This is a genomic window from Acidobacteriota bacterium (genome assembly GCA_040754075.1).
Lineage (GTDB): Bacteria > Acidobacteriota > Blastocatellia > UBA7656 > UBA7656 > JBFMDH01.
The window spans coordinates 115,343-173,013 of record JBFMDH010000012.1 but is presented as its reverse complement, the minus strand read 5'-3'; the positions used below and the strand labels follow the sequence as shown (position 1 = coordinate 173,013).

The following is a 57,671-nucleotide window of genomic DNA, read 5'->3' as shown; positions in this document are numbered from 1 at the left end:
ATTTCCTTAACCCTGGTTTCACAAACCGAGTGCCGTGTTGATTCTTCCGGATATTAATCATCTGGGGCACTGCGCATGGTGCTAAGGTTATTGAGACCGGGCAAGAACGGAGTGAAGAACCATGAATCATCAGGTGATTGCCTACTTTTCGATGGAGATTGGTATCAACGCGGAAATTCCGACCTATAGCGGTGGGCTGGGGGTGCTCGCGGGCGATACGATCCGCGCAGCCGCTGATTTGAAAGTCCCGCTCGTTGCGGTTACCCTTCTTCACCGCAAGGGCTATTTTCATCAGCGTATTACCCCGGATGGCTGGCAGACGGAAGAACCTGCGCACTGGGCTGTAGATGATTTTCTAGAGAAGTTGCCCGTAGAGGTTTGCGTCTCTATCGAATCCCGAACTGTACGACTCGGTTGTTGGCGCTATGAGGTAACAGGAATCAGCGGTTTCAAAATCCCTGTCTATTTTCTCGACACGGATTTGCCGCAAAATTCCGACTGGGACAGAGAATTGACGCATTATCTCTACGGTGGCGACCGCCGTTATCGCCTCTGTCAGGAAGTCATTTTAGGCATCGGTGGCATACGCCTGCTGCGCGCCCTTGGGCACCAAAATATCGAACGCTTTCACCTCAACGAAGGGCATTCCAGTTTACTTACTCTTGAACTGCTCGACGAACAGCGACAGCAAGCCCAGCATGAGACTTTCCTTTCGCAAGACATCGAAGCTGTCAGAGATAAATGTATTTTCACCACCCACACGCCGGTGCCTGCCGGGCACGATCAATTTCCCTTAGAACTTGCAGAGCAGGTCTTAGGACGCCGTGATATTTTTGCAATGAAAGAGGTGTTTTGTTGCGAAGGGCGATTGAATCTGACTTATCTCGCGCTCAATCTCAGCCGTCACATCAATGGCGTCGCGAAAAAACATATGGAGGTCTCACGGTCATTGTTTGCCCACTACGAAATTGACGCGATTACTAATGGTGTACACGCGGCGACCTGGACTGCCCAACCCTTTCAAACGCTTTTCGACCGTTACATTCCAGGCTGGCGACAAGATAATTTCAGTTTGCGCTCCGCCTTGCGTATCGCCAAAGAGGAAATCTGGGCGGCTCACCAGGAAGCCAAAAAGGCGTTGTTTCATTATGCCAATCATCTGACCAATGCGGGATTGGATATGGATGTGTTCACCCTCGGTTTTGCCAGACGCGCCACCGAATATAAACGATGGGAGTTGCTCTTTGCCGATGTCGAGCAGTTGAAGGCAATCGCAACCCAATTTGGCGGACTACAAATTATCTTTTCCGGCAAAGCTCACCCTCAAGACCAGGCTGGCAAACGGGCTATCAAACGAATTCTCGAATTGAAAGAAACTCTCAGAAAAGAGATGACCATTGTCTTTCTTGAAAATTATGATATGGAAGTCGCTAAGTTTCTGGTGGCAGGGGCGGATGTCTGGTTGAATACCCCGCTGCCGCCTTTTGAAGCATCCGGCACCAGCGGCATGAAGGCTGCCCTCAATGGCGTTCCCAGTCTGAGCGTTCTGGATGGTTGGTGGCTTGAAGGGCATATAGAAGGCGTAACCGGGTGGGCAATCGGGGAAAAAATTTTGAGCGGCAAAACCGCGCAAGACTCTTCAAACGATGCGCGTTCGTTATATGACAAGCTTGCAGGCGTAGTCTTGCCGCTTTTTTATCAAGACCGTCGGCGCTTCCTTGATATAATGGCGCACGCCATTGCTCTCAATGGTTCGTTCTTTAACGCCCATCGCATGATTGAACAATATGTCTTAAACGCCTATTTCCGTTGAATCATCTGTTGCTCAAATTTGCGGGGAGAGAAATTAACCGGAAGGCAGCAACATCCAGGGTTATCAGGCAAAGCTCAATCACCTGGGTTCACAGCAAAAAAGCCAACCGCGCATTCGCTGGTCGGGGATTTTCAAGCAGTTTTGCCGAAAACTTTTATCTGACCTCTAGAGTATGTTTGAAACCGAACCAATCAGGTTTTTGCAAAACCACGCTTCAGACTGGTTCACGTGGTTCATGCTCATCGTCACATCTGGTGGTTCTGCGTTTGTCCGTGACTTGTTCATCAGTGTCACCCTGTTCGGCATTAATTTTCGCAAGGGTATCGTGCTGGCAAACCTGTGCTGGTTAGCAGCCCTCTTTACTGACTTCTTCAAAAATTTATTTGCCATGCCGCGCCCTTATGAAGTAGATGCAACGGTTGTTAATCTGCAAGAGGATTGGTTGTTTAAACGTTTGTCGCGCGACGGCGCAGCAACCAGGCTTTGGCAATTTATCCAAAACCTTTCTCAATCTTCTGAACTCGCCATGCGGAGTTTTCCTTCAGGTCATGCGAGTACCGCAACCGCGTTGTGGGGCGGACTATATTCACTGTTTGGAAAACCCACCACGCGCTGGTTGGCAATTATCCTGATTCCGCTAATCGCGTTCTCAAGAGTTTATCTGGGAAAACATTTTATCGGTGACGTGATTGGCGGGGTTATGATTAGCGTTATTCTAATCTATGGCGCTCGCCTGGTTCTCAGGCGCGACACAATCTTTCGCTTATCTTTGAGTAAGCCGGATTCAATCAAACCCATCGGTCGGCAAACCTTTTTCCTGTTGATATACATTCTGGGTTTGCCTGTTGCCCTGTTTTTCTTGATTCCTGCTGTAAAAGCAGAAGCCATCGGTTCCCTGTTCGGTTTGAATGTCGCGTTCTTTATCGTATGGGTAAAAGGCTTGCCTGACGATAGCGCCTGCCTGTCGAAACGCCTGGCGCGAATCGCTTTGGGGTTACTCACCGGTTTTGGCGCGCATATCATCATCGGTTATCTTGGGAAAGCGTTTGATATGTCCTTTGAGTCTGCTTTCAAATTTGTGCAGGCGTCAGTATCAAGCGGTTTTTCAATTCTTGTGACCATAACCCTCAGTAAACGGTTGCGACTGTATGAACCCAAGAACCCTGGCGATCAGTTGAACCCGGCTTTGTAAGCCAACGATTGCCCAAGTATCGAAAGACCAGGCTTCCATCAAAGCCGATAATTTTATCCGAGGCAGTAGGAGCATCCGGGTTGCCGCAAACTCAGTTCCCTATCATCGACGCCATTCATATTCAACTTGTAATGATTATCTCCTTCATAAAGCCAGGGAATATTATTGGTCGATTTTCACTCCCTCTTCTTGGGTAATAAGAGCCAGAAAATTGTGAATTTCCACAAAAGCTTGAGGAAATTTGCATGAAATTTCTGTTAACCATCTCGCAACTGTTGTAAGAATTACTTTCCTTGCTCGGCACGCTTTTTGCTTCCCCGTACCAAAGACGCGAACAGCGAAGAGTTGATTTGAGGTTGGCAATTGCGAATTCCTCGCTGCAACCCGAACCCAGGCTAAACGCAGCAATCGACTAATTCCGGGAGGCAGTTATGAATTTATTATCTCTGCTGACGAACCACATACATTATTGGGGGGTTCCACACGAACGCTCAGTGGACAAACGATTGATCCAAACTTGCTACGACTGTGGCGCGGAGCGCGAGCTTAAAGTTGAACTCCGCCCTCCGCCTACCGCTGTAAATCCGCCGATAGTCGTACTCAGGATGGAGACACTCAAACACGCATAAGCAGATGAAGGAGGGAAACCATGAAGAACCATTTCAGAGCTGTGATTTTGAGCCTCGCGCTTGTGGGATTAACCATGCCTATGGTCAATGGAGCAGCACAGCGAGTGCCCGTGCCTAAGGGGACACGCTTCGTCGTCCGCCTGAATGAAACAATCAGCAGTAAACATAGCAGGGTTGGCGACCAGTTCACTGCAACGGTGGTATCCCCGCGAGTTTACCAAGGCGCGACCGTTTTCGGTCACCTTTCACACCTTGAAAAATCCGGACGGCTGAAAGGCAAGACGGAAATAGGATTAAGCTTTGATCGCATTCAACTGCGCGACGGGCGCAACGCCCGATTGAGAGCTGAACTACTTGAAGTCCGTCAGAGTGAATCCGTGAAAGTAATAGATGAAGAGGGCTATATACATTCGGGCAGTCGCGGCAAGCAAGCCATCAAGCGAACCAGCATTTGGGCTGCCATCAGTGGCGTAGTTGGCGGACTGATCGGTGGACGCAAAGGAGTTGTCGTCGGACTGATTATCGGTGCAGGTGCCAGCGCCGGTTCATTGATTATCGACGGCAGCAAAGAATTAAAACTGGAGCGCGGAACCGAGATGCTCATCCGCACCGTTAGAGGCGACACGACACGCGACGTGTTGCAACCGTAAAGAGGTATGCCATGCAGGAAAGAGTCATCAGTACGCAAGATGCTGAACAGATTATTCGCAACTGGCAGGAGGAACAGCCTGCCGTTGAAGTGCTGATTCGTTTCAGCCAGGGATTGACGCAAACCCATGCCGGTCAGGTCAGACTCGAACCGGAAGGGCAAGTGGTTATCGCACATATCCTGGACAAAAATCACTACCTGACGACGACGCTGGACATTTTCGGCTTCGAGAGAATCCGGTTGTCCGAAATGAGCAACGCCATCACTTTCGAGGAGCCATTTGCTTCGTCGGGAACTTTTCGCTCGGTCACCATTGCGCGGCGGCGTCTATAAAGCAGTTCGCTTTGGTTCTTTTGAATCAAGGCAAAAAAGTGCGGTAAACGGGCTTTTATTGGTGTGATGTATTTTTTTCAAAACTCAATAATTCGGCGATTTACGTGCCGAAACCTGCTCTTAATTTTCGTTGCGTCTCCATAGACCGGGGCGTGTTGGATAATAACCCAAAAACCGAAAGAAAGGATTAGTGCATATGTCAACTCAACTTGCACCCGAAGTACAGACGAGTGCTGTACCCGTAAAAATAAATACTGTAGGAATTGAAACCCTGTTTAACCGGGCAAAAGAAATTTATGAATCAATCGCCCGACGCGCCTACGAGTTGTTTAACATCCGTGGTCGTCAGGATGGCTTTGACTTGGAAGACTGGCTAAACGCCGAGCGCGAATTGTTGCGCCCCGTTTCTCTCGATCTTACAGAGAGTGATAACCGCTTGACCGTGCGCGCCGAGGTTCCCGGTTTTAGCGAGAAAGAGCTTAAAGTGAATCTGGAGCCGCGTCGTCTGGTCATCACCGGAAAAATTGAGGAATCTTCCGAAGAAAAGACCGGAGAAACCTTCACCACCTCGCGCCGTTCTAACGAAATTTTTCACACGCTCGATCTGCCCGTCCAGGTAGACCCAACAAAAGCGAGCGCAATACTCAAGAACGGCACCCTCGAACTGCGGATGCCAAAATCTGCTAAACCTGAAACGGCGCGCGTTGATGTGAAAGTGGGATAATCGGACTACTGCTGTCTGTGGGCAGCAATCAACCGTGGAGGAAGGGCGGATGCCAGCGACGGCTTTCACTTATTTGGAGGAGTAAGTGCGAGTAGCCAGGCTATCCCGCTCTCCCATTCCTCCCGGTTCAACAATTTTAAGGAGAAAATATTATGTTAGTCGAACTTAGTGTTTTTCCGCTTGGGCGAGACACTCACCTTAGCGGTGAACTCGGCAAAATCCTGAAGATTGTGGATGAGAGTGGGCTTCCCTATCTGCTCACCCCTTCGGGCACCTGTATCGAAGGAAACTGGGATGATGTCATGATGCTTATCAAACGCTGCCATGAAGAGGCACGCTCTTACTCCAGCCATGTGATGACATCCATTCGTGTTGAAGATGAAGAAGGTGCGTCAAACAAGCTTACGGAAAACATTACGTCAGTAGAGCGGGTGGCAGGTCGCCGGCTCAAACACAATTAAGCCACTAACAAGCTGACGATTCACTGAAGAATTTCGGTTTTAGTCAATATCTTCTATGAGCGTTGTCGCGCTCAAGGTTATGGTGTCGGTAAGGCATATGAAGGCGACATCACGCCGGAGGGTGAAGGGAATGACGAGCAACCACAGATTATCTGTTTTGTCTTTGGTACTGGTGATTTTCCTGTGCGCCATGCCCCTCAAAGGGCAGAAGAATACCCGTCAAACTCTTCCTTTCCTGCCCAAATATTTCGGATTCTCCGCAACCAATATCAAAGCTTTAGAGCAGGGCAAAATCGTCACCAAACTTCCGAATACCAGCGACAAAAGAGAGGTTGCGGCATTGGGTGCTATGCGCCTGAATGTAACCAAGGAATACTTTCTGGAAAGATTTATAGACATCGAGTCCTTTAAGAAAAACGCGATGCTGTTACAACTTCACAGGTTCAGCGACCCGCCGCGTTTGGAAGATATGCGTGAGCTTACCCTTGAAGCCGAGCATTTGGCTGCTCTACGGAAATGTATCGTTGGCGACTGCGGCGTGAAAATCCCGGCGCCTCTGATTGAGCGTTTCCGCAAAGAGATGAACTGGTCAGCGGCGAATTCCAAACAACAAGCGACAACCCTGATGAAGCAATTTCTACTTGATTATGTCCGCGCCTATTTGAGCGCGGGAAACAAAGCCCTCGTTGAATACAGTGATCAGCAATATCCGCAGCGACTAAACGATGAGGTTCGCTCACTGCTCGAGCAGTCGCCTTATCTGCTGGAGACCGCACCCGCATTCCATAAATACCTTGATGAATTCCCTCTCGGCAAACCACCTGTTGTGGAAAATATCCTCTATTGGTCTAAGGAGAAAATCAAAGGATACAAGGTCGTTTTGAGTATTACCCATGTGACGATCTATAAACCAACGGACGCATCACAAATCCTCATTGCTTCAAAGCAGATATACGCCAACCATTACTTTGAAGCATCGCTGGCGTTGACCTGGGTCGTCGATGCAGAAATTGAAGCGGGGAAAAAAGGCTCCTACTTAATCTATTTCAATCGTTCCAGAATGGATGCCTTGCGTGGCGGCTGGAACTGGCTCAAACGTTATATCGCCAATCGCAAAATACGCTATGAACTGGTAAAGAACCTGCAACTGGCAAAAGAAAAACTTGAAGGCGCATCCGTCAACGCTACCCCTTAGGCAAGGCAATTTCATCAGGGTGATTTAGTGTTGCGGCGAGTTTGCAGCCAGCGACGCAAGCGGCTCAATTCCCAGGTATTGACAACCGTTTTCGCCTCAACCCAGCCGCGCCGCGCTTGAAATACGCCTAAGCATATCTGTTCAAGTTGAGCGGCACTGTGAGCGTCAGAGTTAATCGCCAGCAGCACGCCCGCTTCCTGTGTCGCCCTTGCCATGATATCGGTCAGGTCGAGACGGAAGGGAGAAGCATTCACCTCCAGAGCTGTGCCAGTTTCGACTGCGGCTTGCAGAATGCGCTTGAAATCAAACTCCACAGGCTCGCGGCTGCCGAGTAGTCGTGTTGTGGGATGACCGATAATGTGAACATAGGGATTGGCAATTGCATCCAGCAATCGTCCGGTCAGGCGCTCCCGGCTCTGTCGAAAGGCGCTGTGTATGGATGCCGTGACCACATCAAAGCGAGAAAGAATTTCGTCACTGTAATCAAGTTTGCCATCGGCGAGAATATCCACTTCAGCGCCAAGCAGAATGTGTGGCTTGCGCCGCCCTCTCTTCTTGCGCACCGTTTCAACCTCTTGAATCTTTTTTTCCAGGCGCTTCAAATCAAGCCCGTGGGCAATGCGCGCCGAAGGTGAATGGTCTGTCAGTGCCAGGTATTCAAACCCCAGTTCTGATGCGCGGTCAACCATTTCTTCAATCGTTGAGCGACCATCGGAATAATTGGTATGCGCATGCAGGTCGCCGCGTAAATCACTCAACTCAATCAGTGTTGGAAGTCGCTTGACCAGCGCCGCTTCAATCTCGCCTCTATCTTCGCGCAACTCCGGCGGCATCATCCCCAGGTCGAGTATGCGATAAACATCTGCCTCATCTTTTCCTCCGAGTTTTTGCTTTTGGCGGTAGATGCCGTACTCGTTAATTTTCAACCCTCGTTCTTGAGCGATCAGACGCAGGTGAATGTTGTGCGCTTTCGAGCCGGTGAAATATTGCAGCGCCGCACCATAAGACGCTTTTGCCACCGCGCGAATATCAACTTGAATGCCGCCTTCAATGATCACTGTCGCTTTGGTGGGACCAAGCGCAATCACCTGTTTGATGACAGGCAGTTGGGTAAACGCAAGGAGCGCTTTCGAGCTATCGCCGGAGAGAACCAGCAAATCTATATCACCAATGGTTTCGCAACGACGGCGCAGCGAACCGGCTAAGTCAGCCCGCTCAACCAGCTTGATTTTGCGCACCTCGGCTAGCAGTTCTTCGGCGAGAGGAAGCGCGATGCCAAGGGGCATTCGCGCTTTGGCAGCGAGCCACAGCCGGATACCACGCTTAAGATTTTCAACTTTCTTTTCACCAAAGCCCGTGAGTTGCAGCAACGCCTGGGTATCAAGAACGCGCTTCAAATCTTCCAAATTGTTGATGCGAAATTTTTGATGAAGCAGCGCCAGAGTTTTTGGTCCAAGCCCCGGAATGTCCATCAACTCAAGCAACTCATCGGGCACATTGCGGCGCTCTTTTTCATAGCGGCGGATGTGGCGTGTGGAGATATATTCCTCAATCATTGCCGCGAGGTCTTCCCCGATGCCCGGAATGTCATCCAACTTCCCTTCCCGCGCAATCGAAGTAATGTCTTCTTTCAAATCGCGCAACGAGCGCGCGGCACGCTCGTAAGCAATTATGCGGAAGCGATCCGCGCCTTTAAGGGCAAGCACTCGCGCCATCCTGGCGAATAAATCGGCTATCTCTTCATTCATCATGACCGCTACGGTTTCCTTTGAAAACCGATTGAAGATTTTTTCATCGGCAGTGGATTAAAGCTTCGCCAAACGCTGCTGCAAATCTTCAGTGATTTCGTCGGGAGACTTCCCTGCTTCGTAGCGAACCGGCTCTCCTATAGTCAGAGTAATCTCACCGGGCAAGGCGAAATAGCGGTTGCGCTTTTTCAATTCAAAGAGACCACTAATCTTTATGGGAATAATTTGAGCATTCAGTTTTGAAGCTAATAATCCAATGCCCTTCATAAAGGGATTCAAGCGACCATCCTGAGTGCGCTGGCCTTCGGGAAATACCAGCAGGTTGTAGCCCGCATCCATCAGGCGACCGGCAACCGTAAAACTTCTGCGAAAGCCGCTTTCCTGGGGGAGCGAAAAAGCATTGAAAAAACAGAGCACCAGAGCATAGGGCAGGCGCAAGAATAGGCGTTTGAGCCAGTGGGTTCCTTCGGGAGGATAACGCCAATTGCGCAGCATCTCGCCAATCATGGCAATTGCCAGGTGTCTTTTAAAACGTCCCGGCAAGGCGGAAATGACCAGCACGGGATCAATCATAGTGATGTGATTGGCAATAAAGAGCACGGGCACTTGTTCTTCACGCACCTGCGCCTTGCCGCGTACACGCAGCCAGGCAAACAACCGCGTCAGCGGCAAGATTACCGCATAAAGAAAGCCTATCCGCAGCCAGCGGATGATAAGATAGCGCGGCCACTCCGGGTAAGGATACGGGCGCGAGGATTCGGCGGTGCGTTCACTGACCAGTTTCTCGACATCCCCCAATGTGGTGGCTGCGGTAAAGGATGCTTCGTCGAGTTCCACTTGATAACGATCTTCAAGCGCGCTCAACAACTCCACCCGACCGAGTGAATCAAGTTTCAAGTCTGTCGTGAGGTTTGCCGATGCGTCCAATCGAGCAGGAACCTCGCCGCTCACGCGGGCGACGGTTTCAACAAGCGGCGTCAGTTGAACCGTAGGCAGCGCAGGTGCCAGCGCTTGCAAATTTTCGAGAACCTCCCGCTTGCGCACCTTGTGGAGCGCGGTTCGCGGAAAATCCATCCCTTGCCAAACCTGCCAGCGACGAATTTGTTGATAGTCGCTCAATTGTTCATTGGCACGTTTGATCACCGCCTCCGGCTCGCTTCCAGAGTCGCGCATCAGCAGTACGGCAAGCGGTTCGGGACCCAGCGGTCCTTCAATACCAATGACCACGCTGTCGCGCACTCCCGGTTGCGTATTGAGGGCGGCTTCGAGGTCTTCGGGATAAATTTTCAATCCGGCAGCCGTGGCAATAACATCTTTCTTGCGTCCTTTGAAATAGAGGTTCCCCGATGCGTCTACCTCGCCAAGATCGCCCGTGCGAAACCACCCTTCATTATCAGTCAACGAACTTACCCCTTGACGCCAATAGCCGGGGGAGATGTTGTTGCCGCGCACAAGAATTTCGCCGCTGTCATCGAGTTTGATTTCTACGCCCGGCAGTTTCGTGCCGATTGATCCGAGAGTGGTTTGAAAGGGGTCGTTATAGCTGATGAGCGATGCGGTCTCGGTCATTCCATAACCTTGAACCAACAGATAACCCAGCCCGCGCCAGAAACGCTCGGTCTGTTTGTCTAACGTCGCGCCGCCGGAAACGATTGCCCAGAACCGCCAGCCGAAAAGCGCGCGTACTTTGCGAAACGCCCACCATCGTCTGAGAAAGTGTCGGGTTTCGGCTGTTGATAAAAGTTTTCTGTATTTGTCAGTTTTACCCTGCGTTTCCCACTCGCGCTCAATTTTACCGCGCAGGGTTTCCAGCAGGCGCGGAATCGTGATGAGGGCGGATATTTTTTCGTGCTTGATGGTCTCGATAATTTCTGAAGGGTTCAATGACTCCAGAAAGTGGACTTCTGCCTGAAGAATCTGTGGCACAAATAGTCCCATCAATTGACCGAAAATATGGCTGAGGGGAAGCAGATTCAGAAAACGTAAAGGTTGAACCCACCGCACCCACCGCCGATGCTCGTCAGCCCATTGCTCCAAAGGCATCAGGCTGGCAAGCAGGTTGCGGTGCGTGAGACACACCCCTTTCGGTTCACCTGTGGTGCCCGATGTGTATATGATTTCGACGATCTCATCGGCATTAACAACCCTTGTGGGATAGGGCGAGGGGTGATGCAGTGCAACCATTGCCGCTAGTGCGTTCACTTTTATGGCGGGAATATTCACATCAAAAATATTTCCCCGATTGCCGCTGTAAAGCATCAACTTAGGCTGAGTCTGCTGGGCTACGCGGGCGACAAAATCCGGGGCGCTCAATTTATCAAGCGGCACAACGACAACCCCGCGCAGCAGACAACCGAAAAAGGCAGCCACCAGTTCGGGACGATTCTCCGCCCAGAAAAGCACATGGTCTCCTTTACCAATGCTTCGCGCTTCCAATTCTCTGGCAAATTGATAAGCGGTTGTCGCGATGCGCTGCCCTGACCATCGCACCATCCGTAAATCCGGGCGATACGCGAAGGCGGTTTTCTCTCCCATCGCCTCGTAACCACTAAGGAAAGTTAAAAGATTTTCACGCATGATGAATCACCGCCTAATTTTCAATTCACGTCGCTGGCGAGTGAGCAACGGTCTTTTCGGTGTGCCTGTCTACCGCAACACGTGGCGCTTGTCCGGTTTCAATAAAGGACTTCATGCGCCTGAGAGATTCATTCATCTCCGCCTTCAAAACGATCCCGAATAACCTTGCCCCCAAATGACCGATTGCCCGTGTTTCAGGTTGAAGTTGCCTTTTGCGCAATTGCCTTATCAAGCAGAAGACGGACTTCTTCATCGGTTGTCTGCGCGAAGTTTTCATACCACAGACTAATGGCATAAAAGATTTCAGGCGTCAGCAGGCAAATAACTTCATCCGCTCCTGCCTGTAAAGCTTCGTAAGCAGATCGCGGAGCAACGGCAGCGGCGACGACAATCCGAGCGGGTTGCAATTTTTTGAGCGCCGCCAGGGCTGCCAAAATCGTGGTGCCGGTGGCAATTCCATTATCCACTAAAATCACTGTGCGCCCGCTAACATCCGGCGCAGGACGACCGCTTCGATAGAGTTGTTCTCTACGCGCCAATTCCTTTTGCTCTTCAGCCTCGACCGCCGCAATCTCCTGGTTAGAAACGCCGCTAGCTTTGACCACTTCTTCGTTAAGTACACGAACGCCGCCGCTGGCGATGGCTCCCATTGCCAACTCTTCCTGACCGGGCAATCCGAGCTTACGCACGACAAAAACATCCAATGGGGCATTCAGTTTCCTGGCGATTTCATAAGCCACCGGCACACCGCCACGCGGAAGCGCAAGCACGACCACATCCTGGCGATTGGCATAAGCCATTAATTTTTCAGCAAGCAGACGACCGGCTTCCGTGCGATCTTTTAATTTTTTGTTCATCAGTCCTCCTTGCCACTCAAAGGTTATCCTTGCAGGATTGGCTCACTGAGATAGCTTCCCGCCTAGTGCAAATCATAGATTAAGGCGTCGGTGGTAAACCGCCGTATTGCTGATGCCAGCACGGGCGCAACAGATACGACTTTCAGTTGTTGCCACCTGGGTTGGGTGACCTGAATGGTGTCGGTCACCAGCACTTCACGCACTGCTTCAGGGCTGAGTTTCTCGCGGCAACCTTCAACGAAAACGCCATGCGTGGCGGCTATGGTTATATCCGGGCGCGCACCGGCTTCAAGCAATGCCTCGATGCTTTCAGCAATCGTGCCGCCGGTAGAAATCATGTCATCAATAATCACACAAGGGCGATCACGCACATCACCCACAAGGTGTGTCACTTTAGTTTCGCTGCCGCTTTCGCGCTGCTTGTGCAAAACGGCGACCGGCAAATCCAGTTCCCGGGCGTAGGCAGTCGCCATCTTGACGCGACCGGCATCGGGCGAGACGATGACCGCTACCTTCTGCAACCGACTACCAAGCGCGCCTGCCAGTATTGGCACTGCGGTCAGGCGATCAACCGGGATGCGAAAGAATCCTTCGACCTGCGGCGTGTGCAGGTCGAAGGTAATGACCTGATTGATGCCGACTGCCTGTAACAAATCGGCTACCATGCTCGCCGTAATCGGTTCACGACGACCACTGCGCTTGTCCTGACGCGCATAACCGAAATATGGGATGACGGCTATAATCCTTGCTGCCGCGGCGCGGCGACAGGCATCAGCAAAAGCGAGCAGTTCCATCAAACGCTCATTCACCGGTGGCGAGGTTGATTGAATGATAAAGACATCACAGCCGCGTACCGGTTCATTAAGCCTGACCCAGGTTTCACCATCGGGAAACTTCTCAATGGTGCAAGAGCTAAGATGTACGCCTAATGTGCGCGCGACTGAAGAACCTAAGCCGGGAACGGAAGTCCCGGAAAAAATTTTGAAGGAATACATAGACGCCTCCCTTGTTTTCCAACTCATCATCACCGGCAATCGTCACCGACCATAAAGTAGTTGGTACACTCAAACGGCATAGAGGTTCGGCGAAAAAGGTTCGCAGGATTGATTCAAGCAATGCTTACGCGCCGTTCAATAGTTGTTTTGTCAGCGTCGAGCCGACCTCTACAAACCAGCATAATCGGGATTAATCTCGATTTGCGAAAACCGCAAAGATTTTGGCGGCACCCCAGGCAATGAGCACAATGGGTAAAAACCACTTGATGTCCGAAGGAAACCATCCCACTCTTTCTGCCAGCAAGGCAGTCCCGGTCAACAGCAGAAATATGCCCCAGCCAAAACCTTCACTCTTGCCAGCCAGAGATTGCCTGCCGTCTTGTTGATGCTCACGATTCTCTATGTTTTGCATAAGTCCCCCTTTGTAATTGGTCTTTCAGGTTAAACTGCCATCTGTGGTGCTGCTCTACTTGGATTGGGGCTTTCCCCTGCTGTTTACTTTTCAAACAACTCCATTGAAGCGAATGCAGCACACTTGGCTACAAGCGTTTGCAGGTATAGAAAATAATTAGCAAGGTCTGTGCCGGGCTTTTTCGCAGGCGGGTTGATGATATATCTCAGGCTGTCAGTACATAACTTCAAACCAGCAATTTACGTTGGGCACTTTCACCCAAATAGTTGTGTGAGATTACACATCATCACAGGTTGCAAAGTAAGTCAGATAAAAAACTGTAGGGTTACAATTGATATGCCTTTTGCACTTTGAAAGTGGATTGTAAAAGTCTATAAATTTGCGCCTTACATCAGGCGCGCAAACGAGGCAAAAATGGCAATGAATCCGGCGATTCAACTCAACAACGCTGATGCCGTCGCTATACGGTAATTCAGCGTTTGTCGCGCCCGCGCAACTCGCGCGAAAAGTTGAGCAAGGGTTTCAATCATCTCGTCTTCAGCACGGCGTCTCGGATAACCACTTTCAAAAAACTCTTCGGGCATTATCGGTCAACGCCGCCCTGGCTACCCCTCCCCACCACATATTCAATGGCTATTATTCAAGCACTGCCAGAATCACGAAAACCAAAAAAACAAGCGCATATCGATGCCAATGATAAATGACGACTTCGCTAATTCCAGCTCGGTGAAGGTCTCCAATTTTGTTTACGAAATTCCCCATAGCTGTGAGAAATAACGCCAGGTACGCAAAAACGCTTTGCGCCTCTTTGGCTGACCCGTTACTTTGAAAGCAGGGATTAAATAATCAGTTTTTGCATTGAGTAATGAGACAATTTCAATTACTCTTTCGGTGTAGTTTCCCTTCTTACTTCCTTTAATAAACCGATTTTTAAAGTATTTGTGGATAGATGTTCGTCTTGATGACGACGGTATTTAAATATTTTCTTAAATTTAAAGGGGAGGGGGTTCACCATGCGCTGCCTGCCACCCATCGCTTATATTTTGCAGTTGAAGATTGAAGGGATTTTGCAGGAATCAAGCAGGCTTTAATTTTCGGTGCATTGCGAGTGCTTCTCAGTGGTTTGCAGGGCGAGTGCAATGAGAGGATTTGAAAATTTGTTTTAGAAAAAATGATCACCATAGTTTTTAGCCAAAAACGCAACGACCACTCAATAACTTTGGTCAATGATATTTTTTGAAAATTTAGATTGAATAAGTGGGAAATATAATGTCGACTCGAACAAGCATCATTCTAAATTTGATATTACTGGGAAGTTTAGCAGTATTGATGGTCGTCTTCATGCGCTCTTTTCTTCGCCGCCATCATAAAAATCATCCTCAAATATGGTCGAAGCGTTGCAAAGCGATGGGGCGTAGGCAAATTGACGCGCCTGAATTGGCAACCGGTCGGATAACCGCTAACAAGTTCTTCTGGTGGGGGAACCTGATTACCGTTCCTATCATATTGGCATTCACCCTAAGTGATGCCTATGCTGCCAATTCTTCTCCTCGACCTGATTTCTTGCGAATCGATTTAACTTCTCTTTTCATTTGCGCAGCCTGCTTAGCCTGTGTGACCGGCATTGTACGAACAATCAAAAAGCAGTCAGAACGCAAGGTGAAGGGGACATCATTAATTTTATTTGCGCGCGCTCAACCTGTTTTAGGAGGTTACATCCTATTCATCCTCTTTACACAGTTAGTCGAAAACACTGATTTGATTTATGGCGGAATTATTGGGCTGCTATTTCCCGCAGGGGTGGCGCTGGGTATGGGAATATGGTTGCAGGATGAAGAACAGGAGAAAGCGATAGCGGTTGCGGATGAGGGTCAAGAAGAGAGTTTGCTTCGACCAGATGCGGTTCAATCTTCATTCGGCATTTTTCAAACCGATGCCCAGGGGAATTATCTCGGCGTTAATGCGAAATGGTGTCAAATAACCGGGATGTCCATGCGCCGGGCGTTAGGAATGGGATGGGCAGACGGCATTCACCCTGAAGATCAACCCCGAGTGCTTAAAGCCTGGCAACAGGCGATTGAAAAAGCCGAAGACTATGTTGACGAATACCGCTTTATAACATCGCCAGGGCAGGCGATGCGTCTTACGGTCATGGCGCGCGCGGTCAGCGATGAAGGTGGCGAAATAATTTCTTATATCGGCACGGTGATGGATTCACCCAAGTCGAAAAAAACCAAACAACCCTTGAAAGAATTAAAGAAATCCTTTTCAAAAGTTATCAATGTCCTTACTCAACCTATCAGCATCGGAGTTGATGGCAGGTTCCTGGTGGTCAATGACTCGCTAGCTGAATTAACGGGGTTTTCCAGAGAAGAGTTGATCGGGCATACGGCGGTAGAACTCGGCATGGTTACAAACCTCGATGAATTATCCAAGCTCTACGAAATCCTTAAAGAGCATAAAACAGTAAAAAACTTCGAGATGCAGGTAAGGAGAAAAGACGGAAATATACGAACCTATCTGGTTTCGGGAGAAATTTTAGAATTCGAGGGGGAACGATTCAATCTCTTCATTGGCAATGATATTACGGATCGTATAAAAGTGGAGGATGAATTAAAGCAATCGCAGATGGCTGTTAAATCCTTGATCAATGATATTGACGGAATCATTTGGGAAGCAAAATTAACCTCCCTGCCGACCTGCCCTGACCCGGCAGGAAAAATTCATTCGCCGAACCTTTCGATTACTTTTGTCAGCAAACAAGCCGAGCGGTTGTTGGGTTACCCGATTGAACAATGGCTCTCGGAAGCGGATTTCTGGTTCAATCATATCCACCCGGCTGATCAGGCTTGGATGGTAAACTATTACACGCTTTCCATCGACGAATTTAAGAAACTGCCAAATTTGAATCTTGAATATCGCATGGTTGCTGCCGACGGGCATATCGTATGGTTCAGGGATAAGCTCAATCTTTTTGTTGCCGATGATCAATCCATCCTGCTGCGCGGAATGATGATTGATATTAGCCAACAAAAAGCGATGGAAAGGAATTTACGCGCTTCGCAAAAGCGTTTTGCCAAGGCTTTTTATTCCAGCCCCTATTGGCACAGCATCATCAGCCTCAAAGATTATCAATATCTCGACATTAATAACAAAGCGCTGCAATCGACCGGGTATACGCGAGAAGAACTTATCGGCAAAAACCCCGATCAATTGAATCTCTGGGTGTACGAAGACGTATGCAATGAACTTGCACAACTGGTCGAAGAGCGAAAGCCAATCAACAACATTGAAATCGGTTTTCGGAGAAAAACCGGTGAAATTCGCGAAGGATTACTATCAGCCGAATACCTGGAATTAGATGGTGAAGATTGTCTGCTGACGACGATTCTGGATGTCACTGAACGCAACCTTAATGAAAGTCTGTTGGAAGCAATTAATGATATTCAATCGCAATTTATCGACAAGGATGAACCCAATAAGGTGTTTGGAAGAATCCTCGAATATTTCTTATCGCTGACCAAAAGCGAATATGGCTTCATTGGCGAAATCCTTCACACCCACGAAGGAACTCCCTATCTCAGAACCCATGCCATCACCAATATTGCCTGGAATGAAGAAACCCGCTCGCTTTATGAAAGTAACGCGCCTAATCTGGAGTTTTATAATCTCCAAACCATTTTGGGTGAAACCATTACTACCGATAAGCCGGTGATTGCCAATGATCCGCGAACCGGCAGATTGCCGGCGGGTCACCCGCCCATCAATAAATATCTCGGACTGCCAATTCATTTCAACAAAGAGTTGGTCGGAATGGTCGGGCTTGCCAATCGCCCTGCCGGATACCATCAGGAAATCATCAGATTTCTGCAACCGCTCATAGCGGTTTGCGGCAGTCTCATCGTTTCCTATAAAACTGAGAAAGAACGCGAGCACATGGAGCTAGACCTGCGCGCCTCTGAAGAGCGATTTTCAAAGGCATTCAATGAAAATCTGACGGCAATGAGTATCCATGATGCCAAAAACGGACAGTTCATTGACGTCAACGAAGCCGCCCTGCTCTTGCTGGGGTACGCACGTGAAGAGATGCTTAATCGTGACCCCTGGGAACTAAAAATTTGGGCGAACTCTGAAGAAGCTGAATGTGTGAAAGAAATTATCCGGTCGACCGGCAGCATCAAAGGGATGGAAATCGATGTAAAATCAAAATCAGGAAAACAGAAAACCCTCCTGGTTTCACTGCAAACCATTCTGATCAATGACCGAAAATGTTTGCTCACCACCAGCAGGGATATTACCGACCGTAATGAGCGGGAGAAAATTCAGAACCAGATGAAGGATGCCCTCAGAAAATCCGCCTGGGAGTGGACAACAACCTTTGATGCTATCGAATTCCCCATCGTCCTCACCGATAGATTTGGTCGAATCAAGAGGGCAAACCAGGCGACTCTCGAAGCCTCTAAAATAACCGAATTTAAAAACCTGGTTGGCGCGACAATCAATGACCTCGCAACCTTTGAACCCTGGAAAACTGCCAGTAAGTTATTAAAAGTTGCTATCGAATCCGGCGAGGCGATCTCCTGGCAGGCTATCGAAAAATCGCAAGGGCAGGTTTGGGATTTAACTGCCAACCCGCTATTGGGTCATCGACCGGAAGAAAACCTGATCATTATTACCATCCGCGAAATTACTCCCATCATTCAATTGCAGGAATCGTTACGGCGCAATGAGAGAATGGCGGCGATGGGGCAACTGATTGCCGGAGTGGCACACGAAGTTCGTAACCCCCTCTTTGGTATCGCCGCAGCCGTTGAAACTTTCGAGCAAGTCTTAAATGCGAAGACTGAATATCAGATCTACTTCGATATCATTTCAAGAAACGTAAAGCGGTTGAGTTCCCTGATGGAAGAACTGATTGATTATGGTCAGCCGAATAAATCTCCGCAAGCTTACGGAAAAATCGAAGAGGTCATCGCCCAGGCAATCAACTGGTGTCGACAACTGCAAAACGAACGTGATGTTTTGATTGAATATGATTTTAAAATCGAGTCGCCACCGATATTGATGGATCAAAATAGACTGACGCAGGTATTTCAAAATGTCCTGCAAAATGCCCTTCAACATTCTCCCGCGAAAAGTTTAATAAACATAGAAGTGAACCGCATCGATTTAGAGGGACAATCCTGGATAGAGTGCAACATCATCGATCAGGGTTGTGGATTTAATCCCAATGATCTGCCCAGAGTGTTTGAACCTTTCTTTACACGTCGTAAAGGAGGAATTGGACTTGGGCTTTCCCTGGTGCAAAAAATCATCGAAGATTACGGTGGAAAAATACAGGTCAGGAACCGTTTGGATGGACAGCCGGGGGCTGAGGTCTCCATCAGCTTACCCTGCTTGAAGCGATAAGCGGAAGTATTCGATATGATAAAAGGAACGATACTGGTCGTAGATGATGAATCTTACCTGCGACAAATAATTTGTGAGTATTTAAAAGAAGCAGGATATAAAACTGCTGAGGCTGGCAACTGCCAGGATGCGATTAATATGTATCAGGTGATTCAACCTGATGTTGTAGTTTGTGATTATTCTTTGCCGGATGGTACGGCGTTAACGTTACTGCCGCAATTGCGAGCCATTGATAAAAATATTTCGATGATCGTATTAACCGGTCACGGCTCAATTAATCTTGCGGTACAGGCGATCAAAGAAGGCGCCGAGCACTTTCTCACCAAGCCTATCGAATTGGCAACCCTTTGTATTGTGATTGAGCGGATTTTGGAGAACCTGCGAAACCGCCGAAAACAAATTATCAGTGAAGTTCAAAAAGATCGCCTGGATAAAAATCCATTTCTTGGGGTTAGCCCCGCCATGCAACTGCTGGCAGAACAGGTCAGGATGATTATCAATGTCGATACTCCGATTCTCATTGAAGGAGAGACCGGCACGGGAAAGACGAGATTAGCCCGCTGGATTCATGACCATGGGCACCGAGCCAAAGAGCCGTTTGTTGATTTAAATTGTGCCGGGTTATCCCCGGATTTGCTGGAGTCTGAGTTGTTCGGTCATGAAAAAGGAGCCTTTACGGGAGCCATCACCGGGAAGCCCGGTCTGTTTGAAACCGCCAATCACGGAACGGTTTTTCTGGATGAAATTGGCGATATCGATTTAAGAGTTCAACCAAAATTGCTCAAAGCAATCGAGGAACAACGGTTTCGTCGCCTTGGCGGGGTGCGCGATCTTCAAGTCAATATTCGCCTGATTGCCGCCACCCATGAAAACCTCTATCAACTGGTGGAAAGTGGGAAATTTCGGAGCGACCTGTATTTTCGGATTAATACGCTGACCTTGCGAATCCCGCCGCTTCGCAAAAGACCAGATGACATTCCGATTATTGCCCGACACCTGCTTAGGGATCGTTCAACCATGTTGGGACGCGGTGAGATGAGTTTGTCTAGAGATGCGATTGAGTCCATTAAGACTTATCCGTGGCCCGGCAATATTCGGGAGATGCGCAACATTCTCGAACGCGCCGTCTTGCTCAGTACCGGCAAGATGCTAACCAAAGCCGACCTGCGACTCGACACAACCGCTTTGCCCGCTGGCGCACCTGTCTTTCAAGGAAGAACCATTGAGGATGTTGAACGCTCTCATATTGAGGAAACCCTCAAACTCGAAGGCGGCAACGTGGATCGCGCGGCGGTGGTTTTGGGATTATCGAGAAGCGGCTTATATAAGAAGATAAAAAAGCACGGCATTATCATGTCTCGAAATGTAGACATCCGTCTCCAATCAACCTGATTGCTCTACATCCCGTTTATCTGCCTTGAAGTTAAATCAAACCCTCAGAGACTTTAGCCATTCGCCTCGGCAGCTATTTAATGGCACCGCTTTTGCTATTTATTTTCACAGGGGAAATTCAGGGGTTTTCCGCTTAGAGCTTGGCACATAATAAAACATCAGTGGATTCTAGCTATGATTTTGGTTATGGGTGCTTCTTTCAAGGTTTACAAGGAATTAGTCTAAACAGCTTGTGTCTTCAAAATATTCAAGAAATTTCAGCCGGACAAAAGACTGAATAACTAGCGGTTCCGCACAAATCAACTTTTTTCAATTTAAACTAAAGGTGACCTATGGGTTCAAAAAAGGTTTTACTCGTCGATGATGAAGAAGACATTCTATTTTTCCTTCGCGTTTATCTTGAAACCAGAGGATTCGATGTGAATTTTGCAAGTGAACTCGAAGAAGCCGAATCCCTCCTCGCCAATGAATGTTACTCGGTCGTGGTCCTCGATTTACGCCTGACCCGCCTAGACATTTCCAGCGGACTGACGTTAATCAAATTCATTCGCAAGCAATGTCTGGATATCGGCATCATCGTTTTGACGGCATATGGCAGTGAAGAAGTAGAAAAAGAAGCCCGTAGTTTGGGTGCCGATATGTTCCTTCATAAACCGCAACCGCTTTCAGAGATCGACCGACGAATCTCTTCGTTGATGAATGTGGTTTTATGAACGCGAACGGCACCCCCTCAAAACTTGATGCCATCCTCCAGCCCGGCGGAATATCCGTGGTTTTCCAACCGATTTTCCGCTTCACGCCAGTCGGAGGATGCGTTCAGGGACTGGAATGCCTGAGCCGAGGACCGAAAGGCAGCAGTTTTGAAAGGGCGGATATTCTCTTTGATTATGTGCGCAGAAAAAAAGAAGAGCCGCTTGTGGATCGCGCCTGTATAACGGAAGCATTAAACGCGGCTGCCGGATTGGTTACGTGGCAACACCTGTTTCTAAATTTGCACGCGGTCACGCTTGAGCGCCACAGCGACTTTGCTTATTTTCTGGTGGAGCTATCGAGAAAATTCAACATCTCGCTTTCGCGTGTGACATTGGAAATTACCGAACAAGGAACCATCAGGGATTATTCCAAGTTTTTACAAACCTTAAACGCGCTCAGAGAAAGCGGCGTAAGCCTCGCCCTGGATGATGTGGGTAGTGGCTATTCTAATTTCAAAATGATACTTGATTGCAGACCGGATTATATCAAAGCCGATAAACACCTGATCAAGAATTGCTCAACGGATAGACATCGCCGCGTTATCCTTGAATCGCTCGCCTACATTGCACGAGAGTTTCATTCGGAAGTAATCGCTGAGGGAATCGAAAATCTTGCAGATATGGAAAGGGTTCTTGGACTGGGAATCAATATGCTTCAAGGATTCCTGCTCTCCCCACCGATGCGGGGCGCGGAACTGATTGCAAGCGACTTGCTTCATCAGGAATTTATATCTGATTTTAATCATCCTTTTCCCAAACTCGGTTCATATTTAAAAAAGCTGCACACCTATCTGAGAATCAGGAAAGCAGAGAACGGAAAAAGTTATCGATGGATCAGTACATTATTAAAGTAAGCTCGGTGCCCCAATTCCTTGAGGCATCTCCGCAATCTAGACCATAAGACTATTGACCAATTTAATAGATGAATAATCTCTCAGTTAAAGATAAAACAACGGGTAATAAGCTGCTCACGACGATGCGGAAAAAAACTGAGAAAAGAATAGCCAACACCGGCAAGACAGTTGTCTTGCTGGCGATAACCGATGCCTCAATTCGCGAATTGGTACGGCACATTTTTAGTGGAAACACTTTTCATCTGTTTGAGGCTGCCGATGGCAATGACGTCGAATTACTTTTTCGTAGACTTGAACCTGATCTGGTTATCGTCGATTCGCTTATCAAGCCCGCTGATGCCTTATCCATTTGTCAAAGGATTCGATTATTGTCTTCTGGTGAGAAGGCTGCCATTGTGGTTATCGGCACTGAAACGCAAATCGCTCCCAATGATTTTTTGAAGGCAGGCGCGGATGATTTTCTAACCTACCCTTTATTTCCCGCTCTATTACAAAATCGCGCCGACACCATTTTACGAAGCAAGCAATCCGCTTTACGGTTGTCGATAATGGAAACCTTATTCACTCACGCGGGCGAAGCAATGCTTATCGTTGACCGCAGCTTTCGCAACCTGCCAATTATAGAAGTAAATCAGGCATTTGAAACCTTGACCGGATATTCGTCTGCGGATGTGGTTGGACGCAATGAATGGTTCTTCAGCGCCTTTGCAGATGAATCCGTTTTTAAAGGATTAACCGAAAACCATAAACAGATGGTGGCAAAAGTTTATCGAAAAGATGGTTCATCCTTTTGGGGAGATATAAAAATCACCCCGGTCTTGAATTCAAAAAAACCCGTCACCCATCAAGCTGTATTAATATCCGATGTGACGCCACAGGTAGAAGCGGCTGAAATAAAAAACGAGCGTCAACATATTGCCAATCTTACAAAGGAAATGGAGTTGGCATTTAATACGATGAAAGAGCGCCGACGCTTCACCGAAACCATCCTTGATGAGATTACCGCAGGCATCATCACCACCAATCCGCAAGGCTTAATTTCATTCGTCAACCGCATGGCGCTAAGCACCATCGAAGGGACTTCTGCCCAGTCACTCGGAAAGGATGTGCTCGAAGTTTTTGGCAAAAATAAAAAGCTTCAGGAAGCGTTGCTTGCAGCCGAAAAAAGCGGCGAGCAACGCATTGATTTTGAACTGACGACTTCGAGCAGGCGAAAACTCGATATCGGTATGACGATCATTGCGCCCAAAGATGCCCGTCTGCCGGAATTCGGCTACGTGCTTTTATTCAGAGACCTGAGCAGTCGCCACCAGATTGAAATGGAATTGCGCAGAGTTGAGCGGCTAACCGCTCTAGGGCACATGGCATCGGGGTTTGCCCATGAAGTTCGCAATCCGCTTGCCGCGCTGCGGTCGCTTTCGGAAATCCTGATGGCTGAAACCGAACCGACCGATCCCAGGCAGGAATATATTCGCCGGTCGCTTTCTTTACTTCAACGAATCGAACATCTGGTCACCACCTCTCTGCATTTCGGCAAGCCTAAGCTTCCGCGATTACAAATTTGCAATCCGGCTTCGCTAATCGAAAACACCCTCGATATTCTCGCCCCACGATTTAAAGATTATTCAACTACTCCGGTTGTCGAGATGAATGACGATCTGCCATCGGCTTATGTCGATGAAGGACAGATTGTCGAGGTGCTGCTGACGCTCATTGAAAACGCCCTGGATTCAGTCGGCGAGCCGTCACGTATTCGCATCGCGGGTTCCAGCGAACCCGTCGCTTTCAACCTGAAGAAACACGGAGCCAAAATGATTCGCATTGACATCCAGGATGACGGCACGGGGATTGCCGAAGACCTCATCCCCTACGTTTTCGACCCGTTTTTTACAACCAAACCCAAGGGGACAGGTCTTGGGCTTTCAATCGCCCAACGTCTGGTTGAGAGCAATCACGGGCATTTGCTGCTCTCATCTACTCCAGGGGTTGAAACCATTTTTAGTTTATTTTTGCCGGTCTGGGAAAAGGAAGATGAAATCTGTTTTATTGATTGAGGACGACGAAGACCTCGCCTTTGCCTTTAACGCGATTCTATCGCGCTATCATTATGAGGTTCGCGTAGTCGCTGATGCCACATCTGCTCTTGAAGCGGTTTCTCAATCCACTTTCGATTTAGTGCTTCTGGATTTGGGATTGCCCGATGCTGACGGCATGGAAGTGCTCGCCACTTTGAAGGAAGAGGACGCGGTTTGTCCGGTCGTCGTATTGACCGGTCGTGACAATGCCACCAGCGCAGTTAAAGCTTTGCGATTAGGGGCAACCGATTATCTTACCAAGCCGATTACTTCCGAAGTCCTGATTAACGTGGTATCGCGGGCGATTGAGAATTCATCATTGCGGCGATTGCTTGAAGCTATGCAGCGCATGGAGACTGAACGGGCAGCAACGATTGGCGAATCACCCATATGGCGACAGGCAGTGAATGAGATTGAAGCGGCGGCAACTGCGCCACGCACACCGGTGTTACTTACAGGCGAAACCGGAACCGGCAAAGAGGTTTGTTCGCGTTTGCTTCACGGTTTAAGCAAACGCGCTTCAGGATCATTTGTCACCGTCAATGCCGCCTGCTTTCCGCCGACACTTCTTGAGTCAGAGTTATTCGGACACGAAGCCGGGGCTTTTACGGATGCCCGGAACAGCCGTCGAGGATTATTTGAACTCGCTTCCGGCGGAATATTATTTCTTGATGAAGTAGCCGAACTGCCGCGTGAAATCCAAGCCAAACTGTTAAGAGTGCTCGAAGGTCATCCGTTCCGTAGAGTGGGGGGTGAAAGAGAAATTCATTCCGATGTGCGCATCATCTCAGCCACCAACCGCGATTTATCCGAAGAGGTCAAACTGGGGCGGTTCAGAGAAGACCTCTACCATCGCCTTAAAGTCATCGAAATCCATCTCCCTGCTTTGAGAAAGCGGACGGGTGACATCTCGCGTCTGGCGCTGCATTTCGTCGCTAAACTTCGCGGCGAGGTCGGCAAGCCGCATCTGTCAATTTCCCGAGATGCGCTTGAGAAACTGGAACAGTATGCGTGGCCCGGTAATGTTCGTGAGTTAAGAAACGTCATCGAACGCGCGCTGGTGCTGGCTCGCGGTGCGGAAATAAAGGTGTGCGACCTGCCGATAGAAATATCCGGGGCGGTGAAATTTAAACCGAACTTCCCATCCCCTTGCGCAACCCCTTCTCCACTTGAAGCGGTCATCAAGCAGCATATCCTGGCAACTTATAAAAGCACCGGTGAAAATCTCACGCGCGCCGCTTCAATCCTGGCAATGTCGAGAGTCGCTTTGCGGCGACACCTGAGAGAGTATGGAATTAAACCGGTCACATCCTGACCAGTGGTTAGAAACGAACCACCTTTAAAATTTCAATCGCCTTCCTTGCAACAACCTCAAACCACTAAAAAGTAACACCTTAGAATAAGCCGATGGGTTTTGTCTGAGAGAAATGGTTCGGCATATCGAATGCATTCAAGGCAAACCTATGAAAGGTCGAGTGGTCATGGTAGATGATGAGGAACACTTGGTTTGGACAATATCCAGGCAATTCGTCCGTGAAAGTCCGGATATCGAATTCGAGGGGTTCGTTGACCCGGTTGAGGCGCTCGCTCGAATCCGACAGTCGCCACCCAATCTCTTGGTCACAGACGTTCGGATGCCACGGATGAACGGCTTGGAACTCGCTTTAAAAGCGCGTGAAGTGGTTGCCAATCTGCCGATCATCATCATCACCGCTTACAACACCCCGGAAGTGCGACAAGAGGTGATGCGGCGCGGCGCCATAGAGTATTTGGAAAAACCATTTGACTTTGAAGTGTTTCTCGCGGCGATTAATCGGGCGCTGGCAAAACATCAAGGATTTTCAGGCTCAATTTCGTTGCCAATGCTTCCCGACCTGGTACAAATCTACGCGCTGGCAAATGCCACCGGGGCGCTTGAGATCACCAGAGGTTCTGAATCCGGCATGATTTGGTTTGAGCGTGGCAACGTTGTCCATGCTGAGTGTCAAAACCGATGCGGCGAAGAAGCCTTTTACAATCTGCTCACCTGGGAAGGCGGTCAATTCAAAATGAATGCTGGCGAGGTATCGACGGAACGAAGCATTACCCTGGGTTGGCAGGAACTCCTCATGGAAGGGTGTCGGTTACTGGATGAAAAACTTGAAGAGGATTGGGAATCCGAAAATGAAGATGAACCGGCGGCAAATCATCCGAATAGCGGGGTCAATCAAGAAACGGTAAGCACAGCCTGTAAAGAGATTCTCACTCGCGTTGATGGGTCGGTGATCTGTGGGATTGTCAATCTCGAAACCGGTCAGTTGATGGGAATTCATAACACCCTGCCGTTCACCGAAAACCTCAATCAACTCTTTGCTGTAGCCGCTGTTGATTTATTCAGAGGCACACGGATCAGCCAAATTGAACAGATGACCCGTGCGCATCGAGGCGTGAAAGAAGATGGAAAACATTATTTTGAGGAGATTCATATCATCTCCAAACATCATTTCCACTTCGCCAAAACCATCTGCAACGGGCGTGCAGTCATTATTCTGGTGACCAAAAAAACCACCTATATCGGCAGAGGTTGGGCGCAATTGAAATCGGTGTTGCCGCTTCTTGAGCCGCTAATCATTTAATTCATTGGCGCATTTATTTTGGTTTTTAGTCTGCCCCTCAGATAAGCAATCGCTTTTCAAAACAAAGTAAAAAAAGGAAGGAAACTCAATATGGGTAAGATTGATGACGCATGTAAAAGTGTCGTAGATAAAGTTGACGGCGCGGTGGCTTGTGGAGTGGTTGACCTCGATACCGGGATGTTGCTCGGAATCCATAATTCTTCGCAATACACTCAAACGCTAAATGAAGTTGTGGCAGCCGCAACGATGGATATGTTTCGCGGTTCCAATATCGGGCGCATTGAACAAATGGTGCGGGCGCATCGTGGGATTTCGGAAAACGGCCAGCATTATTTTGAAGAAGTCCATATCACCTCCATCCATAATTATCATTTTGCCAAGACGCTAAAAGGTGGCAAAGCGGTAATCATGCTGGTGACCAAAAAGACCACCAATATCGGGATGGGTTGGGCACAACTGAAATCAGTTATGCCGGATATTGAACCGCTGGTTCCTTAATTGATAAGGGGAATATCTTGCCCCACAGCCATTTGTTCAATCTGATAAAGGAGACAACATGAGTTTAGATGCTGAACTTGCAAATTTGCAGAAAAACGTTCCGGAGTGTGTTGCCGCCGGTTTTGTTGATATGAAAACCGGGATGCTGCTGGGAATCAAAACCGTAGATAGTCATCCGCAGGAAGTCCTTGATCTGGTTGCCGCAGCAACCGGCGATCTCTTTCAGGGCAACAACGTCACCACCGTTGAACGGTTGTTTAAACAACAGCGCGGAATTCGCGATGATGGGCACCATTATTTTCAGGAAATCATTGTCCTATCTGACAACCTGATTCATGTCTTTCAACGAGCCAAACGCAATGAGGATATGGTTTTGGTGACGGTCTGCCGCGCGAGCGCCAATCTCGGGATGGTGATAACCAAAGCTCGCGGCAGCATGGCAGCAGTTGAAGCTGCAGCCTGAACCTCGACAGCCTCACCCTTCACGAGGGGCACTGCAAAATTCCTGCTCGTTCAAGTGTCCTTCGTGGAGTGAGTCACTACCGACCGCTAATGTTTATCAGCCCCTTTACTTTTGTCTCAATGATTTCAAATAAGCGGGAGCACTTTGCATGGCAATTTTTGATCGCGACCAACAGAAGGTTATTGTCAGAGTGGTTTATGATGGCCCGGGAAAAGCTGGGAAAACCACGAACCTTCAGCAACTCTGCAAATTTTTTACCAAGATGCGTCGCAGTGAATTGTACGTCCCGGAAGAGATGGGCGGAAGAACGCTTTTCTTTGATTGGCTTCAGGTGGAAGGCGGGGTTGTTGGCGGATACGGGTTGCGTTGTCAACTGTTGACGGTTCCCGGTCAGCAAATCTTCAACGAACGACGCAAATATCTTTTGCAGACTGCCGATGTCGTGGTCTTCGTCTGCGATTCAACTCCGAGCGAACTTGAAAACAATCAACAAGCGATTCACAACCTGCTCACCATTATCGGCAGCGATATACCACTGGTTGTCCAGGCTAATAAACAGGATTTAGTCGATTCACTTCCAGCCAATGAATTGCTAAACCAATTGGGGCTTGAAGAAACCACATCAATCGTGTCAGCTTGCGCCCAAGAAGGCATCGGGGTGCGTGAGACCGTGGTGCTTGCCATCAGAGCGGCAGCTACCCTGACGCAGCAAACCATCCTTGAACACGGATTGGAAAGCATTGTGGGGATTTCCGAAACCAAAGATCAACTTTATAGCCAGATGGTCGAATGCGATGTTTTATACAATGGGTTTAAGCAACCGGTGATAGAAGAACAAACGCCCGCTCAACCAATTTCGCTAAACGATGAACACGAGATTGAATCAAGCGTAACACTCGCAACGGAGTGCGAAACGCCTGACCAATTGAACCATGAGCAAGAAAGCGCCGAGGGTTGCGAGAATACTGCGCAAGAAAGCGACGAAGGTTGCGAGAATACTGCGCAAGAAAGCGAGCCGGTAGAAATAATCGACTCTCAATCTGTTTTGCCGGTAGTCGAAACCAGCAGTTTTGTTCAAGCCAGCGAATGGTCTGCAACACTTTTAGACCCGACTATCATCAGGGAAAATCTGGAAAACCTGACGCCCGAATTTCATCCGCAATTCACATCTTATCCCACCGTTCACTGGCCCCCGTTGCCAACCGGTGAAGTGCCGAGCGGGTTCATCTGGCCCGCATCCGGTCGGGAAATTTTGCGAGAGTTGGCGACGGAAATACCGTCATTGAGGGACGACCTTATCTCTCAACGCGGGCATCTTGATGGCAGCGGCAAATCGGATGTTTTTATTTTTCAAGCCGGTCAATGGTGTTTGAAGACCTCATCAAGAAGAGGTTTCAAATCGAGCGATGCAGCTCGCAGCGCTTTACTGCATCTCGCCAGAGCGAAACTCTCTCTCCATCACTTTGCGCTTGGCGATACTGTGGTCTCCATTCAACCGGATAATAACCAAACCTATTGGCTGTGGACGGTGGCTCCCTGGGTGGTCACTCTGAGAGCCGAGATGAACGAAGCCTGCGAAGAAAACGATGAAGACGCGCTGGCTGCGGCGCTGGTTAAATATGCCGATGCGATTGTCGATTCGCTGCTTCTGGCTGCACGCAGAAATATCGCCCTTGATGTTCATCCTAGTAACTTCGCCATCATTGATGGACAAGTTGTTTATCTCGACGATGACATCGTTGAAGGAAATTATCTTCCTTCGATTGGTTACGCCATGCTGCATCGCGTTGAGGAATACGCCCAATACGATAGAGCCATTTATGCCTATGTCGAAGCCCTCGGCGGGCTGCTCCAATCTCGTATATCAGGGCAGGACGTTGAAGCCCTTGATTTGGAGCGCGCCATTGAACAGGTACTGGTGCGAACCGACACGGCAAAACTTGCCCGCCGTCGGCTGGCAAAAACGATTTCACACGGTCAGTACCAAGGGAATTCGTGAGATGAGAATCGCCATCTTAGCTGACGTTCACGCAAACCTAAGCGCGCTTGAAACGGTGTTTGACGCCATCAGTCATTTGGGCATCGACCGAATGGTCTGTCTTGGTGATTTGGTTGGTTATAATGCGGAACCTGCGCAATGCATTCACCTGATTCGGACTCGATGTCAGATCGTCGTCGCCGGAAATCATGACCATGACGTTGCGGGGATTTCCCAAGCCCCTGGCACTCATTCCACAGCCCACTTAATCCAAGCCTGGACACGCAGCCAACTCTCATCCGATGACCGTGCTTATTTGGCGAATCTGCCCAACCGCATCATTGACCCTGAAGGGTTCGTTGCTGTGCATGGATGTTATCTCAATGACACGCATATAACCGGTTATGTAACCGGAACCATGTTGGAAGCTAATCTCAACGCCATTCTTGCAAGAGAAGGCTGGCCGCATATCGGGTTATGCGGTCACACTCATACGCCGATGGTCGGGTGGTTGGATCAGGGAAAAATTGTCGAATGCAAACCTGACAAAACGCTGAATTGGCCTGCATCGGCACGGGCTGTGCTCATCAATCCCGGTTCGGTTGGACAACCGCGCGACGGCGACTCGCGCGCGGCATTTGCAATTATTGATATTGCCGCCCGCCAGGTGGAAATTCATCGAGTCGCCTATGACATCGAAGCTACCGCAAAATCTATCGCAAATGCCTGTTTGCCCGGTACGCTGGCTGAGCGATTGAGAGAGGGACGATAATGTTTCAGCACACAAAATTGTATGAGATTTGTAATGGTGAAATTGAAGGACCGGAGGGCTTGATCTGTGGTGCGATAAATTGGCAGGTGCAAAACCGGGCTACGACAGTCATTCTCGGTCCGGGAGGAACTGGCAAAAGCTCTTTGTTGAAAGCCTTGAGCGGCGAAACCGTCAAGCTGAGGTGGAAGCTTTGGGGAGATTGGTATTATAAATCAATCGATTTTCAGCAAATGCCACTTAATCATCTCCTAACCTGTGACATCTTCCGGCTCCGCCAATTAAAGTCAGCCAATTTCGTTGCCACTCCCTCACTTACCGGGCAATTCCAAAGAAATTGGGACAGCGTATTTCAATCCGGGGCGAAAACTCTACTGTTGGATGAACCGACGGTTGGAGAGACGGCGGAAAGCATTGCAGAATTGGTTAATCGCATAAACCATCATAAAACCCAGGGCGCTGCTGTTGTGGTCACGCATCATCTCGATTTCGCCCGCTCAATAGCCGATGATGTAGCATTTCTATATGGTAAACATTTGCTCATTAGTGCTGATGCTGACACCTTTTTCAATCATCCACCTAATGAGCTAATCGCGCGATTTCTCGAACAGGGCAACTGTTCATATCCCCCACCAAATCCGCCATTGCCGTCGCATTTCAATTGGCTCATTCGTCACCAGCTTGCCGGGATGGGTCGCCCCGGATTGCTTGGTGATGCGGATGAAGACCTGACAGCGATTGCACAGTCCGGCATCAAACTCGTGGTATCGCTTACCGAAGAGCCATTTCCACTTCCCCAGCTCAAATCATTTGGGATGAGGGGAAGACATTTCCCCATCAAAGACATGGGAATTCCAGCCATCAGTCCGGCGGCTAGGCTTTGCCGGGATATTGAAAAGGTCATCGCTAATGGAGAAGGCGTCGCGTTGCATTGCCAAGCCGGCATGGGGCGCACCGGGACGATGCTAGCCGCCTATCTGGTATGGATTGGCTATGCACCTGAAAAGGCTATTGAGCAGGTTCGCTCAGTGGCTCGTGGATATATACAGAATCGCTCCCAGGAAGCATTCATTAGACGTTTTGCTGAACAAACCTCAACCCAGGGAAGGAAGCAATTGTGAAAGCGCATTTTGAAAATCTCTCAGACCCCAAACCCTCATCTGCGCAAAACCTGATGCCACTGGCAATCACGATTTTCTTCCAGATGCTTCCGGCTACGCTGGTGGCTCCGGCTATTCGCCCATTATTTGCTCAGTATCATGCAAGCAACGAAGGCGCAATGCATGCATTTATGGGAATCAATATGCTCGGCGCTGCCATCGCTGCTCCATTGATGAGTATGTGGTTTATCAAAGGGGGTAGCCCTCGTAAAATCCTGGCGGTTCTTACATTGAGCGATGCCCTTTTATTACTGGCTGTGGCTTGTCCGATTTCGACAACTGTAGTTCTATTCCTGAGATTTCTTGAAGGTGCAACGCACGTTGGTGCAGCAACCATACTACTGGCACAAGCATCGACGGTCAGCCACCGGCACAGTGGTGGACGCATCATGGGAATTGCCGGTGCCGCAATTATCTCAGCCGTTGCTTTGGGCAACGCTATCGGCGGACTCACAACAACCATCGACCCGCGAGTTCCCTTCTGGCTCGGCAGCGTCATCCTTGCTTCGATTGGCGTCGCTTCGATGATGTCGAACAAGCGATTCGGTGCATCACAGCACTCGTTCAAAACTTCGCCATTCTCGGTATTAAAAAAACGCCGGGCGCTTATCGTGCCGATTTGTGCAGCGTTTATCGAACGATTTACCGTGGGTTGTATCATCGTCACCTTCTCGCTGTTTGCCCATCGCGCTTACGAAATGAGTGACCGCAATATTGGTTTATTATTTGCGCTTCTCACCTTCACGTTCGCTTTATCGATGTATCCCATCGGACATTGGTCTGATCGCCTCGCCCGTTCGCTCATCCTGGTGACCGGTGGAGCAATTTACGCTGTGGCGCTCGCTTTACTCGGTCATGTATCGCCCGCACTGCTACCCATAGTTATGATTGCCGCCGGTGCAGCCTCTTCGATGATTTATGCGCCGACACTGGCGTATGCTTCAGAACTGGCAGTGCCGGAAGAGCGCACTCAGGTGATGGCGCTGGTGAATTCCGCAGGATGTTTGGGGATGTTGTTGGGTCCGATGATGGCTGGCATTCTCTCTGTGGTTTTGCGAACCGCCGAAGACCCATTGCGAGGCTATCGCGGAGTCTTTCTCTTTGCTGCGCTTTCAGTCATTGTCTGGTTAATTGCCAGCGCCAGATGGTTGGTCGAGAGGTTAAGGCAGGAGCAACCCCAACTGGAATGCCCTTGGAAAAAAATAACCGCTCAAACAAAACCTTTGGCAGAGAAAACCAGCATAAACTGAGCGCCTTATGCCGAAACCGCTGTCGCCTTGGGAGTGACGGCAAAACGGTCAACCCCAATCGAGAAAACAGCCTTTGACCGTGATGATTTATGAATCCCATCGGCTGCACATACCAGGCATTTCTTTATCCCTCTGAAATTGGCAACTGCGATTCGCGCGATCAGACTTTTCTTTATATACTTTTGGAACTTTTTGTTGATTCAGGCGTGCCCTAAGTTGAAATAAACCTGAAACCCAATCTCTTATCGGAGGATGAAAATGGAAAAAAGGCATTACCTTATTTTCTCAGTTCTCGTATTGCTTTTTGCCAACAGTGCATTCGCTCAGGATGCTTCGGGTAATAAAGAAAATTCTCAAAATAAAGACAAAAAATCGGAATGGGTTGCGCCGATTGATTCCGTCCCCTTTACCTTGAATCTGGGTAACGATGCCTATTTGGGGGTTTATCTGGAAGAGGTGACTGCCGAAAAGATGAAAGAGTTGAATCTTAAAGAGGAACGTGGGGCGGTTATTTCAAAGGTTATCGAAGGCAGTCCTGCTGAAAAAGCCGGACTCAAAGCCAAAGACGTAATCATTTCTTTCAACTCTCGTCGCGTCGACTCGGTTCGGGAATTGCAACGATTGCTGGGCGACATACCCGCCGGGCGCACTGTCACCTTTGAAATTATTCGCGATGGCTCGACCGAAAATATCGCAGCGACTCTCGGAAAACGCTCGGCAAATTTTGGTTTATTTGAAGGCAAACTCGACAATCTTAAAGGTCTGGAAAGCAATCGTCAGTTAACTCAGGAACTCACGGAAAAATTCAAACAGCAGAGTGAGGAAATGGCGAAACGTTCCAAAGAATTTCAAGGGCGACCATTTGTTGCCCCGCGTGAGTTCGGCAAATTAAATTTCGATTTTAACGGTCGCGCCTTTTTCGGCGGTTCCCGTTTAGGAATTGCCGTTGAAACCATGACCGACCAATTGGCTGAATATTTCGGCGTAAAAGGTGGCAAAGGGATTTTAGTAACCGAAGTCACGGAAAACAGCCCGGCGGCAAAAGCCGGATTAAAAGCCGGGGATGTAATCATTGAAATTGATAACAAAAAGGTAGACGGGTTGGACGACCTCTTCGGTTCCCTTTCGCAAAAAAGCGAAGGGCAGATTGAAATGAAAGTGATTCGCAAAGGCGAAGAAAAGAAAGTTTCCGTAACCCTGGAAAAACGCGAATTTCGTCCGATACAGAAACGCCGGGCTGCCGTCTTTTCACAAATAACCGACATCATTTAATCAGTTCTCTTCACAACCGCTCTTCAAAAGCCTCTCACTTTAACGTTCGGTGAGAGGCTTTCTTTTTTTCACCGCAACCGATTTGCTGACGAGTAAATGAAGAATTTTGCTTTTTAACCTTTTTCTTTTAACATAAAGCTTCATCAATTTTTCATTTATGTTATCAAGGCAAAGGTTACTCATTGCACTGGGCGCAGTCATCGTTTTACTCGCAACCGGAACGATTGGCTACAAAATCATTCTTGGCATTTCCTGGTTTCAATGTTTCTATTTCACCCTGATTACCTTAACCAGCATCGGATACAGTGAACCGGTTGAGATGACCCAATCCGCCCGTTACTTCAACTCCGGTTTAATCATTTTGGGAGTCAGCACAATCGGTTATGCGCTGACCATGGTTGCCCAATACGTTGTTCAATTCGAATTAATCTCGACCTTTGGAAAAAGAAAAATGTATAAAGACATCAACAGTCTGAAAGACCACTTTATCGTGTGTGGCGCGGGGCGCATCGGCTCAGGCATTATTCGTGAAATTGCCCGACGGGGCGAAGATTTTGTCGTTATCGAACAAAATGAAATTCTAGCTGATAGATTACTGGCGCAAGGTTATCTAGTGTTGATGGGCGACTCGACTACGGAAGAGGTTTTACGCGCTGCCGGCATCGACCGCGCACGCGGGTTGGTGTGTGCGGTTTCATCTGACCCCGACAACCTCTACATTACCTTGACCGCCCGTGACATCAATAAAGATGTCTATATCGTGGCTCGCGCCAATGCCGAAGATGCCATCAATCGCTTAATCAAGGCTGGAGCCAACAAAGTGGTTTCACCTTCGATAACCGGCGCGCATCAAATGTCCCAAATGTTATTGCGTCCGGCAGTTGCCGATTTCATTGAACTGGCAACCATGACCGAACAACTGGATTTGGAAATTGAACAAATCGAGATACGGGTTGGCTCGCCGTTCATCAATTGTCTTTTAAAAGATACAGGCATTCGCGCAGATGCTAACGTTATCGTCATTGCCATCAAACGCCAAAATGGACAGATGCTTTTTAATCCTTCGGCAGATACCTTGATTAAAGAAGGTGACGCGCTAATCGCAATGGGCGGACACAAAAATCTGGAAACGCTTGAGAAAATGGCGAATCCCAAACATAAACATATAACCCGTCACCGCCATTAAAGCGAATCCTTATGAACACCGCCGTCAGTTTCGTTATTCCAACCTGGAATGGACTCTCTCTTCTGCAAACTTTCCTGCCTTCGGTTATTGAAGCCGCGCGTTTTTATATCGCAGAAACAAAGTCGAATGTTGAAATTCTGGTTGTCGATGATGGCGGTCAGGATGCAACGATTGACTGGTTAAGCGAACAGAAAAAAAATACTCATGATGTTGAAATCAATTTTGTGCGCAATGAGACGAATCTGGGGTTCAGTTTGACTTGCAACAAAGGCGTAGCCCAAGCCAGACACCGATTAATCTTTTTACTGAATAATGATGTCAAAGTTGACCTTGATGCCATTGCACCGTTGGTTGAACACTTTACCGATGATTCAGTTTTTGCCGTTCATTGCCGAACCTACGAACTTGAAAGCGGCAGGGAATGTGGGGTTGGAAAAATCGGCGACTTCAAACGTGGCTTCATCAGGGTTCATCAAAGCTACAGCGTTGTTAATCCTCAGAATGAAAATTCGGTCGTTGAATTGAAAGGTGAAATCCACGCGGCGGCTCCATCAAAATTCAACTATTCAATGTTTGCCGGTGGCGGGGCGGCGATGTTTGATCGCCATAAATTTTTATCACTGGGCGGATTTGAACATCTGCTATCGCCGTTTTATTGGGAGGATGTCGAATTAAGCTATCGCGCCTGGAAACGTGGATTCATTATCTTATACGAACCCGACTCAAAGGTTTATCATCGGATTTCTTCAACCATCAGCAAACTCAATCGCCGAAAGGTTCGGCTTATCGAACAAAGAAATCGCCTCATTTATCATTGGATTCATTTGCATGACCCTAAAATGTTGCTTTCCCACATCGCCTGGGTTTGGTTATTAGCGGTAACTGCGCCAATAAGATTTAAACCTGGTTTTCTCTTTGCAACCGTTGAAGCGTTAAAAAAATTGCCGGAGATAAACGAGCGTCGAAGGGTGGAAAAACAACAGGCGCAAAGAAGCGACCGGAAGCTATATGCCTTGTTCAGAGATTTGCAGCGGCGAAATGATATTGCGGTTTTTTGATGACCCCGCAAAATTGCAAACCGATTAACGGTTTACCGGTAAACTATTCCAATGAAGGGAGAATGATTTCAAAGGTCGTGCCTTTTCCGACTTCACTGTCGAAACTGATGGTGCCGTTGTGCAACTGAATTGCCCGGAAAGCCTGTGCCAAGCCGATGCCGGTTCCGCCCTGTTTGGTGGTGTAGTAGAGATTAAAGATGCGTTCACGCGCTTCAACCGGTATGCCAATCCCACGGTCTTTTACCAGAATGCAGACCTTCTCTTCATCATAGGGCAGGGTTTTAATTTCCAGCAGCCCGCCCTTGGGCATCGCCTGACAGCCATTCAAAATTACATTGAGCATCGCTTGTTTCAGTAAATCCGAATCGCCTTTGATCATTAATTTTCCCGGTGAAAGTTGTTTATTGATGGTGACGCCTCTTTCGGCGGCTTCCATTGAAGCAAGCGCCACCACCTGATTAATGATGAGATTAATATCGAGCGGTTCGAGGCGGATTTCAACCGGGCGGGTGAAATTCAAAAAGGTTTGCACGACCCTATCCAGCCGCTTGATTTCCGAATCGAGAATTTCCAACTGCGGTTTGGTATCGTGAGTTCCGGTTTCAATTTTGGAGCGCAGAATTTCTAAATGAATGACCATCGCATTGAGCGGGTTCTTCACTTCGTGGGCAATGCCCGAAGTGATGCGCCCCAAATCGGCTAACTTTTTCGATAAATCCCATTGCGATTCAAATTTCTGATAAGACTCATAATCACGAAGCCCCACGAGCACGCCAACCGGACTTCCCGCATCTTCGATATATTGCACGGAAGCCAGAACCTGTCGCTGTGCCGGATCGTCCGGGGCTTTAATGGTAGTTCGGGCAATCGAACGCCGTTCATTCAGAGAGCGTTCAACTAAACCGACCAACGGGTGACGCGCGCCTAATGATTCATCAATCGGCAATCCCGTGAGTTCGACATCTTTTACGCCCAATAAACGCTCGGCATCAGGGCTTGCCAAAATCACCCGACCTTCACGATTAATCAAAATCAAGCGGTCTTCCAGGTGATTGACCACCTGGCGCAATCGCCCGCGCATGATTTCCAATTCTTCGCGTTCTCCGGCAAGCCTTGCGCCCAATTGTTTCAACCGCGCGGTCACCCCTGTAACGACATCATCGTGCGGCATATTTTTCGCGTGAAAATCCTCGCTGGGATTTTCCTGTGACCCGAGTTTTTCGATACTGCTGGAAATCACTTCAAGCGGGCGTAGTAAGGTGTTTGCCGAAATCGTCGCAATAATTCCGGTGGCGACAATCGCCAACAGTCCGATTAATAAATTGGTTTTAATCGGTTCAAATAATTCATTCCGAATCTGGAGCGAAGAAACGCCGATATGCAATAGCCCCAAATCAAATGGTTCACCGGTATTGGGGTTGTCCACGGTTACCGGCTTGTTGAATTGATAAATTGGTTGTTTGCCGAAAACGTGAATTAATTGCTGATAAGCATTTTCTTTCACAAAACCGGATAAATCCGGTCGCACTTCATTGGCGTCGCCAATTGCATGGGCGTTAATTAGCAGGGCATCTCGACCTTCGACATCATTGATAAATCGCCCTTCATTATCCGTCAGGTAAAGGTAGGCAATGGGTCTGGTGTTGATTAAGGTAGAAACCATCAAGCCACGTGTACTGGTGTTTTCTCCGGCAAGCATGGCATAAGGGTCGCCGAAATCATTCAGGGAGTTTCGATTCAGGTCTTGTTGAATCGCCGCTTTAATTTGATTCGCCAGTTGTTCGGCTTCTTTATAGTTGCGATTAATGATCACCTTGGTCATGCTGGCGATATTTGCCACGGTGATAATCAGGGTGATAACGGCGACAAATAAGGTGAGCAGGGCGATTTGTCGGGCGCGCACGCCGAATCTCGGCAAAATTTGATTGGGGCGGGACCTGCCAACCATAGCGGCAACCGAGAAGGAACTGCCTTCTCTTTTTGGGGTTTCCTTAGCAGCCTCTTCCGGTGAAGGTTGTTCGATAACTACATCCATAAACTCTAAACATCGCAACCGAGTAACAATGGATTGCCAAACCGATTGAGTGTCAATAAAAGATAAAACCTCAAAAAGTGAGGTTGCATCCATCAACGGATTAACCTGTCCTTTGTCATTGAACAGGGTTGCAAGATTGGTGGTAATGACCTGCCCGACATACGAAATTTTATCATCATTGAAAATTTCTATGTTATTACGACAAACCCAAACAGCCTGTTGTAAATGAAAATCACATGGACAAGAGAGCCATTCATCAATTGCATCTCTTACCAGATGAATTTGCGGTACATCCCAAAAGGGTTCCTCTAAAAACCTGTCGAGAATCCCAATATAAATGGCAACCCAGGTGATTGCTGGAAATTCCTGCAACTGGCTGAGCGCATCAACCAATTCACTTTCCGTAGCAGGTTGCTCTTCAATGTACGCGCAAAGCTGTTTATATTCCTGCAAAGAAAGGGGGGCGAATTTTTTCGATCTTTGTGCAGGCACCGTTTCCTCAACCGATTGTCCTATCATGGGCCTCAGCTAATCTGAAAGATCGTAAAAACTCGGTGAGGTCAAGTTTTCATTTTTTAGTAACGCTAATCTAATTGTTCTTCATTTGCGACTTTATACGCTTTTAATTTGTTGTGCAACGTTTTCAAACTGATTTTTAAGGTCTCGGCGGTTCGCGTTTTATTGTAATCGGTTCGCGCCAGGGTACTGAGAATCACCTTGCGTTCAACATCATCAAGCGGCATCCCTACAGGAATCATCACAAAATCGGTAACCGGTTCGGCATCGGGGCTGACGATATGTTGCGGCAAATGGCTTTTTTCAATGTAATCCCCTTTACAGATAATCACCGCGCGTTCAATGACGTTTCTCAGTTCGCGAACATTTCCGGGCCATTTATATCCGGTTAGAACATCCATCGCTTCGGGTTTAATCAACTGCGCCGATTTGTTATGTCGCCGGCTCATCTCATCAACCATGTGTTGAGCGAGCATCGGCACATCATCAACACGGTCGCGCAAAGGCGGCAGGTGAATGTTGATGACGTTTAATCTGTAAAGCAAATCTTCTCTGAGGGTGTTGGATTGAACCGCTTTGAACGGGTCTTTATTGGTAGCCGCAATCACCCTGACATCGACACTGATTTCTTTTGCGCCGCCCAGTCTGCGAACCTTGCGGTCTTCGAGAACCCGCAATAATTTTGCCTGCAAGAGAAATGGCATCTCGGCAATTTCATCGAGCAACAAGGTGCCGCCATTTGCCAGTTCAAAACAACCGATGCGGCGTTCTGCGGCTCCGGTAAACGCGCCGCGTTCGTGACCGAACAATTCCGACTCCATCAAGGTTTCGGGAACCGCAGCGCAATTGATGGCGACGAACGGTTGTCCGACGCGCTGACTCAATTTATGAATGGTTCGCGCCACCATCTCCTTGCCGGTGCCGGATTCCCCGGTGATTAAAACCGACACCGAACTGGGCGCGACCTGTTCAATCAAATAATAGACTTCGCGCATCGCATCGGAATTGCCAACCAAATCCCCGAAAGCGCCATATTCGCGGAGTTGCCGCCGCAAAATTTCATTTTCGCGGCGCGTTCCGCCATATTCTGCGGCTTTCTTTAAAACCAGTTGCAGGCGGCGCATATCAATGGGTTTTTCAAAATAATAAAATGCCCCTTCATCTTTTACCGAACGAATCGCCGCATCAATTGATGCCTGACCGGTGAGTAAAATAACCGAGGTTTCGGGATAGGTTTCTTTGACATGATGTAAGAGTTGAAAGCCATCAAGATTGGGCATAATCACATCCGAGATAACCACCGTAGGGAGAAATTCCTCCATCCGGTCTAAGGCTTCTCGACCATCTGCAGCCATTTCGGCTTCGTACCCCCAACTGCTGACCAATTCCTTTAAACCCTGTCGCGCCGACTCTTCATCATCGACGATTAGCACACGTTGATTCATCATATCGTTATCATATTTCCATTAAAGTTGCTTTTGAGCTAGCACCTACTTGTATGTTGTCTGGGATGTGTTCTTATTGTCCCACCGAATAAAACACCATTCCACGCTAAGAAAAAATGTCTTGACCAGGCTATTATATCCTCAGTAGACTTCAACCTGTAAGATATTGTCCCCACAATATTAACGGTTTAATCCGAACAATTCTAATAAATATTAAATCTTTCCTTTCCCGATTGCTGACCAAGCACCTCAATTTGGGAAAGCTCACATAATCATTCTGTTGCTTTAAATGTATAAAGGGGAATGGCTAAACCGGCAGCAGTTTGAATAACCGTGTTGCAGGTTTAGGCTCGCAATCTCTACCCGGCTAATCGCGAATTTTGCCGGTTCTATTTGAAGCTTAAACGAACCAGGGGGTTATGGGCGGAGTTAATTTTACGACATCGCAGGTAGATTGCAGTGAGGAATCCTCACAACGGTTTTTCAGTGATTCCTACGACGTGAATCCAAACTATATACCGATTGATAGTATGACCATCAACGACCCCAAAAACCTGATTGGCAAATCGGCAGTTGATCCTCCAAATCAGGGAGTGATCGCTCCGTTAAACAACGAAACATCAGAGCCTGTGCCAGTTATTCATCCCGGCAATCCTGTGGCTATTAATCAACAAATTTACCAACCGGCTTTCATCATTTCTCAAATTTGTGCCGCTTCAAATATCATCGTCAGTTTGAAAAAAGACGGCAAACTGGTGCATCAAAACTATATTGGAGAGGCGCATTTCTGGCATCAGCACGAAGATAGCATATTTTCTCAAGCGATTTTAACTGATCAGTTCTTAGAAATTTCGGATACTTTAATAGACCCTTTTTTATCAACTCAGGTTCCCTTCAACCAGTCAGGAATTCGTTTCCTGATTTCAATGCCGATGCGCACTCGCGATGGACAGATTATCGGTAGAGTAACCGTACTGGATAAGGTTCCCAAGAAACTGCCGACAATCAGTCGGGTGACAGTGCAAGCTCTGGTTGGGGCAATCGCTTCGCATATTGAATTAGATGGTAAAGAGAACGAGTTGCAAAATGCCGCCGAGACCATTACCAGAATGGAATTCCGTTTGAATAGAAATTCTGAATTGTTAAGAAAGGTCGAGCGGGAAAAAGAGGAACTTGAGGTACTGAAAAATCAGCTTGAAAATTTAAGCAGTCAAAAAGAAGAACAGATTGAGTCGCTTTCTGACAAAGGAGAAATTTATTCCCTGGTGGTCAACAGCAGCAATGATGGATTGTGGGATTGGGATTTGGGTTCCAATCAAATCTCTTTCTGTAATCGTTGGAAAGCGATTCTCGGTTTTCAACCTCATGAAATTGACACCAAACCTGATGAGTGGTTCGGGCGCATCCATCCCGATGATATAGAGATGGTCGAATCCGACGTAACCGGACATCTGCTTGGCTTGACCCCGCAATTTCAAAGTGAACATCGCGTACGCCATAGCAATGGCAATTACCGTTGGGTCATTTGCAGAGGGATGGCGCTTTGGGATAACACCAAAGGGCTTTATCGCATGGCGGGGTCAATGACCGATGTCACCGAACAAAAAGAGATTGAACAGCAACTCTTGCATAACGCATTTCACGATGCGCTGACCGGGCTTCCAAACCGCACCTTGTTCATGAATAAATTGAAACGTTCGTTGACTCGAACTCAGCAACAGGAAGACTATCATTTTGCGATTTTATTTCTGGATTTGGATCGTTTCAAAGTCGTCAACGATTCCCTCGGTCATCAACTCGGAGACCTGCTGCTGTCCAAATTAGCCAGGCGATTGGAAAAATCCGTCCGTCCGGGCGATATTGTGGCGCGCCTCGGCGGTGATGAATTTGCGGTCATTCTCGAAAATATCAACAACATCACCGATGCCACACATACAGCCATGCGCGTTCAACAGGAACTGGCTTTGCCTTTTGACCTCGGCGGCAGCGAGGTCTTTATCTCGGCGAGCATCGGCATTTCGCATAGCCTGATACCGATTAACTCTCCCGAAGATTTTCTTCGCAACGCCGACACTGCGATGTATCGCGCCAAAGAACGGGGTCGCGGCGGCTTCGAGTTATTTGACCTGGATATGCAGGAAAAAGAGTCCGCAAAAGTCCAGCTCGAAGTGGATTTACGCAGGGCGTTGGCGCATAACGAATTCGAGTTACATTACCAACCGATTATCTCGCTCGACTGCTGGAAGATTACCGGATTTGAAGCCTTAATTCGCTGGAATCATCCGGGACACGGATTCATTTCGCCGCTTAAATTCATTCCTATCGCCGAAGAAACCGGCTTGGTGATAAAAATCGGTCAATGGGTTATTCGCGAGGCTTGTAAACAGTTAAAATTCTGGCAGGAACGGTTTCAAAATGATACGCCGCTTTGCATGAGCGTCAATTTATCAGCCAAACAATTTTCCGATGTGAACCTGATCAACATCATCCAACAAATCATTCTGGAATCCGCCATTGACCCCAGCACCTTGAAAATTGAAATTACCGAGAGCGCGATTATCGAAAATATCGACCTGGCAACCGAAGTCATCAATCAATTGAAAAAGCTGGGAGTAAAAATATCGCTGGATGATTTCGGAACCGGCTATTCTTCGCTCAGCTATTTGCACAGATTCCCGATTGACACGTTAAAGATTGACCGCTCATTTGTCACCCGTATGAACATGCCCAAGAATTGTGAAATCGTCAGCACCATTCTAACGCTTGCCAATAATCTCGGTTTAGACGTGATCGCCGAAGGCGTTGAAACCAAAGAGCAGATTTTACAACTGACCGGGATGAAGTGCGATTATGTTCAAGGATACCTCTTATCAAGACCGATGAACGGGGAAGATATGACCAAATTGATTGAAGAAACTTATCACAAAGGCATCGGGCAAACGCATATCGGGTTGACCGAAGAAAATATCAGTTAATCGTCAAGCGTCCAGACTTCTATCATGACATCCATATTACCGCCGCAAACCATGCCTTCGTCGGCGGCAACATCACCTGCAAGATTGAAGTGAAAAACCCCGGACTTCCCGGTTCGCATAACCTCTTTGGCTTCGGCATAAATATCGGCTTCGACGCATCCGCCGCCAACCGTGCCGATAAATGAACCGTCATCGAAGACCACCAGTTTTGCGCCAACCTTTTGCGGGGTAGACCCTTTGGTTTTGATGATGGTCGCCATCACCGCTTTATTGCCAGCCTCCAGCCGTCGTTTCATCTCCCGATAAATCTCAATTTTGTTTAACGGACGGTCTGGAATTAAACTTTTAGACGTTTCAGCCATGTCTTTTTTCCAAACGCGAAGCGGGCAAGCTTTCTACACTTGCCCGCTTTTGATTAAAAAATAGCTGACCTATTTCCCGGTTACTTTACACCCCGGGCAACTGACTTTGAAGGTGTTGCCATCAACCCTGATTCCGGTTTGAATTCCACTCAACGTGAAAAGCGTTTCATCGCCATTCTTCTCAAAGGTTTTAAATTTCACAGGCATCCACGAACCTTTATCAACCCAGATGGTGGCTCTTTGAATATTAGGAACTTTGGGGGTTAATTCCAAAACCGCGCTATTGCCTTCATCTCTGGAATAGCTAATATCAAACTTGGCTTTGAGTGAGTCGGTCGATGCGAAAGGCACGGCAATAAATGAGTAGCTGTCATTTTCAGATGCGAGTTTCGCTCTGGAAGCATGAATTTCCTGTTTAATATTGGGCTGAGCAACGACGATAGAATCACCGACCACCGCAACCTGCTGCCCATTGGTATATTTCACAATCGCTTTTTCGCGACCAGCCGACGCCCCTCGTTGAAAAATCACTGTGCCATTATATTTTGAAGCGGGTCCGCCAATTTGTGTATGGCGTGTCACCTGACTGATATTGGCTTGCAATGTTTTAATGTTTTTTGCGGCATTTTGCATATTGGCTAAAATTTGCTCGACGCCATTAAATGAAGGAACGGCTGATGCGGATATGGAAACCATCGCCAATAAAATAACCACTGATAAAAAGAACTTCATTCTCATTTTTTTAAAATTCTCCTCAAAATTTAAATAATCATATCGGTCTATAGGCAACCTGAATATTATTGTTTAATCTCTTTAACCAGATACCCTTTGATATTTCCGGTTTCATCTCTCATCAATTCAATCTGTGAGGCAACCACTTTGCGATTGAATTTTTTCGAGATATGTTCGCTAATCACCTTTTCAAGATTTTCGGGGGCAATATCCCCGACATCTTCACGCTTGATAAAAGTCGGCGCGGAGTTCGCCCCGTCCGCGCTATGGAAAATATAGTTGGGGCCAAAAAAGATAAACGCCAGAATCAACCCGCACAACACGTCATATTGCCAACTGCCCCGGTCATAATTCCAAAAAAAGGTTTTTTTTAAAATTGTCCCGATTATTCCCATCATTCACCCCGTTTTTTCTCAACTACACCACATGTCCATCGCGCATTTCAATAATTCGATCCGCCTGGGCGGCAGCTTCCGGGTTATGTGTAATCATCACAATCGTCTGTTTCATTGCCTGATTGAGATTTTTCATCATATTTAAAACGACCTGCGAGTTCTCGCTATCGAGGTTTCCCGTCGGTTCATCAGCAAGCAGGATTGCAGGATTGTTAATAATGGCGCGGGCAATCGCTACACGCTGTTGTTCCCCGCCCGATAGTTCCAAGGGTTTGTGATGCATTTTATTTTCAAGTCCCAGCAACTTTAAAACTTCGTGTCGTCTTTCAGGATTTCCACCATTTTTAGCGTAGATTCGTTCAGCCAGTTTTAAGTTGCCTTCCGCTGAAAGCGTTGGAAAGAGATTGAACCGTTGAAATACAAACCCGATTTTTCTTCGACGTAAATCGGTGCGCTCGGCATCGGTCATTTTGGTTACATCCTCGCCATCAATCATCAGACGCCCCGAAGTGGGTTGCAACATTCCGCCAATAACATGCAACAGGGTAGACTTCCCACAACCCGAGGGACCAACAATGGCGACATATTCGCCGGGATTTACCGTAATGTTTACGCCGCGCAAAGCCGGCACATCCACTTTGCCGACGTGATAGACCATTTTCAAATCTGTCGTTTCAAGAACTGGTTTCATGATTTTCAGGATTCAGGATTCAGGGTTCAGGATTCAGGAAATCATAAATAAATATGCTCTCGAAATCCTCGTACTGAATTCCATTTATTCAAAACTTAATGCATCAATGGGGTCGAGATTGGCGGCGCGAATCGCCGGATACAACGCGCCAACAATGCCGCAGGCTAAACCAATGATTGCTGCAATGACCAACCACACAAATTCAATTTCGATAATCAACGTCGTATTTTTTTCAATGAAATATTTTCCAACGAGCGCAATTGTAAAGCCTAATGCTACACCAAGCGCGCTGATTAATGCAGCCTCTTTTTCGATAGTGTAAACAATGAACGGTTTGGAGGCTCCCAGACTTTTCAGTATGCCGATTTCTCGCGTGCGTTCGATGATGGTCGTGTACATCGCCAGCAAAATCACCAGAGTGCTGATGATGATTGCCAGCCAGATGACGACATTTAAAAAGGCTTGAATCAATCGTAAATTCTGCGAGAACAATGCAGGCAATTCGCTGGTTAAAATCGCCCGGTGCCCCGGATAGGTTTTCTCCAAATCGGCTTTCACCTGTTTTGCGAGTTCGGGTTTTTCAGTGCGTACCAAAACGAAGGTGCAATTTTCCGCGCCGCCGGTGAGTTGTTGCATGGTGTAGAGCGGAATTTTGATTCTTGCCAGCATCGAAGGTTCGTAAATCCCCACAACGGTGAATTCATGACCAAGCGCAGATATTTTACTGCCGACTCCAATGGCTTCACCGTTCACATCCGTATTGTGCTCGGAATAAAAGCGGTCAACGATAGCTTCATATTCTGCGCCCGGCGTTTTCCCATCACCGAGCGGGCGACCGGCGAGCAAATTGATGGTCGTGGTTTTGGCAAAACTTGCATAATCAATTCCATCGACCAACCCGTAACCGATGCCGCCTTCGGTTGATTGCAACAATTCGCCGATGGGTGTGCTGGAAATCACGCCTGCGATTGGCGGGCGCGGTTGGATGTCGGGGTCTTCTGTGGTTGGCTGCACCCCTTTCATAATCACTTCGGCATAACGCGCCGGCATAATCAACGGATTTGCCTGTGCCGAACTGCCGAATTCTTCGGGCATAAACCGGATTTCGGCATCGACATTGGACTGCCGTTGATTGCTGTCATCGGTCATTCCGTGCGCCAACCCGACCATCAGTACAATTAAAATCACTCCCAGCGCGACCCCGATGATACTGATAGCCGTTCGCAGGGGACGATGTTTAATATTTTCAACAATCAAATTGTCCATCTTTTCATCTCTCCGGCGCTAAGGTTTTGAGTTTTTCTTTGGCGAAGCGGGTTGTGGTTTACGTGGTTCATCCAGATTGGTTTCGGGTAATTTTTCAAGGTTCTGTAACTCAAACGCTTTATCGGGAATTTCGCCATTGATTTCGGTGGAATCTTTTTCAAAGGTCAATTCAAGTTTATAGCCATCATCGCGGCGATCTACAACAATTCGACCGGGACACATCTTATCGGAATTTTCTACCTTGAACCATTCGAGATAATAAATATCGCTGGCAAGTTCGCCGTCATTTTCAAATACTTGAACGCGGGTTAAAGGCGTATTGCTTATCGTTCGATCAAACCAGAATTTTCTCCGCAGTACCGCCATATTGGTAGTCCCACCATTTTTTCGTTCGATGAGATATAACACATAGTAATTGCGATAAACCCTTTTCCCTTTTCTGCCGGGTCGGGTATCGGGTTCTTCCTGAGTTACTTCTTCACGAAACAGGTCGAAGCCTTGATCGAAGGGCAACATTTTAAAAGCGTCGGTGATATGTTGCGGACGCATATTGACCAGACCACCGGCTTCTTTGAGTCGCGGGTCGGTCAAATCTTTAGCCGTCATTTTTTTAAATTGTTTCGGATTGGTTCCGTAAATAAATTGCCGTTTACTGCCCGGATAAAAAATCGCCAGAGAAAACTTTTTTCCATCAGTTGCCATATCGGCAACCTGCTTACCGATAATCGGGGCTTTGACTTTTAATAAAATATTTTCCGGTTTTTTGAATCTGATGAGTTGATCGCCGCCCGGCAGTTCATCTGCCTTGTTTTCTTTATCGGTGAAATAATTGGTGACTTTGATGCCACCTTGCGCTGCGAGGGTGTCAATTTGATTAAACGCATTAATGCGGTTCACCAATTCCGCGACCTCTACCGGTTCATTGGTCGGCAAAGTCTCTGGAACCGTAATGCGTTTAATACAAGCGGTGCCGATTAAAAGAAAGAATAGAATCAGCGATGCCAGGATTCGATGTCGTATCACATTAACTCCGTGAGGTTCGGTCACACGCAGAAGCCAATGAAGCCCATTTTCTAAACAGACAGGCTAACAAACCAAATTCTCTCTTGTCAATCAGTGCCATAAAAACGGTTTTCACTGCCGGTTTCACAGGTTTTCTGCGATAAATTGGTGAGATTCGGTCAATTTGCCTATCCATTCAGTCATTTCAACATCTTGCTCGAACAGAGAAAATATCAGCGAATTAAAAAAGTAAATAATTACCGGCATGAATTCCCTGTTCAGGGAGATTTAAAGCCTTTTAAGCTTTGGCACAAAGCTTGTTATACAAACCGGCGGAAAGAGTTGCTTGAAATTTTTTAGGTTTTTACGTGAAGATTTCGGCTTTCTAACTTTTATCCATCCACTCTCAACACATTCACAAGGGCAGCTTCGATAAGCTGCCCATTTTTTTGCCAGACAAATCCTTTGCGCTTTTTAAAATCCTTTGCCATCATTTTTTGCGCAAAAGAAAATGGCGAAAACAAACAATCCAATTAGCGAGCAATCCGGCAATCTTTTTGAAGATCCGCAGAAAAATCAATCACCATCAGACCTGGATTTTTCCCGACCCCTCGCTGACCGTATGCGTCCGAAATCCTTCGATGAATTCACCGGTCAACGAAAAATCGTCGGTGAAGGTCGCGCCCTTCGCCGCATAATCGACGAAGACCGTTTACAATCCATCATTCTCTGGGGACCACCGGGCGCTGGAAAAACCACGCTGGCGCGCATCATCGCAGAAAAAACCGCTGCACGGTTCATTCCCTTTTCCGGCGTGACTTCAGGCATCAAAGAAGTCAAAGATGTCATGGCGGAAGCTGCCACTTATCGAAAAAAACTCAATCGCCGTACTGTGCTTTTCGTAGATGAGATTCATCGCTTCAACAAAGCACAACAGGATGCCTTTCTGCCTTATGTTGAAAACGGCACCATTATTTTAATCGGCGCGACCACGGAAAACCCTTCATTTGAAGTTATCTCGGCGCTGCTTTCCCGTTCAAAGGTTTTCGTGCTTGAAGCTCTGAGCGCTGAAGATTTGGTGACGATTTTAAAGAATGCCTTAAATGATAAAACTCGCGGCATTGTTGAAAGCGTGGAAATTTCAGATGAGTTGCTGCATTCCATTGCGGTTTATGCATCGGGGGATGCGCGTGTCGCTTTGAATACCTTGGAACTCGCGGTTTCAGTTGCAGAAAAAGGTGAATTGGAAAAGCGTGTGGTCACTGAAGAAGTTTTACGCGAAGCCCTGCAACGCGCGGCGTTGAAATACGATAAAACCGGCGAAGAGCATTTCAATTTGATTTCAGCTTTCATCAAATCCATTCGCAATTCCGACCCCGATGCAGCGATGTATTGGCTGGCGCGCATGATTGAAGGCGGCGAAGACCCGATGTTCATTGCGCGTCGCCTCGTCATTCTCGCATCGGAAGACATCGGGCTTGCCGACCCGCAAGCTCTGGTTCAAGCTGTCGCTGCCATGCAAGCGGTGCGCTTTGTCGGATTGCCGGAAGCGCGGCTTGCGCTCACCCAGGCGACGATTTATTTAGCTACTGCGCCGAAATCGAATGCGGTCGTTGCCGCCTGGAAAGCCGCGCAAAAAGATGCCATTGAAACCGAGCAATATCCCGTGCCTTTGCATTTGAGAAATGCGCCGACCGGATTGATGAAAAGCTTAGGCTATGGACGGAATTATCAGTATGCGCATGATTTTGAATCGGGACGCGCCGAAGACATGGAATGTTTGCCCGAACAGTTAAAAGGGCGAAAATATTATCACCCGCCAAAACGGAAAAATCAGAATGAGTAGAGATTTAAAGAATTCAAACTTCAATACGCTATCGGTATTTCACTTGTAAGTAGTCCAGCAACATGAAAGTGCTTATGCAAAAAAGTAAAAGGGCGATGCCTCTTATACGCCATTTGGTTGATAACCCAGTCTTAGGTAACAATCCTGTTATAAGCACACCAATGGCTGCCGGTGAAGAATAAAATAGAATGATTGCGGCAATGATTGCTATTTCATAACGACCTGGATTAGCAGAATCATTTATCCACCAGATTAAACAATAGAGAATCCAAATAGCAGCTAATGCTAACCAAAAAAATAAGACTCCCCAAATAACTCGTAGCACACGAGCATACAACGGATTGGCTTCACTGACGCTTTCTCCGTTTTCCATAACCACCTCCGCCGGGTGATTCGACCCGCACGAGGTCACCTTTTTTAGCAAAAACCGAATCTTTGCCTGCTAATTCCCGCTCGCCTTTTTTGGTAATTAACAACGTCCTGCCAGCCTTGCCAGGGTTTCCGCCGTTCAGTCCATAAGGTTTGGTTTTCCGCCGGTCAGAAAGAATCGTCACCTGCGCGTCGGTGAGTAGTTCCAATTCGCGCACAACCCCATCGCCGCCCTGAAATTCACCTTCGCCGCCCGAATGTTTTCTAATCGCATATTTTTTCACGCGCATCGGGTAAGCATATTCCATCGCTTCGGCAGGCGTATTCAATGAATTGGTCATGTGCGTATGAATCGCATCCAAGCCAACGAATCCATCGCGCCCACCCATCCCGCCCGCAACCGTTTCATAATAAGCAAACGGTTTGTTCGCGCGTTCATCAATGCCGCCGATGGTTAAATTATTCATCGTTCCCTGACTTGCCGCAGGAACTTTCCGTGAGGCTTTCGACAAAGCCAGCAACAACGTATCAACGATGCGTTGCGACGTTTCGACATTTCCACCCGCCACCGGCGCAGGCGGACAGGCATTGACAATCGTCCCCATTGGCGCAATCACCTCAATCGGTTCCAATATCCCCCAACTCGCCGGTACATCTATCGGAATCAAACAGCGAAAAACATAATAAACGCCCGACACGGTTATCGCTTCAACCGCATTAATCGGGCCCCGAACCTGCGAGGCGCTTCCAGTGAAATCCACGGTTGCCCGCTCACCTTGAATGGTGATTTTAACCTTTATGCGAACCGGGTTATCGCCGTAGCCATCATCATCTAAAAAATCCTCCGCCTCATAAACGCCATCGGGCAATTCGCGAATCACCCGCCGCATCATCTCCGCCGTGTAATCCACCAACCGCGACGCAAAGAAATTCGCTTCCTTGAATCCATAACGTTCGACAATCTCCAATAGGCGGGTTTGCCCTGTGACGATAGCTCCGAGTTGCGCGGTTAAATCGCCTTCGCGTTCTTCCGGTATGCGGACATTGGCAGCAATCAAACGCATCACATCGTCGTTTATCTTTCCATCAATCATCAATCGCACCGGAGGAATCCGTAACCCCTCCTGATAAATTTCATCAGCGCGTCCCATCGAACCGGGCGTTGCGCCGCCGATGTCCGCGTGATGCGCGCGATTGGCAACATAGAAAAGCGGATGAAGAGGTGAAGAGGCGATGAGGTGACGTGGTGATTCAGGCTGCCTTTTGCCTTTTGCCTTTTGCCTTTTGCTTTCGGCAAACACCGCAGCAACCATTGTCACATCCGGGAGGTGCGTGCCGCCTGCATACGGGTCATTTAAGACAACGACATCACCGGGCGAAAATTTAATCGTTTCAAGCGCAGCTTTCACGGACATCGGCATCGACCCCAAATGCACGGGCATATGGTCGCCTTGCGCGATTAACACGCCATCTTGATTGAATACCGCGCAGGAATAGTCGCGGCGTTCTTTGATATTCGGTGAAAATGCCGAGCGCCTAAGCGAGATGCCCATCTCTTCGGCTACCGATGAATAGAGAGATTTAAATATTTCGAGTTTTACCGGGTCGCTTTTCATAGCGGCGTTAGTTTATCGTGAAATGAATCGGCTTTACAGCCCGGGCAATTCCCTCTTATGTTGACTGGCAATGAAAAATAATTATTCACCCAAGTTTGGAGTGCATACATCAATTGCCGGAGGTTTACCGAAAGCCGTTGAACGCGCTGTCGAAAAAGCTTGCGATTGCTTTCAAATTTTCGCGCACAACCCGCGCGGTTGGCAGGAGCGCCCGCTTTTAAAAGAAGAAATTCACGAATTCAAGAATGCGAGAGAAAAAGCCGGATTATCAGTTCTCGCCATCCATGCGGTCTATTTAATCAATCTCGCAGCCCAGGATGAAGTGAACCTTCGTCGTTCGCGTGAAGCCTTCAGGCAAGAGGTGTTGCGCGGCATTGCAATCGGCGCTGACTACCTTGTCGTTCATCCGGGCAGTTCAAAAACGGCTTCGACTGACGCGGGCATTCAAACCGCCATTAACTCGATTCGCGAAGCCACACGCAAAGTCAAAATGAACGGTCTCACTATTCTGATTGAAAACACCGCCGGGCAAGGCTCGTCCATCGGTTGCACATTCGAGCAGGTGGCGGATTTGGTTGCCGGTATGGTTGATGAAATCCCTGTCGGTGTTTGCCTGGATACGGCTCATACTTTTGCCGCTGGCTACGACATCGCCTGCGCCAAAGGGTTTCAACAGACGGTCACACAAATCAAAAACACTTTCGGATTTGACCGTTTAAAACTGCTTCACTGCAACGATTCCAAAGCCCCGCTCGGTTCGCGTGTGGACCGACATCAACACATTGGTCTTGGGCATATCGGACTCGAAGCCTTTCGTCGCATCACCCATCATCCCAAGTTTCGTCAACTGCCATTCATTTTAGAAACGCCCGTTGATCAAGTTCGTGGTGACGAAGAAAATCTCGCGGTGATGCGCGAACTCAGTCAGTCCGATTTTGAAAAACCCGTTGACTCTACATAGCCTTCAACCGTCAACCACTTTATATGAATATCTAATGAGAGCCGGTCTGAGAACAACTCTCATCCAAAAAATACCAGACCTACTGTTGATAAAACGCCGACATGAAGCGATAAAAATTCCACACATCAACCTTTGAAGACATTTCATAGGTCGCGTGCATGGAAAGTAGCGGCACTCCCATATCAATCACCTGCATATTCTGGTTGGACATGAAACTGCCAATCGTGCCGCCACCGCCGACGTCAACTTTCGGCGTCTGGGTTTGCCACGGAATCGCGTTTTTATCGAGAATCGCCCGAATTTTCGCGGTAAATTCCGAATTTGCATTGAAACCGCCGCGATAGAGTTTAATCGTCGCGCCAAAGCCGAGCCGCGCCGCATTCGACGCTTCGCTGGTGTTGGGAAAAATCGGATTGACCCCATCATTGGTATCGGCAGATACCACAAAGGCTTTGGTTAATGCCTTGCGCAAATCCAAATCACTATACATAGTCCCGCGCTCGGCGGCGATGAGTTGCGCATAGGTGTTATTTAAAAATTGTGAAGCTGCGCCGGAATTGTTACTTGAACCGACCTCTTCAAAATTCGACAGATAAGCCATTGCGGTAAATGGTGGCGTGCCTTTTAAATCCATCACCGCGCGCGCCGCGCAATACGAAGACAAGCGGTCGTCCTGTCCATAAGCGCCAATCAACCCTCTATCAATGCCTACATCCATCGGCTGTGTCGCAGGCACCAATGCCAGTTCGGCGCTGACGAAATCCTCTTCCTTAAAATTATAAGTGGTCATCAACTGGCGAAGCGTTTCGCCAAGCACTGAACTGCTAGCGCCCGGCATGCTCCCCACTACTGGATTCATCTCTTCGCCTGCAAATACATTGGTGTAAGTTCGATTGCGAAGTTCGGTATCGGAATGTGGCGCGCTGTCGGGTAAAACGAATACCGGGTCTTCGGGTTTAAGTCCGATGGATATTTCAATGGTTCGTCCGTCGGTTGTATCAATGCGTCCAACAAGCGCCAGCGGCAAATTCGCCCACTGATATTTTTTAATGCCGCCATAGGGCACGGTTTTAAATAACGCATAGGTGCCGCCCGCTGCCGAAATAATCGGTCGCCCTTTTAAATCAAGATGTGGGCTGTCGTGATGGGTGGCTACAACTCTTGAGCCATTACTGATGGGTTCGGTGCCGACAACCGCGAGAATCACCGCGCGGTCATGCGAATGAAAGATTAAACGGGCGCCGGGTTTGACCTGCGCTGCGTCGGTAAATTCCATGAACCCCGCGGCTTTAGCCTGACGCATCACATCTTTAGCGGAAGTATAAGCGGTGCGTGAAACCCGCAAATAATTTTTATACTTTTCGGCAAACTCAAAAACCTCTTTGCGCTGTGTTTCCGTGAGCAGCAGCCAGCCATTTTTTTTGCTTGCCCAGACGCTGCCATCCTGAGCAAATAAAATTTGCGCGGTAAATAAAAGCGATAAACCGAGAGCGAGTATCTGTGAGAATTTTCTTTTCATAGGTTTTCCTGACTGCGAATTCGCAATTAAAAAAGGGAGCGACAATGATGCTCCCTTTTCAAGTATTGCGTAAAGTCATTGGTGATTTGACTACTTTTGTTTCATCTGATTGGCTTGCCCGGCGTCCTGATTTTTTTCATTTACACTCGGATTCAGCGGCGGCGAAAATTTCACAGACACCGGACCGCCATAAAGCGTAATGATTTTTTTAATGGTTTCATCCTGCGCGTTGCGGAATGAATAAACCGAACCGCCGCGATTATAAATGACAAACAGCAGCGCGCCTTTTGACCGGGTGTACATCACACCTGCCAGCGCGCTCACGCCGCTCAACGTGCCGGTTTTGCCGACCACCGAACCGCGAAACTGCTCGTCAAAACGGCGTTGCAGGGTTCCGGCATCGATTCCCGCAACTGGTAAAATATCTTCAAAACCGAGGTTGTATTTGGCGAGATAAGTCGCCAGTTTCCGCATCATTTTGATGGTTCCGCGTGGCGAAATTTGATTCGAGCCTAAACCCGAGGCGCTGGCGATGTTCAAATCTTCGGCAGTGAATCCGACTTCCTGTTGCAAAATACGTTGCACGGCATCGGGTCCGCCAACCAGATTGCCAATCATCGTCGCCATCCAGTTATTCGAGAAATCATTCAACCCTTTGAGCACACGAATCAACGGCAGTGAAGTGTGAGTGGCGAGCAATTTCAAATTCGAGGTATTCACCGCCGGGTCAGTGATGGTATCGCCCATAATTGTCAACGCCGGTTGCTGCAAGGTTGTGGTGTTTTGACTATCAATCGGTCGCATGGAAAGAAAATGCGAGTATGCGGCTTTGGCAGTGGCATTCCACGCGGTGGGATTCCAGGCATTGCGAAGCGCCTTAGCGGAAGCATCACGATTTGCCGAAAAGTTGAAATAGAATTGTCCTAAAACGACCAGGTTGCCTTCGACGGTGTGAATGCCTGCGCGATTCAACTGGTCGGCAATAAGCATGGCATTTTCATAGAAGAATGCCGGGTCACTGCACCCGATGACATAGAGCGAGCCTTTCAGGGTGCCGGTCGTCGGGTCTAATCCGCCGTCGGTGTAAAGATTGGTGCGATATTGAAAATGCGGGCCGACTTTGGCGATAGCGGCAAGCGAGGTGGCGATTTTCGTAACCGATGCCGGATTAAACAAGCGGTCGGCATTGTGTTCGGCAAGCACTTCGCCATCCATCGTGGTGACGATAAACCCTTGATTGTCGGGCGAAAATCCCCGCGCCATCAAACTTGTCGCATACGCGCCAACCAGCGGATTGGCGTATGCTTCACCTTCGCCGTTTTGACCGGTGATGATTTGATTGGCACCATTGGTTTGGGTAAGCGAGGGTGAGGCTTTAGCCGCATCCGCATCGGCAATACCTGAAGTCGTTACCACAGGCGTCGCGCTTCCGGTTGAACCGGGCGGATTCAGTTGCGCCTCTTTCCAGGACTCGGCTAAAAAATTGTGAACGCCGGTTCCATGTCTTCCGATGGTGGTGGCGCTTGCGGGTTGGGAAACATATCGCGGTCGTTGAGCGACATAAACCCGTTTCCAAACCATTTTGCCATTACGTCCGCGAACTCTTACACGGGCGACGCGAACATTGCTTTTGCCGCCACGTGAACGCGCAACCGCTTTTCGACCACGACTTTTCGAGCCTTTAGCGGTTCGGCTACGACTCACACTCCCACGTTTGCTTTTTGATGACTGGGCAGATGATTTGCCTGATTTTCGACTTTTGGCTTCGGTGTGTGTGGGAAACGCCGTGGTGAGTGCAAGGCTGATGATGATGGCGATGAAGCAGGATATGCTTCGGGGAGTTCGATATTTCGACAGGATCATTATACTTCCTTATCCTCTCTTTTACTTTTTTAATACTGAAAGTAGGGGCAGTGGAAACTTGATGTACACGACACTTCAAGCCAATCAACCGCTTTAATATTTTTTCCTGACTTTCACGGAGATTACTTGTGCTCGAAAAAATTTTCTTGGGATTTCCAAATTACCATAAGATTCGATTATCGTCTATCCCACAATAATTTTGTAATAAATTTTTCTTTGATGCACCCACTTTTTGATGACTTATCACCCGAAAAAAGATCGCAGGATGCCGCCGATTGAAAATATTTTTCCCGGGTCAACGGTTTCATTAACCATTCCGGCAAGTCCTTCCTGTAAAAACCGGCTTTTATTTATTCTACGTGTCACAAAATCATTCAACCACGGTTTGGAAAACCAATCCTGTGCGATTTGATAGCCGAAAAATTTTGGTTTTAATTCTTGTTCAACACGTGCAGGAAATTTATCTAATGCAGCAAAATCCGATTGATTAAACGCCTCATTGACGATTTGTGCAGCAATCTCTCCGGTTTCCATGGCTTTGCCGATACCTTCACCGGTAAACGGGAAAGTGGAGCCGATACTCTCTCCAATGACCAGAATATTCCCTTTCCCTTTCGCTGAAGTTCCCGTCAACCCACACCTCAACATTGCGCCACGAAGCGGCGTTTGCGCCTCAACCTGTTCCATAATCTGGTGGGCGAGGGGAAAATTCTCGATGAATTGTTTAAACACCGCTCTTAAATTCGGTCGCTTGCCATTGGTTTGGTCATAGGTAATGCCGCAACCGATGTTAAATTCGCCGTTGCCAAGCGGAAAAATCCAGGCATAACCGGGCGCAATCGACCGGTCATAGGAAATCACCAGATGGTCTAAGGTAAATTTAGAGCGCACATAACTTCTTAACGCAACCGCGCTCGGATTGGCGCACCTCACCAATCCCAATTTTGCCGGCAATTCGACATTTGCCCCGGTTGCAATCAAAACGATTTTCGCGGAGATCGCCGTTTGGTAACCTTCGACCGCAAGCGCCAGCGATTGATCAGCAAGAACCGCAATATCCCTGACTTTGCATTTAATAAATCGCGCGCCGGAGGCTACAGCTTTTCTCATAATCAGTTCATCAAGGATGAAGCGTTTCAAAGTAATGAATTGCCCGATTACCTCGAAGCTGTAACGCGACGGACTATAAACCTTGCCAAGCGATGTTTGATAGCCGTGCGCCTGTATCTGGTCAAATAAATCGGCTCTTTTCAATGCCGCCAGTGAATCGGCAATCAACCCGTCACCGCAAATCTTGTCTCTGGGAAAATCTTCTTTATCGAGTAATAAAACCTGGCGTCCGTTTCGGGCAAGGTGGAGAGCCGCGATAGACCCGGCGGGACCTGCGCCAACAATTACAACATCCCATAATTTATTGACTACTTCATCGAAAAGGTGTGAAGAGATGGGGACTGCCAAACGCTCTGCGCTCAAAAGCTTTTCCTCTTTGGGTGAAAATGGTTTTTATCGCTGTCAACCGTCGTCGGTTATCGACGATTTTAACATGAAGACATTTGCTTCTAACAAGCCGACCAGTCAAAATCACTTTCACGGCAAGCCGGTTTGTACCCACTTTTCAATGCGGGTTTGAATTATTGACATCTCCGCTTGGTGGTCATAGAGGTTGATTGTCAAATTTTTTTGGTCACTCCCCAATCCCTTCCACACCATTATCAAAATGAACTGACTCGTTCAAACCAGAGTTTCCGCCCCTTATCGTTAC

General features: G+C 48.1%; 45 protein-coding genes. 26 read left to right on the top strand and 19 right to left on the bottom strand.

The annotated features are described in order from the left end of the window. Positions 1-121: 121 nt before the first annotated feature. The 7 genes from glgP to AB1757_14990 all read left to right on the top strand — a co-directional run bounded on the left by glgP (position 122) and on the right by AB1757_14990 (position 6,996). Positions 122-1,813 carry an alpha-glucan family phosphorylase gene (glgP, locus tag AB1757_15020; protein MEW6128349.1) on the top strand — a complete coding sequence of 564 codons (1,692 nt, stop codon included), beginning with the start codon at positions 122-124 and terminating at the stop codon, positions 1,811-1,813. Positions 1,814-1,985: 172 nt separating this feature from the next. Then, the gene (locus AB1757_15015; protein MEW6128348.1) at positions 1,986-3,005 is read left to right on the top strand and encodes a phosphatase PAP2 family protein; all 1,020 of its coding nucleotides are present in this window, start codon (positions 1,986-1,988) and stop codon (positions 3,003-3,005) included. Between the two features lie 649 nt (positions 3,006-3,654). Next, complete coding sequence (locus AB1757_15010; protein MEW6128347.1) at positions 3,655-4,284, top strand: hypothetical protein; 630 nt, start codon at positions 3,655-3,657, stop codon at positions 4,282-4,284. Positions 4,285-4,295: 11 nt separating this feature from the next. Then, complete coding sequence (locus AB1757_15005; protein MEW6128346.1) at positions 4,296-4,616, top strand: hypothetical protein; 321 nt, start codon at positions 4,296-4,298, stop codon at positions 4,614-4,616. Between the two features lie 196 nt (positions 4,617-4,812). Beyond that, positions 4,813-5,340, top strand: coding sequence for an Hsp20 family protein (locus AB1757_15000; protein ID MEW6128345.1), 528 nt, complete (start codon positions 4,813-4,815; stop codon positions 5,338-5,340). Between the two features lie 152 nt (positions 5,341-5,492). Continuing rightward, positions 5,493-5,801 (top strand): MTH1187 family thiamine-binding protein, encoded by a 309-nt coding sequence (locus tag AB1757_14995; GenBank protein MEW6128344.1) that lies wholly within the window; start codon positions 5,493-5,495, stop codon positions 5,799-5,801. 55 nt (positions 5,802-5,856) lie between these two features. Further along, positions 5,857-6,996 carry a hypothetical protein gene (locus AB1757_14990; protein ID MEW6128343.1) on the top strand — a complete coding sequence of 380 codons (1,140 nt, stop codon included), beginning with the start codon at positions 5,857-5,859 and terminating at the stop codon, positions 6,994-6,996. 14 nt (positions 6,997-7,010) lie between these two features. On the opposite strand, the gene polX is transcribed toward AB1757_14990, so the two are convergent. The 6 genes from polX to AB1757_14960 all read right to left on the bottom strand — a co-directional run bounded on the left by polX (position 7,011) and on the right by AB1757_14960 (position 14,169). Continuing rightward, positions 7,011-8,747 carry a DNA polymerase/3'-5' exonuclease PolX gene (polX, locus tag AB1757_14985; GenBank protein MEW6128342.1) on the bottom strand — a complete coding sequence of 579 codons (1,737 nt, stop codon included), beginning with the start codon at positions 8,745-8,747 and terminating at the stop codon, positions 7,011-7,013. Between the two features lie 54 nt (positions 8,748-8,801). Beyond that, positions 8,802-11,321 (bottom strand): AMP-binding protein, encoded by a 2,520-nt coding sequence (locus AB1757_14980; GenBank protein MEW6128341.1) that lies wholly within the window; start codon positions 11,319-11,321, stop codon positions 8,802-8,804. Between the two features lie 194 nt (positions 11,322-11,515). Then, a complete protein-coding gene (locus tag AB1757_14975; GenBank protein ID MEW6128340.1) occupies positions 11,516-12,178 on the bottom strand; it encodes a phosphoribosyltransferase in 663 nt (220 codons plus the stop codon). Between the two features lie 62 nt (positions 12,179-12,240). Beyond that, positions 12,241-13,173: a ribose-phosphate pyrophosphokinase gene (locus tag AB1757_14970; protein MEW6128339.1), complete on the bottom strand. Its 933-nt coding sequence runs from the start codon at positions 13,171-13,173 to the stop codon at positions 12,241-12,243. Between the two features lie 190 nt (positions 13,174-13,363). Beyond that, positions 13,364-13,585, bottom strand: coding sequence for a DUF5668 domain-containing protein (locus AB1757_14965; protein MEW6128338.1), 222 nt, complete (start codon positions 13,583-13,585; stop codon positions 13,364-13,366). A 434-nt stretch (positions 13,586-14,019) separates the two neighbouring features. After that, a complete protein-coding gene (locus tag AB1757_14960) occupies positions 14,020-14,169 on the bottom strand; it encodes a hypothetical protein (GenBank protein ID MEW6128337.1) in 150 nt (49 codons plus the stop codon). Positions 14,170-15,244: 1,075 nt separating this feature from the next. Between AB1757_14960 and AB1757_14955 the strand changes: the two genes are divergently transcribed. The 16 genes from AB1757_14955 to AB1757_14880 all read left to right on the top strand — a co-directional run bounded on the left by AB1757_14955 (position 15,245) and on the right by AB1757_14880 (position 36,316). Next, positions 15,245-18,994 (top strand): PAS domain S-box protein, encoded by a 3,750-nt coding sequence (locus tag AB1757_14955; GenBank protein ID MEW6128336.1) that lies wholly within the window; start codon positions 15,245-15,247, stop codon positions 18,992-18,994. Positions 18,995-19,009: 15 nt separating this feature from the next. Further along, on the top strand, positions 19,010-20,386 hold the full coding sequence (locus AB1757_14950) for a sigma-54 dependent transcriptional regulator (protein ID MEW6128335.1): 1,377 nt from the start codon (positions 19,010-19,012) through the stop codon (positions 20,384-20,386). A 332-nt stretch (positions 20,387-20,718) separates the two neighbouring features. Then, a complete protein-coding gene (locus tag AB1757_14945; protein MEW6128334.1) occupies positions 20,719-21,099 on the top strand; it encodes a response regulator in 381 nt (126 codons plus the stop codon). Beyond that, entirely contained in the window at positions 21,096-21,992 is an 897-nt protein-coding gene (locus AB1757_14940; GenBank protein ID MEW6128333.1) for an EAL domain-containing protein, read from the top strand. Before AB1757_14945 ends, AB1757_14940 begins: the two co-directional genes overlap by 4 nt. A 122-nt stretch (positions 21,993-22,114) precedes the next feature. Then, positions 22,115-24,046: a PAS domain-containing protein gene (locus AB1757_14935; protein MEW6128332.1), complete on the top strand. Its 1,932-nt coding sequence runs from the start codon at positions 22,115-22,117 to the stop codon at positions 24,044-24,046. Next, complete coding sequence (locus AB1757_14930; protein MEW6128331.1) at positions 24,024-25,382, top strand: sigma-54 dependent transcriptional regulator; 1,359 nt, start codon at positions 24,024-24,026, stop codon at positions 25,380-25,382. Before AB1757_14935 ends, AB1757_14930 begins: the two co-directional genes overlap by 23 nt. A gap of 148 nt (positions 25,383-25,530) precedes the next feature. Next, a complete protein-coding gene (locus AB1757_14925; GenBank protein MEW6128330.1) occupies positions 25,531-26,682 on the top strand; it encodes a DUF4388 domain-containing protein in 1,152 nt (383 codons plus the stop codon). Positions 26,683-26,772: 90 nt separating this feature from the next. After that, positions 26,773-27,180 carry a hypothetical protein gene (locus tag AB1757_14920; GenBank protein ID MEW6128329.1) on the top strand — a complete coding sequence of 136 codons (408 nt, stop codon included), beginning with the start codon at positions 26,773-26,775 and terminating at the stop codon, positions 27,178-27,180. Between the two features lie 58 nt (positions 27,181-27,238). After that, the gene (locus AB1757_14915; protein ID MEW6128328.1) at positions 27,239-27,643 is read left to right on the top strand and encodes a hypothetical protein; all 405 of its coding nucleotides are present in this window, start codon (positions 27,239-27,241) and stop codon (positions 27,641-27,643) included. Between the two features lie 148 nt (positions 27,644-27,791). Beyond that, positions 27,792-29,642 (top strand): GTPase domain-containing protein, encoded by a 1,851-nt coding sequence (locus AB1757_14910; GenBank protein MEW6128327.1) that lies wholly within the window; start codon positions 27,792-27,794, stop codon positions 29,640-29,642. A 1-nt stretch (position 29,643) separates the two neighbouring features. Then, positions 29,644-30,393: a metallophosphoesterase family protein gene (locus tag AB1757_14905; protein ID MEW6128326.1), complete on the top strand. Its 750-nt coding sequence runs from the start codon at positions 29,644-29,646 to the stop codon at positions 30,391-30,393. Next, the gene (locus tag AB1757_14900; protein ID MEW6128325.1) at positions 30,393-31,511 is read left to right on the top strand and encodes a hypothetical protein; all 1,119 of its coding nucleotides are present in this window, start codon (positions 30,393-30,395) and stop codon (positions 31,509-31,511) included. Before AB1757_14905 ends, AB1757_14900 begins: the two co-directional genes overlap by 1 nt. Continuing rightward, positions 31,508-32,800, top strand: coding sequence for an MFS transporter (locus AB1757_14895; GenBank protein MEW6128324.1), 1,293 nt, complete (start codon positions 31,508-31,510; stop codon positions 32,798-32,800). The genes AB1757_14900 and AB1757_14895 overlap by 4 nt, the downstream gene beginning before the upstream one ends. 258 nt (positions 32,801-33,058) lie before the next feature. Beyond that, positions 33,059-34,072, top strand: coding sequence for a PDZ domain-containing protein (locus tag AB1757_14890; protein ID MEW6128323.1), 1,014 nt, complete (start codon positions 33,059-33,061; stop codon positions 34,070-34,072). A 157-nt stretch (positions 34,073-34,229) separates the two neighbouring features. Further along, on the top strand, positions 34,230-35,258 hold the full coding sequence (locus tag AB1757_14885) for a potassium channel protein (protein MEW6128322.1): 1,029 nt from the start codon (positions 34,230-34,232) through the stop codon (positions 35,256-35,258). Between the two features lie 11 nt (positions 35,259-35,269). Beyond that, positions 35,270-36,316: a glycosyltransferase gene (locus AB1757_14880; protein ID MEW6128321.1), complete on the top strand. Its 1,047-nt coding sequence runs from the start codon at positions 35,270-35,272 to the stop codon at positions 36,314-36,316. Between the two features lie 43 nt (positions 36,317-36,359). Here the strand turns inward: AB1757_14880 and AB1757_14875 are convergent, their stop codons facing one another. Then, positions 36,360-38,843, bottom strand: coding sequence for an ATP-binding protein (locus AB1757_14875; GenBank protein ID MEW6128320.1), 2,484 nt, complete (start codon positions 38,841-38,843; stop codon positions 36,360-36,362). Positions 38,844-38,935: 92 nt separating this feature from the next. Next, positions 38,936-40,315 carry a sigma-54 dependent transcriptional regulator gene (locus AB1757_14870; GenBank protein ID MEW6128319.1) on the bottom strand — a complete coding sequence of 460 codons (1,380 nt, stop codon included), beginning with the start codon at positions 40,313-40,315 and terminating at the stop codon, positions 38,936-38,938. Between the two features lie 527 nt (positions 40,316-40,842). On the opposite strand from AB1757_14870, the gene AB1757_14865 reads away from it, so the two are divergent. Continuing rightward, positions 40,843-43,287, top strand: a complete 2,445-nt coding sequence (locus AB1757_14865; protein MEW6128318.1) for an EAL domain-containing protein — start codon at positions 40,843-40,845, stop codon at positions 43,285-43,287. On the opposite strand, the gene AB1757_14860 is transcribed toward AB1757_14865, so the two are convergent. The 6 genes from AB1757_14860 to AB1757_14835 form a co-directional block, all read right to left on the bottom strand. Continuing rightward, positions 43,284-43,649: an XdhC family protein gene (locus AB1757_14860; GenBank protein MEW6128317.1), complete on the bottom strand. Its 366-nt coding sequence runs from the start codon at positions 43,647-43,649 to the stop codon at positions 43,284-43,286. The two genes, AB1757_14865 and AB1757_14860, sit on opposite strands and share 4 nt — an antisense overlap. A gap of 69 nt (positions 43,650-43,718) precedes the next feature. Then, a complete protein-coding gene (locus AB1757_14855; protein MEW6128316.1) occupies positions 43,719-44,387 on the bottom strand; it encodes an outer membrane lipoprotein carrier protein LolA in 669 nt (222 codons plus the stop codon). A gap of 59 nt (positions 44,388-44,446) precedes the next feature. Beyond that, positions 44,447-44,779, bottom strand: a complete 333-nt coding sequence (locus AB1757_14850; protein ID MEW6128315.1) for a hypothetical protein — start codon at positions 44,777-44,779, stop codon at positions 44,447-44,449. A gap of 19 nt (positions 44,780-44,798) precedes the next feature. Then, complete coding sequence (locus AB1757_14845; protein MEW6128314.1) at positions 44,799-45,467, bottom strand: ABC transporter ATP-binding protein; 669 nt, start codon at positions 45,465-45,467, stop codon at positions 44,799-44,801. An 84-nt stretch (positions 45,468-45,551) separates the two neighbouring features. Beyond that, entirely contained in the window at positions 45,552-46,733 is a 1,182-nt protein-coding gene (locus tag AB1757_14840) for an FtsX-like permease family protein (protein MEW6128313.1), read from the bottom strand. An 18-nt stretch (positions 46,734-46,751) separates the two neighbouring features. Beyond that, entirely contained in the window at positions 46,752-47,756 is a 1,005-nt protein-coding gene (locus AB1757_14835) for a hypothetical protein (GenBank protein ID MEW6128312.1), read from the bottom strand. A 601-nt stretch (positions 47,757-48,357) separates the two neighbouring features. On the opposite strand from AB1757_14835, the gene AB1757_14830 reads away from it, so the two are divergent. Then, complete coding sequence (locus AB1757_14830; protein ID MEW6128311.1) at positions 48,358-49,581, top strand: replication-associated recombination protein A; 1,224 nt, start codon at positions 48,358-48,360, stop codon at positions 49,579-49,581. A 28-nt stretch (positions 49,582-49,609) separates the two neighbouring features. On the opposite strand, the gene AB1757_14825 is transcribed toward AB1757_14830, so the two are convergent. Next, on the bottom strand, positions 49,610-49,954 hold the full coding sequence (locus AB1757_14825; protein ID MEW6128310.1) for a hypothetical protein: 345 nt from the start codon (positions 49,952-49,954) through the stop codon (positions 49,610-49,612). Further along, positions 49,929-51,566 (bottom strand): hydantoinase B/oxoprolinase family protein, encoded by a 1,638-nt coding sequence (locus AB1757_14820; GenBank protein ID MEW6128309.1) that lies wholly within the window; start codon positions 51,564-51,566, stop codon positions 49,929-49,931. Before AB1757_14820 ends, AB1757_14825 begins: the two co-directional genes overlap by 26 nt. Before the next feature lie 70 nt (positions 51,567-51,636). Here AB1757_14820 and AB1757_14815 point away from each other — a divergent pair, with 70 nt between their 5' ends. After that, entirely contained in the window at positions 51,637-52,527 is an 891-nt protein-coding gene (locus AB1757_14815) for a deoxyribonuclease IV (GenBank protein ID MEW6128308.1), read from the top strand. Positions 52,528-52,606: 79 nt separating this feature from the next. Here the strand turns inward: AB1757_14815 and AB1757_14810 are convergent, their stop codons facing one another. The 3 genes from AB1757_14810 to AB1757_14800 all read right to left on the bottom strand — a co-directional run bounded on the left by AB1757_14810 (position 52,607) and on the right by AB1757_14800 (position 57,382). Then, positions 52,607-54,046, bottom strand: coding sequence for a peptidase M18 (locus AB1757_14810; GenBank protein MEW6128307.1), 1,440 nt, complete (start codon positions 54,044-54,046; stop codon positions 52,607-52,609). Between the two features lie 90 nt (positions 54,047-54,136). Beyond that, positions 54,137-55,909, bottom strand: coding sequence for a D-alanyl-D-alanine carboxypeptidase (locus AB1757_14805; protein ID MEW6128306.1), 1,773 nt, complete (start codon positions 55,907-55,909; stop codon positions 54,137-54,139). 243 nt (positions 55,910-56,152) lie between these two features. Further along, entirely contained in the window at positions 56,153-57,382 is a 1,230-nt protein-coding gene (locus AB1757_14800) for a geranylgeranyl reductase family protein (GenBank protein ID MEW6128305.1), read from the bottom strand. Positions 57,383-57,671 lie beyond the last annotated feature (289 nt).

Bases quoted from the DNA above. Each gene is read 5' to 3' on its own strand.
- AB1757_14940 (MEW6128333.1), top strand. From the start codon at position 21,096: ATGAACGCGAACGGCACCCCCTCAAAACTTGATGCCATCCTCCAGCCC.
- AB1757_14885 (MEW6128322.1), top strand. From the start codon at position 34,230: ATGTTATCAAGGCAAAGGTTACTCATTGCACTGGGCGCAGTCATCGTT.
- AB1757_14910 (MEW6128327.1), top strand. From the start codon at position 27,792: ATGGCAATTTTTGATCGCGACCAACAGAAGGTTATTGTCAGAGTGGTT.
- AB1757_14840 (MEW6128313.1), bottom strand. From the start codon at position 46,733: ATGGACAATTTGATTGTTGAAAATATTAAACATCGTCCCCTGCGAACG.
- AB1757_14915 (MEW6128328.1), top strand. From the start codon at position 27,239: ATGAGTTTAGATGCTGAACTTGCAAATTTGCAGAAAAACGTTCCGGAG.
- AB1757_14805 (MEW6128306.1), bottom strand. From the start codon at position 55,909: ATGATCCTGTCGAAATATCGAACTCCCCGAAGCATATCCTGCTTCATC.
- AB1757_14825 (MEW6128310.1), bottom strand. From the start codon at position 49,954: ATGGAAAACGGAGAAAGCGTCAGTGAAGCCAATCCGTTGTATGCTCGT.
- AB1757_14995 (MEW6128344.1), top strand. From the start codon at position 5,493: ATGTTAGTCGAACTTAGTGTTTTTCCGCTTGGGCGAGACACTCACCTT.
- AB1757_14890 (MEW6128323.1), top strand. From the start codon at position 33,059: ATGGAAAAAAGGCATTACCTTATTTTCTCAGTTCTCGTATTGCTTTTT.
- AB1757_14905 (MEW6128326.1), top strand. From the start codon at position 29,644: ATGAGAATCGCCATCTTAGCTGACGTTCACGCAAACCTAAGCGCGCTT.
- AB1757_14960 (MEW6128337.1), bottom strand. From the start codon at position 14,169: ATGCCCGAAGAGTTTTTTGAAAGTGGTTATCCGAGACGCCGTGCTGAA.
- AB1757_14945 (MEW6128334.1), top strand. From the start codon at position 20,719: ATGGGTTCAAAAAAGGTTTTACTCGTCGATGATGAAGAAGACATTCTA.
- AB1757_14980 (MEW6128341.1), bottom strand. From the start codon at position 11,321: ATGCGTGAAAATCTTTTAACTTTCCTTAGTGGTTACGAGGCGATGGGA.
- AB1757_15010 (MEW6128347.1), top strand. From the start codon at position 3,655: ATGAAGAACCATTTCAGAGCTGTGATTTTGAGCCTCGCGCTTGTGGGA.
- AB1757_14950 (MEW6128335.1), top strand. From the start codon at position 19,010: ATGATAAAAGGAACGATACTGGTCGTAGATGATGAATCTTACCTGCGA.
- AB1757_14900 (MEW6128325.1), top strand. From the start codon at position 30,393: ATGTTTCAGCACACAAAATTGTATGAGATTTGTAATGGTGAAATTGAA.
- AB1757_14965 (MEW6128338.1), bottom strand. From the start codon at position 13,585: ATGCAAAACATAGAGAATCGTGAGCATCAACAAGACGGCAGGCAATCT.
- AB1757_14865 (MEW6128318.1), top strand. From the start codon at position 40,843: ATGACCATCAACGACCCCAAAAACCTGATTGGCAAATCGGCAGTTGAT.
- AB1757_14815 (MEW6128308.1), top strand. From the start codon at position 51,637: ATGAAAAATAATTATTCACCCAAGTTTGGAGTGCATACATCAATTGCC.
- AB1757_14850 (MEW6128315.1), bottom strand. From the start codon at position 44,779: ATGATGGGAATAATCGGGACAATTTTAAAAAAAACCTTTTTTTGGAAT.
- AB1757_14880 (MEW6128321.1), top strand. From the start codon at position 35,270: ATGAACACCGCCGTCAGTTTCGTTATTCCAACCTGGAATGGACTCTCT.
- AB1757_14810 (MEW6128307.1), bottom strand. From the start codon at position 54,046: ATGAAAAGAAAATTCTCACAGATACTCGCTCTCGGTTTATCGCTTTTA.
- AB1757_14935 (MEW6128332.1), top strand. From the start codon at position 22,115: ATGCGGAAAAAAACTGAGAAAAGAATAGCCAACACCGGCAAGACAGTT.
- AB1757_14925 (MEW6128330.1), top strand. From the start codon at position 25,531: ATGAAAGGTCGAGTGGTCATGGTAGATGATGAGGAACACTTGGTTTGG.
- AB1757_14975 (MEW6128340.1), bottom strand. From the start codon at position 12,178: ATGAACAAAAAATTAAAAGATCGCACGGAAGCCGGTCGTCTGCTTGCT.
- glgP (MEW6128349.1), top strand. From the start codon at position 122: ATGAATCATCAGGTGATTGCCTACTTTTCGATGGAGATTGGTATCAAC.
- polX (MEW6128342.1), bottom strand. From the start codon at position 8,747: ATGATGAATGAAGAGATAGCCGATTTATTCGCCAGGATGGCGCGAGTG.
- AB1757_14860 (MEW6128317.1), bottom strand. From the start codon at position 43,649: ATGGCTGAAACGTCTAAAAGTTTAATTCCAGACCGTCCGTTAAACAAA.
- AB1757_14920 (MEW6128329.1), top strand. From the start codon at position 26,773: ATGGGTAAGATTGATGACGCATGTAAAAGTGTCGTAGATAAAGTTGAC.
- AB1757_14830 (MEW6128311.1), top strand. From the start codon at position 48,358: ATGCGTCCGAAATCCTTCGATGAATTCACCGGTCAACGAAAAATCGTC.
- AB1757_14970 (MEW6128339.1), bottom strand. From the start codon at position 13,173: ATGTATTCCTTCAAAATTTTTTCCGGGACTTCCGTTCCCGGCTTAGGT.
- AB1757_15015 (MEW6128348.1), top strand. From the start codon at position 1,986: ATGTTTGAAACCGAACCAATCAGGTTTTTGCAAAACCACGCTTCAGAC.
- AB1757_14870 (MEW6128319.1), bottom strand. From the start codon at position 40,315: ATGATGAATCAACGTGTGCTAATCGTCGATGATGAAGAGTCGGCGCGA.
- AB1757_14990 (MEW6128343.1), top strand. From the start codon at position 5,857: ATGAGCGTTGTCGCGCTCAAGGTTATGGTGTCGGTAAGGCATATGAAG.
- AB1757_15005 (MEW6128346.1), top strand. From the start codon at position 4,296: ATGCAGGAAAGAGTCATCAGTACGCAAGATGCTGAACAGATTATTCGC.
- AB1757_14820 (MEW6128309.1), bottom strand. From the start codon at position 51,566: ATGAAAAGCGACCCGGTAAAACTCGAAATATTTAAATCTCTCTATTCA.
- AB1757_14855 (MEW6128316.1), bottom strand. From the start codon at position 44,387: ATGAGAATGAAGTTCTTTTTATCAGTGGTTATTTTATTGGCGATGGTT.
- AB1757_14845 (MEW6128314.1), bottom strand. From the start codon at position 45,467: ATGAAACCAGTTCTTGAAACGACAGATTTGAAAATGGTCTATCACGTC.
- AB1757_15000 (MEW6128345.1), top strand. From the start codon at position 4,813: ATGTCAACTCAACTTGCACCCGAAGTACAGACGAGTGCTGTACCCGTA.
- AB1757_14930 (MEW6128331.1), top strand. From the start codon at position 24,024: ATGAAATCTGTTTTATTGATTGAGGACGACGAAGACCTCGCCTTTGCC.